Annotated in this window: 49 protein-coding genes, 2 tRNA genes and 1 pseudogene (2 of these 52 cut by a window edge); 20 read left to right on the top strand and 32 right to left on the bottom strand. The window is 44.7% G+C overall.

The annotated features are described in order from the left end of the window. Together HGH47_RS06180 and HGH47_RS06175 are read left to right on the top strand one after the other, a co-directional pair. The coding region annotated (locus HGH47_RS06180) for an ABC transporter permease (protein ID WP_432911023.1) crosses the window boundary (this coding region is incomplete at its 5' end): on the top strand, positions 1–484 show 484 of its 487 nt. The annotated region extends 3 nt beyond the left edge of the window. A gap of 292 nt (positions 485–776) precedes the next feature. Continuing rightward, a complete protein-coding gene (locus HGH47_RS06175; RefSeq protein ID WP_432911019.1) occupies positions 777–2,000 on the top strand; it encodes an ABC transporter permease in 1,224 nt (407 codons plus the stop codon). Between the two features lie 322 nt (positions 2,001–2,322). On the opposite strand, the gene HGH47_RS06170 is transcribed toward HGH47_RS06175, so the two are convergent. From HGH47_RS06170 to HGH47_RS06150, 5 genes are all read right to left on the bottom strand, one after another. After that, a complete protein-coding gene (locus tag HGH47_RS06170) occupies positions 2,323–4,455 on the bottom strand; it encodes a methyl-accepting chemotaxis protein (RefSeq protein ID WP_432911017.1) in 2,133 nt (710 codons plus the stop codon). Positions 4,456–4,666: 211 nt separating this feature from the next. Continuing rightward, positions 4,667–5,359, bottom strand: a complete 693-nt coding sequence (locus tag HGH47_RS06165; protein WP_432911015.1) for a hypothetical protein — start codon at positions 5,357–5,359, stop codon at positions 4,667–4,669. A 4-nt stretch (positions 5,360–5,363) separates the two neighbouring features. Then, positions 5,364–6,533: a hypothetical protein gene (locus HGH47_RS06160; protein WP_212566028.1), complete on the bottom strand. Its 1,170-nt coding sequence runs from the start codon at positions 6,531–6,533 to the stop codon at positions 5,364–5,366. A 26-nt stretch (positions 6,534–6,559) separates the two neighbouring features. Then, on the bottom strand, positions 6,560–10,063 hold the full coding sequence (locus HGH47_RS06155; protein ID WP_432911012.1) for a tetratricopeptide repeat protein: 3,504 nt from the start codon (positions 10,061–10,063) through the stop codon (positions 6,560–6,562). Then, entirely contained in the window at positions 10,056–10,799 is a 744-nt protein-coding gene (locus HGH47_RS06150; RefSeq protein WP_432911009.1) for a tetratricopeptide repeat protein, read from the bottom strand. The genes HGH47_RS06155 and HGH47_RS06150 overlap by 8 nt, the downstream gene beginning before the upstream one ends. Before the next feature lie 34 nt (positions 10,800–10,833). Between HGH47_RS06150 and HGH47_RS06145 the strand changes: the two genes are divergently transcribed. From HGH47_RS06145 to HGH47_RS06115, 7 genes are all read left to right on the top strand, one after another. Further along, positions 10,834–12,204: a tetratricopeptide repeat protein gene (locus HGH47_RS06145; RefSeq protein ID WP_432911006.1), complete on the top strand. Its 1,371-nt coding sequence runs from the start codon at positions 10,834–10,836 to the stop codon at positions 12,202–12,204. Between the two features lies 1 nt (position 12,205). Next, complete coding sequence (locus HGH47_RS06140) at positions 12,206–12,883, top strand: metallophosphoesterase (RefSeq protein ID WP_212566032.1); 678 nt, start codon at positions 12,206–12,208, stop codon at positions 12,881–12,883. After that, a complete protein-coding gene (locus HGH47_RS06135) occupies positions 12,873–13,928 on the top strand; it encodes a ribonucleotide-diphosphate reductase subunit beta (RefSeq protein WP_212566033.1) in 1,056 nt (351 codons plus the stop codon). The genes HGH47_RS06140 and HGH47_RS06135 overlap by 11 nt, the downstream gene beginning before the upstream one ends. A gap of 8 nt (positions 13,929–13,936) precedes the next feature. Further along, positions 13,937–15,316 (top strand): MATE family efflux transporter, encoded by a 1,380-nt coding sequence (locus tag HGH47_RS06130; protein ID WP_432911003.1) that lies wholly within the window; start codon positions 13,937–13,939, stop codon positions 15,314–15,316. A gap of 369 nt (positions 15,317–15,685) precedes the next feature. Next, positions 15,686–15,759: transfer RNA gene (locus HGH47_RS06125), tRNA-Asp, on the top strand. 75 nt (positions 15,760–15,834) lie between these two features. Then, positions 15,835–15,906, top strand: a tRNA-Pro gene (locus tag HGH47_RS06120). A gap of 219 nt (positions 15,907–16,125) precedes the next feature. Further along, positions 16,126–18,531, top strand: a complete 2,406-nt coding sequence (locus HGH47_RS06115) for a helix-hairpin-helix domain-containing protein (RefSeq protein WP_432911000.1) — start codon at positions 16,126–16,128, stop codon at positions 18,529–18,531. A gap of 102 nt (positions 18,532–18,633) precedes the next feature. Here the strand turns inward: HGH47_RS06115 and HGH47_RS06110 are convergent, their stop codons facing one another. After that, on the bottom strand, positions 18,634–19,077 hold the full coding sequence (locus HGH47_RS06110) for a lipocalin family protein (protein ID WP_212566036.1): 444 nt from the start codon (positions 19,075–19,077) through the stop codon (positions 18,634–18,636). Positions 19,078–19,390: 313 nt separating this feature from the next. Here HGH47_RS06110 and HGH47_RS06105 point away from each other — a divergent pair, with 313 nt between their 5' ends. The 3 genes from HGH47_RS06105 to HGH47_RS06095 are packed head-to-tail and all read left to right on the top strand — an operon-like array spanning position 19,391 to position 22,746. Then, on the top strand, positions 19,391–20,365 hold the full coding sequence (locus HGH47_RS06105) for an omptin family outer membrane protease (protein ID WP_230974573.1): 975 nt from the start codon (positions 19,391–19,393) through the stop codon (positions 20,363–20,365). A gap of 11 nt (positions 20,366–20,376) precedes the next feature. Then, entirely contained in the window at positions 20,377–21,873 is a 1,497-nt protein-coding gene (gene rpoN, locus HGH47_RS06100; protein WP_230974574.1) for an RNA polymerase factor sigma-54, read from the top strand. 3 nt (positions 21,874–21,876) lie between these two features. Further along, the gene (locus HGH47_RS06095; RefSeq protein ID WP_253676224.1) at positions 21,877–22,746 is read left to right on the top strand and encodes a hypothetical protein; all 870 of its coding nucleotides are present in this window, start codon (positions 21,877–21,879) and stop codon (positions 22,744–22,746) included. A gap of 93 nt (positions 22,747–22,839) precedes the next feature. On the opposite strand, the gene HGH47_RS06090 is transcribed toward HGH47_RS06095, so the two are convergent. The 5 genes from HGH47_RS06090 to HGH47_RS06070 all read right to left on the bottom strand — a co-directional run bounded on the left by HGH47_RS06090 (position 22,840) and on the right by HGH47_RS06070 (position 28,461). Further along, on the bottom strand, positions 22,840–24,231 hold the full coding sequence (locus HGH47_RS06090) for an ADP-ribosylglycohydrolase family protein (protein ID WP_212566039.1): 1,392 nt from the start codon (positions 24,229–24,231) through the stop codon (positions 22,840–22,842). A gap of 482 nt (positions 24,232–24,713) precedes the next feature. After that, positions 24,714–26,396: an ABC transporter substrate-binding protein gene (locus HGH47_RS06085; RefSeq protein WP_212566040.1), complete on the bottom strand. Its 1,683-nt coding sequence runs from the start codon at positions 26,394–26,396 to the stop codon at positions 24,714–24,716. Positions 26,397–26,624: 228 nt separating this feature from the next. Beyond that, positions 26,625–27,233, bottom strand: coding sequence for a carbohydrate ABC transporter permease (locus tag HGH47_RS06080; RefSeq protein WP_432910995.1), 609 nt, complete (start codon positions 27,231–27,233; stop codon positions 26,625–26,627). Beyond that, the gene (locus HGH47_RS06075) at positions 27,179–27,553 is read right to left on the bottom strand and encodes a hypothetical protein (protein ID WP_432910992.1); all 375 of its coding nucleotides are present in this window, start codon (positions 27,551–27,553) and stop codon (positions 27,179–27,181) included. Before HGH47_RS06075 ends, HGH47_RS06080 begins: the two co-directional genes overlap by 55 nt. Next, on the bottom strand, positions 27,547–28,461 hold the full coding sequence (locus HGH47_RS06070) for an ABC transporter permease (protein ID WP_212566042.1): 915 nt from the start codon (positions 28,459–28,461) through the stop codon (positions 27,547–27,549). Before HGH47_RS06070 ends, HGH47_RS06075 begins: the two co-directional genes overlap by 7 nt. Before the next feature lie 219 nt (positions 28,462–28,680). Between HGH47_RS06070 and HGH47_RS06065 the strand changes: the two genes are divergently transcribed. Further along, positions 28,681–30,102, top strand: a complete 1,422-nt coding sequence (locus HGH47_RS06065; protein WP_212566043.1) for an alpha-L-fucosidase — start codon at positions 28,681–28,683, stop codon at positions 30,100–30,102. 155 nt (positions 30,103–30,257) lie between these two features. Here HGH47_RS06065 and HGH47_RS06060 read toward each other — a convergent pair whose 3' ends face one another. The 9 genes from HGH47_RS06060 to HGH47_RS06020 form a co-directional block, all read right to left on the bottom strand. Further along, positions 30,258–30,599 (bottom strand): type II toxin-antitoxin system RelE/ParE family toxin, encoded by a 342-nt coding sequence (locus tag HGH47_RS06060; protein WP_230974577.1) that lies wholly within the window; start codon positions 30,597–30,599, stop codon positions 30,258–30,260. Further along, entirely contained in the window at positions 30,589–30,873 is a 285-nt protein-coding gene (locus HGH47_RS06055; protein WP_212566044.1) for a type II toxin-antitoxin system Phd/YefM family antitoxin, read from the bottom strand. Before HGH47_RS06055 ends, HGH47_RS06060 begins: the two co-directional genes overlap by 11 nt. A gap of 344 nt (positions 30,874–31,217) precedes the next feature. Further along, positions 31,218–32,267 carry a type I glyceraldehyde-3-phosphate dehydrogenase gene (gap, locus tag HGH47_RS06050; RefSeq protein ID WP_212566045.1) on the bottom strand — a complete coding sequence of 350 codons (1,050 nt, stop codon included), beginning with the start codon at positions 32,265–32,267 and terminating at the stop codon, positions 31,218–31,220. Positions 32,268–32,588: 321 nt separating this feature from the next. After that, positions 32,589–33,776 carry an exodeoxyribonuclease VII large subunit gene (gene xseA, locus HGH47_RS06045; RefSeq protein ID WP_432910985.1) on the bottom strand — a complete coding sequence of 396 codons (1,188 nt, stop codon included), beginning with the start codon at positions 33,774–33,776 and terminating at the stop codon, positions 32,589–32,591. An 88-nt stretch (positions 33,777–33,864) separates the two neighbouring features. Continuing rightward, positions 33,865–37,200, bottom strand: coding sequence for a leucine-rich repeat protein (locus tag HGH47_RS06040; RefSeq protein WP_432910982.1), 3,336 nt, complete (start codon positions 37,198–37,200; stop codon positions 33,865–33,867). A 552-nt stretch (positions 37,201–37,752) separates the two neighbouring features. Then, positions 37,753–38,430 (bottom strand): DUF3298 and DUF4163 domain-containing protein, encoded by a 678-nt coding sequence (locus tag HGH47_RS06035; protein WP_432910980.1) that lies wholly within the window; start codon positions 38,428–38,430, stop codon positions 37,753–37,755. Between the two features lie 153 nt (positions 38,431–38,583). Continuing rightward, on the bottom strand, positions 38,584–39,324 hold the full coding sequence (locus HGH47_RS06030; protein ID WP_432910977.1) for an RluA family pseudouridine synthase: 741 nt from the start codon (positions 39,322–39,324) through the stop codon (positions 38,584–38,586). After that, the gene (locus HGH47_RS06025; RefSeq protein WP_212566050.1) at positions 39,324–40,241 is read right to left on the bottom strand and encodes a hypothetical protein; all 918 of its coding nucleotides are present in this window, start codon (positions 40,239–40,241) and stop codon (positions 39,324–39,326) included. Before HGH47_RS06025 ends, HGH47_RS06030 begins: the two co-directional genes overlap by 1 nt. Positions 40,242–40,358: 117 nt before the next feature. Next, positions 40,359–40,769, bottom strand: coding sequence for an EamA family transporter (locus HGH47_RS06020; RefSeq protein ID WP_212566051.1), 411 nt, complete (start codon positions 40,767–40,769; stop codon positions 40,359–40,361). Between the two features lie 201 nt (positions 40,770–40,970). On the opposite strand from HGH47_RS06020, the gene HGH47_RS06015 reads away from it, so the two are divergent. Next, a complete protein-coding gene (locus HGH47_RS06015; protein ID WP_212566052.1) occupies positions 40,971–41,618 on the top strand; it encodes a peroxiredoxin in 648 nt (215 codons plus the stop codon). A gap of 156 nt (positions 41,619–41,774) precedes the next feature. Here the strand turns inward: HGH47_RS06015 and HGH47_RS06010 are convergent, their stop codons facing one another. From HGH47_RS06010 to HGH47_RS06000, 3 genes are all read right to left on the bottom strand, one after another. Next, positions 41,775–42,290: an HdeD family acid-resistance protein gene (locus HGH47_RS06010; protein ID WP_212566053.1), complete on the bottom strand. Its 516-nt coding sequence runs from the start codon at positions 42,288–42,290 to the stop codon at positions 41,775–41,777. A gap of 146 nt (positions 42,291–42,436) precedes the next feature. Further along, positions 42,437–43,246, bottom strand: a complete 810-nt coding sequence (locus HGH47_RS06005) for a class I SAM-dependent methyltransferase (protein WP_212566054.1) — start codon at positions 43,244–43,246, stop codon at positions 42,437–42,439. 418 nt (positions 43,247–43,664) lie between these two features. Next, positions 43,665–44,108, bottom strand: coding sequence for an Hsp20/alpha crystallin family protein (locus HGH47_RS06000; RefSeq protein ID WP_212566055.1), 444 nt, complete (start codon positions 44,106–44,108; stop codon positions 43,665–43,667). A 531-nt stretch (positions 44,109–44,639) separates the two neighbouring features. On the opposite strand from HGH47_RS06000, the gene HGH47_RS05995 reads away from it, so the two are divergent. Continuing rightward, the gene (locus tag HGH47_RS05995; protein WP_432910970.1) at positions 44,640–45,851 is read left to right on the top strand and encodes a type III PLP-dependent enzyme; all 1,212 of its coding nucleotides are present in this window, start codon (positions 44,640–44,642) and stop codon (positions 45,849–45,851) included. A gap of 68 nt (positions 45,852–45,919) precedes the next feature. Here the strand turns inward: HGH47_RS05995 and HGH47_RS05990 are convergent, their stop codons facing one another. Further along, entirely contained in the window at positions 45,920–46,345 is a 426-nt protein-coding gene (locus HGH47_RS05990; protein WP_212566057.1) for a flavodoxin, read from the bottom strand. Between the two features lie 51 nt (positions 46,346–46,396). Beyond that, a complete protein-coding gene (locus HGH47_RS05985; protein ID WP_212566058.1) occupies positions 46,397–46,981 on the bottom strand; it encodes a DUF3793 family protein in 585 nt (194 codons plus the stop codon). A 502-nt stretch (positions 46,982–47,483) separates the two neighbouring features. On the opposite strand from HGH47_RS05985, the gene HGH47_RS05980 reads away from it, so the two are divergent. From HGH47_RS05980 to HGH47_RS05965, 4 genes are all read left to right on the top strand, one after another. Next, on the top strand, positions 47,484–47,921 hold the full coding sequence (locus HGH47_RS05980) for a GAF domain-containing protein (RefSeq protein ID WP_212566059.1): 438 nt from the start codon (positions 47,484–47,486) through the stop codon (positions 47,919–47,921). 69 nt (positions 47,922–47,990) lie between these two features. Continuing rightward, positions 47,991–49,439, top strand: a complete 1,449-nt coding sequence (locus HGH47_RS05975; protein ID WP_432910966.1) for a hypothetical protein — start codon at positions 47,991–47,993, stop codon at positions 49,437–49,439. A gap of 160 nt (positions 49,440–49,599) precedes the next feature. Next, positions 49,600–50,397, top strand: coding sequence for a metal ABC transporter permease (locus HGH47_RS05970; protein WP_212566060.1), 798 nt, complete (start codon positions 49,600–49,602; stop codon positions 50,395–50,397). A gap of 406 nt (positions 50,398–50,803) precedes the next feature. Continuing rightward, positions 50,804–51,331: a type III toxin-antitoxin system ToxN/AbiQ family toxin gene (locus tag HGH47_RS05965; protein ID WP_212566061.1), complete on the top strand. Its 528-nt coding sequence runs from the start codon at positions 50,804–50,806 to the stop codon at positions 51,329–51,331. Positions 51,332–51,337: 6 nt separating this feature from the next. Here the strand turns inward: HGH47_RS05965 and era are convergent, their stop codons facing one another. The 7 genes and pseudogenes from era to rsxC all read right to left on the bottom strand — a co-directional run bounded on the left by era (position 51,338) and on the right by rsxC (position 57,540). Continuing rightward, positions 51,338–52,225: a GTPase Era gene (gene era, locus HGH47_RS05960; protein ID WP_212566521.1), complete on the bottom strand. Its 888-nt coding sequence runs from the start codon at positions 52,223–52,225 to the stop codon at positions 51,338–51,340. Positions 52,226–52,254: 29 nt separating this feature from the next. Then, positions 52,255–53,097, bottom strand: coding sequence for an RnfABCDGE type electron transport complex subunit B (locus HGH47_RS05955; RefSeq protein WP_212566062.1), 843 nt, complete (start codon positions 53,095–53,097; stop codon positions 52,255–52,257). A 17-nt stretch (positions 53,098–53,114) separates the two neighbouring features. Beyond that, positions 53,115–53,687, bottom strand: a complete 573-nt coding sequence (locus HGH47_RS05950; protein WP_212566063.1) for an electron transport complex protein RnfA — start codon at positions 53,685–53,687, stop codon at positions 53,115–53,117. 253 nt (positions 53,688–53,940) lie between these two features. Beyond that, positions 53,941–54,558: pseudogene (gene rsxE / locus HGH47_RS05945) on the bottom strand (electron transport complex subunit RsxE); the annotation flags it as partial. 13 nt (positions 54,559–54,571) lie between these two features. Next, on the bottom strand, positions 54,572–55,150 hold the full coding sequence (locus HGH47_RS05940; protein WP_212566065.1) for an FMN-binding protein: 579 nt from the start codon (positions 55,148–55,150) through the stop codon (positions 54,572–54,574). Further along, entirely contained in the window at positions 55,147–56,160 is a 1,014-nt protein-coding gene (locus tag HGH47_RS05935; protein ID WP_212566066.1) for an RnfABCDGE type electron transport complex subunit D, read from the bottom strand. The genes HGH47_RS05940 and HGH47_RS05935 overlap by 4 nt, the downstream gene beginning before the upstream one ends. A 3-nt stretch (positions 56,161–56,163) precedes the next feature. Next, complete coding sequence (gene rsxC, locus HGH47_RS05930) at positions 56,164–57,540, bottom strand: electron transport complex subunit RsxC (RefSeq protein WP_253676240.1); 1,377 nt, start codon at positions 57,538–57,540, stop codon at positions 56,164–56,166. 108 nt (positions 57,541–57,648) lie between these two features. Between rsxC and fabV the strand changes: the two genes are divergently transcribed. After that, positions 57,649–57,671, top strand: partial view of an enoyl-ACP reductase FabV gene (gene fabV, locus HGH47_RS05925; protein ID WP_212566067.1) — the beginning only. It continues 1,174 nt past the right edge of the window; the window shows 23 of its 1,197 coding nt (coding positions 1–23); it begins with the start codon at positions 57,649–57,651; its stop codon lies beyond the right edge, outside the window.

Here is a 57,671-nt window from a genome sequence, read left to right as displayed (position 1 = left end):
ATATGCAAACAGTAAAAATACGGTGCGGATATGGTCGGCACAATCGATGCAAAAGCAGATTCAGAGCAGTCTTGCGATGATTGCCGCCGTGCTATCCGGTATTGCAGGGCTTTCGCTGTTGATAGGCGGTGTCGGCATTATGAACATTATGCTCGTAACCGTTGCGGAGCGGCGACAGGAAATCGGCATCCGTAAAGCAATCGGCGCTACGACGGGGGCAATCCTTTCGCAGTTCTTAACGGAATCGGCCGCCATCAGTATTGTCGGCGGCGGTATCGGTCTTGCAGCAGGTTTTTTAATCAGTCTTGTCGCCGTTACGCCGATTTTATCTCAGTTCTCAGGCGGTAGCGATGTTGTATTATCGTTCAATATGCGCGGAGCATTGCTGGCGTTTTTAATTTCCGCAGGAGCAGGTATTTTCTTCGGGCTGTACCCCGCATGGCAGGCCGGCAAACTCGATCCCGTCAAGGCGCTGGAGGAATAAGTGTACATATAATCTACGGTGTTTGCCGAACGGCAAACTCGGAATTAAATTAAGACACACTATTTGTGTGGCTTAATTTAATATTCCTTTTGTGCAAAATTTTGAATAAAATTTTGCACTATTTTTAGGGAAGAAGGGTAAACACATCAGAGCAATAAGTTCAAATACCGCAGAATAAGGGAGGTTGGACGGCCATTTGAACCGCAAAGAGGTTCAACTCTGGACGGACAGCCTCACTTATTCTGCGGGCGAACACTACTAGAATCTGATGCGTTTACCCTGAGGATCAGCTATGTTAGAAGATTTTATCAATGCGTTCGGTAATTTCCGCAGTAAGAAATTGCGGACGGTACTGTCGCTTTTAGGTATTGCAATCGGTGTTACCGTTGTTACGGTTATCAGCAACATCGGCAGCTCTATGCAGATCAGTATGGCAAAATTATTCAACCTTGATGCGATGAATATGATCCAAATTGAGCCGCGGTGGGATTTTGATAAACAAAAGAGCCATATCAAACTGACTGAAAAATACCGCGAAGCACTGGAAAAAAATGTACCGCTTGTAAAAAATGTATTTTACTCAGGCTTTTTCAGCGCAACGGTTTCGCATAATTCATTTTATCTGAAAAATCAGCGGATAGTCGGCATCGAATACGGTGCGCTTGAGGCAAACGGGTACGAATGGTCTTATGGGAAGAGCTTTAGCCTTGATGATTTTGCGAACCGACGGCACAAGATTATTCTGGTTGAAGATGAAGCAAAGGTTCTGTTCCCCGAAGGAAATGCGGTTGGAAAAAGGGTTACACTTACCGTTCCGTATAATCAGGGGCGCCAGTTTATTCCATTTTCATTTGAAGTATGCGGTGTTGTAAAGCCGCGCAATCGGTTTTCCAATATCGGTTCTTTTATGGTGCCGCGGTCATTTGTTGCAGAGGATATGGGTATCGGCAAAAACAATTCGGATATTGCTTCGGTGCAGATTTACGATCCGGCATATATTGACGAAGCAACGGCGCAGATAAAGGCATTTTCCGATTCGTTTGCCAAAACAGAAAACGCCTTATGGACGTTTTCGGAAAAAGATCTGATGAACCGGATCAATTCGCAAATCGGGCTTGTCAGCGTCGTGCTTACGGTGATCGCGGTTATGTCGCTTTTGGTCGGCGGCATCAATATTATGAATATTATGCTGGTTACCGTAACAGAGCGGAAAAAGGAAATCGGTATCCGCAAGGCACTCGGCGCAAGTGAAGCGGTAATACGCAATCAGTTTTTAGTTGAGTCCGCGACGTTGAGTTTGACGGGCGGGATATTCGGTATGCTGCTTGGCGGAGGGCTTAGTATGCTTCTGGTACAAACAGTTTTTCAGTCCGATAACTTTAAGATGGTCTTTAGCCCGAATATTAGCGGTTCGGTTATTGCCTTTGCCGTGTCGATAACCATCGGTATTTTCTTCGGTCTCCGCCCTGCAGTTAAAGCCGCGCGGCTCGATCCGGTTAAAGCCTTGGCGGATTGATTGATGATTCGTGCGGATTTGTGACAAGCGCAAATCTCGTGCCTGTATGAAACCACCGCCATCCTCGCCCAAAAATGCACATCCTTGTCCATTTTTGGGCTGCAAGTTTGCATTGCAAACTTGTTACTGCGTGGAACCACCGCCATCCATGGCGGTACTGATATGTGTTATCGTGAAAATCATAACTGCCTGGCTTTTATCTTAGAACCATCCTTGGAAATAAAGCGGGTTCTTAGGGCAGAGCCCTAAGTCGTCGTTTTTCTTTAGATGGGGTCATAGGGGAAGACTTTTCTTTTTATCGAAAAAAAAGAAAAGTCTTCCCCTAATTGATTTTGAATTTCCCCACCTCTTGCGCCAAATGCTCAATACTGGTTCTATTTTGCGCTGTGATAGACACGACTTCTTCTACCGCATTGGTTATTTGTTCGGCGCCGGAAGCAATTTCGGTCATGCTGTCGGTCGTTTCCCGTGTAATTTCCGCTAGTTTTTGCATCTCTGCAGCAATTTGTCTACCGCCTTCAAGCATTTCTACGGAAGCGGAACTTACCGCTTTCGTTACCTTATTGATGGTCTCGATGGCCGATAAAACTTGCGATCCGTTCTCCTCTTGTTCATGCATCAGATCTACAATAGAATCTTCTTTTCTCGAAATTTGGCTGATAAGTTCGTACACGTCGGTAAAGGTCTTTTCCGCTTGCATACCGGCCTTGGAAACTTGCTCGATAATTTCCGTCGATTCTTTAATAACTGCGCCTATTTGTTTTCCCTGTACGTTGGATTCTTCGGCAAGTTTTCTAATCTCATCGGCAACAACGGCAAAGCCTTTGCCTGATTCTCCTGCGTGAGCTGCTTCGATAGCAGCATTCATTGCTAAAAGGTTTGTTTGACTTGCAATATTCTGAATTACCTGACTCGCTTCGAGCAAGGCTTCGGAGCGTTCTGCAATTTGTTTAACAATCTCATTTGCAGTCCGCGCTCCATCTTTACCGATTTTCATTTGACCGTATGCGATTTTAATCAATTCATCATTTTGAGCGAGCGCCTTGTTGATATGAGTGATATTCTCAGCGGTCTGTGTTATTAACGCCGAAGACTGCGCAATGCTTTCCGACTGCGTTGTAATTCCTTCAACGAGCAGGCTTAATTTTCCTTGAATTTGCTCACCGGTCGCAGCCGTTTCCGTTACACCTGTTGCTTGCATTAAAGCTTTTTCTTTTACCGTTGCAACATTACTGCCGATTTCTTTTACTGCGGCCGCCGTTTCTTCCATATTGCTTGATAAGTCGGAGCCGATGGCAGTCATTTTATCCGCCTCTTCTGTTAAGACGGTGAGCATACGGTGGGTATGCTCCGTTGCCGTATTCAAATTGATCATCAGCCGTCCGATTTCATCGTTGCGTTTTATCGTTATGCGGTCGGTAAGATCACCTGCCGCAATCTTTGCAAACATAGCCTCAAGCCGTGCAAAATAACGTCTAAGTGCCCGGGAGGCAATAATTGCCAAAGTGAAATAAATAACAAACATCAGTAGTCCGATGAGGAGCATAATTCTGACGAGCGCATAAAACAACGAGAGAATTTCCCTTTGTTCTACAATGATAATAAGTTTCCATCCTAATTCGGGAAGCGGAAAGATATAGGCTTTTCTGTTTTTTCCATCCACTGTAATAGAAACAGTCCCTTCCTTTTTTTGAATGATTTCCGAGAAAGCAGCATTGACATCTCTTAGGTTTTTAGAATTGAATGCGCTATGGGTTGCATCCGCTAAAATCATTCCGTCATCCTGTACGAGCATACAATATCCCGTATCTCCAATTCTGATACTGCTGATAAACGATGTTAAATCCGTTAAATTGATATCCACACCGACACACCCTAGCAATGCACCATTACTGTCTTTTACAGCCTTTGTCACCGCTACGACGGGAGTACCATCTGTGGCAATATATACCGGTGTGATAACTATATCGCCGTTCGCTTCTGCCGCCTGTTTATACCATGGTCTTTGGCGGGGATCGTACCCTAGCTCATCTTCTCCAGTCCATGAAGATGCTATTCCACCCCATCGGGTTCCCATATAGACATCTTGAAACTCGGTAAAACTTTTTTCTATAATTCTAAACAGTGTTACAAGCTCCCGCTCCGATCTTCCGGTATGCGTATATATTATTCCCGATTTTTGCGCTTCTATCGTATAATTGTAAATAGTTTCATCAGCGCCTTGTACGGCAGGATGGGAAGCAAGCATGGTTACAACGTTTTCGCCTTTTTGAATGAGGAGTTTGATCGATTTTTCGATATTGAAAAATTGTTGAGCAGTAAACTCATTAAATTGTTCGGTATTTCTCTTATAAAGCTCATAGCCGACAACAGCGCTAATAAAGCTGATAATCGAAATGATCGTTATAGTGATTGCCCGCAAAAGCCTAAAGCGAATGGAAACAGCCTTTTTCATGGTAAATCTCCTTTTATAGGGAATTTTTTTCGATAAAAAGAAAATCTCATTACTGCTTTTCTTTCATGTTTAAGAATGGACATTTTGATAATATGTTTGAAAATACGAGATGGTATAGATACCTTTCACTCATATCAAGCTTTCCTTGTTAATTCTTTTTATTATATACCATAGTTAACAATATCGTCAACTTAAATATTCAGAAAAGTAATTACGGCAGCGGGAGCGGTGTACTGAGAAAGCCGATCGATTGGTCTGTATTTTCTCCGAAACACTGGATATATCGCGCATCCGTAGGTCTATTTTCGAGCGTTTCAAGCGATCCGTTTTGCCGGTCGCCACCGTTCGGTTGTAGTTGATACACGGAAAGCGGTTGTAAATCGGCGCTCAGCATAATCAAAGAATAGGATGCGCACGCTGCACTATCGGTAATGTGTAACGTCCATTGCTCATTTTCCAGCGTAAATTCAAAGGGTAAGAAAGTGAGTATCTGCGGCGCCGCTTGCAGTGAAAAGGCGGTCTCCGTTTTATTCCCACCCAAATCGGAAGCGGTAAGCGTATATTGCCCTGCGGGGAAAAAACGGCGAGGATATTTGAACTTATTTGAACCTATCCATTGAGCATTCTTTGAATATGCTGCTTCCTGTAAAAAAACGGTATTTTCCCGATGGCAAGACCATTCAAGACCGGTAGCATCTTCGCGTAACGTCAAGTCTTTATAATCGTTTCTTCCATCGCCGTCTTCAAGTAATACAAAAGCAGCCAATCGCTCCGTCACGGTGCCTTGTCGGTTATAGCTGTATATCCGCTGTTTTTTTACAAGCGTAACGGATGGTGTATTAAATGAACAGGCCGCCGACAATAACACGACAAAGAACAGACACGGAAAAGAAAAGCGCTTCATCGGCCTAGAACATAAAGGAAAGATTGACAACCGTCAGATCGGAAGCGGCTTTGTTTGCACTGGATTCAAAGTGTACATTTCTACTTTCGCATTGCTCGATTAAATATGAAATATAGTACATTCCAAGACTGCAAATATCCGAGCCTTCCGGTAGCGCACGATAAAAATCAATGAGCGAATTTTTATTAATATCCGCTTTCTTCATGTCGTTTATACTTGCTTTTATTGCTTCCGACGAACTCGCTTTTGCTTTGTTGTACACTGAAATCTGCATCTTTCCCTGTGTCCCGATAGAAGTGGTACTTCCTCCTCCGATTTTCCATGAAACAAAGACTTTCTCTTCCTTCCTTCTCAGTTCGGCAATAAGTAATTGGCGAACTTTCGGATCGAAAAGCGCGTCTTGAGGATCTTCGATATTCGGGAAAAGCTGCTTTGCCTCATTTCGCATATTCATGTTTTCTGCGCTTAAAATCAACTCCATCAGCACAAGCGAGATATATTCTGCTATTTTGGTTTTGTCGATATATTCATTCAAGCTGGTACGGATTGTCCGTATGATGAGGTCAAAATTCGGAGCTGATTTAAACTTGGTAATGATAAACCAAATAAACGGCCGGAGATTATTGAGGAATTTTTCGCTCAAGAAGAGCTTCATATTTTTATCTGCGGGGGAAAGATCTTCTTTACTGATAAAGGCAGACAGCGGAGCAAGAATTTCTTTCTTTGTTGTATAGATGAGTTCTTCATTTTTCTTTAAAATCGCCGCCAAATAGTGTTGATTGATGTGCGTTTTTTCATCGATAATATTTGCAGGGTTCAATCTATTCCATTTTTTTAGTACCGGTGAAGCTAAAATCTGTTTAAATATGAACATATCGTACTGACGGTATAATAGAGAAAATACAATCAATTTTGACAAGTCCATAATTTCTTGGCGTAAAGAAACCAGTTCAGACTGTGAAATTTCAATCTTTGAAATATAGTTTGCGAGGATGAGGCGTTGAATGTTATCGGGGACAAAAGAATCCAAAGAGATTCCATACTCTTCAACATTCCCTGCCAAGGTAAATCGCAGCAGCTTTTTATTTTGCTTAATAAAGAAAGTTGAACCTTCCTGCGTTAAAACCAACTTAATAGGAAGATTTAATAACCGTTTCTTTTCTCCTGATGCCATAATCGTTATCCTCGCCTTACTATTTTTTAGAGATTAGCCAATAACTTTTTAACTTCGGCTGCATTGCGATAATTCGGTTTTTGCTTAAGTAACTGCTCAAAAATCGCCTTTGCCTCCGTTTTATTATCTAGACTAATATACACTTTTCCAAGCTCATAGTAACTATCCCATGCTTGCGGATTTATTTTGATGATAGCCTGATAGGTGTCGCGCGCATTTTCTTTTAACCCGGCTGATAAGTAGACAGCTGCAAGATTTTGCCGTGCATCGATATCTTTCGGCGTAGCTTTTATCGCATTTGTATAATAATCGATAGCTTTTCCGTACTGATTTTTTAGCCCGTAGAGCTTTCCTAAATTCATATTCACTTCAAAATTTGAAGGCTCCGCCCGATATGCGGCTAATAGATGCTGTTCCGCGCTATCAAGACGCCCTGCTTCAAGCTGAATCCGCCCAAGGTTGATACGAGGCTTGCTATAGTTTCCGTCAGCTGTAACTGATCTGCTGTAGTAATCCTCGGCTTCGCGCAGCCGATTGTTTTTTTCGAGCGCTAATCCATACGTGTATAAGAAGCGGGCATCTTTATCGTTAACAGCTAATGCTTTTTGGGCATTTTGCAACGCTTCTGCCGCCTTGCCGAGTTCAAGTTGTACCGCAGCAAGGTTATAATACGTTACCGGATCGGCATCACCGAGCGTTAACGCTTCTTTAAAATAGCGCTCCGCTTGTTTTGCATCCTTTTGTTTTGAATACACTTGCGCCATCTCTTTTAAGGCGGAAGTATTTGACGGTTCCAACGCCAGCGCTTTTCGGTAGTTATTAATCGCTTCACCGTAATTGCGCTTTTTATCCTGCATACGGGCTATTTCAATCCATGCCCGAACGTAATCCGGCTTTAACGCAGCAGCTTTTGAAAAAGCCGTAAGGGCGGCATCATTTGCATTCATAATCTTATGCGTCATACCGAGATTGAAAAAAGCCGCTTCAAATTGCGGATTTGATTTTACCGCTTGCTCAAAAGCGGTACGTGCCTGCGGATATTTTTTCTGTGCAAAATACTTTCTGCCCAACTCATAATTGTATTGAGCATTTTGCGGATCAAACCGACGGGCTGCCTCTAATTCCTGCACTGCAAGCGCCGCATTGTTTTGGACATCTGCAATTTGAGCATATATATAATGAGCCTTTGCGTCATCGTTTTTAGCTGCTATCGATTTCTTAATATAACCGGATGCCTCGTTCAGCGCTTGAGTTTTATTAGCCGGCGATGCCTTTGAAAGCGACTGCATAGCCTCCGCCATTTCGCGGTACTGCTCAGCTGCAAAGACCGCATCACCGGAAGGTATTTGTCCCGCCGCTTTACTGAAAGCGCTTTGCGCTGCGACAAAATTACCGGCTGCAGCGGCTTTTTTTCCTTGCTGCACCAGTGCGTCTACTTCGCGTTTTTTAGTTAACAGCTCCGCTTGTGCTTTTTTGGCGGCCGCAGCTTCGGCTGCTGCACGGGCTTGAGCCGCCGCTTGTGTGTTTGCATTATTTGCCGTATTAGCTTGGTTCGCCTTATTCGCTGCTGCATTGTTTTTTTGCGGTGCAGCTGGTTGTGTTTGCCGTGAAGCAGCCGCATTTGTTTGCTGTGCGGTCTGCGGTTTTGCAGAGGGGCTTGTTTGCGCTTGCAGCGCCGACTGCGCATCGGCAATTTTTGCAGCTAAGGCTTGTGATTCGGAAGTATTCTTTGCTGCGAGTCCCTTTTTGATATACTCATCGGCTTTTTTCAATGCACCTGCTTTTGTCTGCTTATCCGTTGAATTTTCCGCCAAGCCAAACATTGCGTCAGCCATTTTGCGGTAAGATTTTTCTGCAAAATCATTATCTTTAGGCATAAGGCGGCTTGCTCTGTCCAAAGCAAGGATTGCATTATTCAGCTGTTTACGCTGTGCTGCGGCTGTCCCTTGCGCTATAAGGTTTTCTACCTGTTTGTGTGCAGCGGTTTTAGGCTGCTCTTGCTCTTTGCGCTGCTCTTCGGCTTTTTTCTGAGCAGCGGCTTTAGCAGCCTGTTCCTGCTGTTTACGCTGCGCCTCGGCTCTTGCCTGTGCAAGCCGCTCCTGCTCTTTGCGCTGTTCTTCGGCTTTTTTCTGAGCAGCGGCTTTAGCAGCTTGTTCCTGCTGTTTACGCTGCGCCTCGGCTCTTGCCTGTGCAAGCCGCTCCTGCTCTTTGCGTTGTTCTTCGGCTTTTTTCTGCGCGGCAGCTTGGGCAGCCTGTTCCTGCTGTTTACGCTGCGCCTCGGCTCTTGCCTGTGCAAGCCGCTCCTGCTCTTTGCGCTGTTCTTCAGCTTTTTTCTGCGCGGCAGCTTGGGCAGCCTGTTCTTGCTGTTTACGCTGCGCCTCAGCTCTTGCCTGCGCAAGCCGCTCCTGCTCTTTGCGTGCATCGAGTATTTTAGCGTACAGATTGCGGGCGCCGGAGTTGTTCTGTGCGGCGAGCGCTTCTTTAATATAGCTTTCGGCTTTATTTAGCGACGTCTGTAAATCATTCGGATTTGACAGGCGCTGTGCAAGATTGAGCATTGCATCAGCCATATCCATGTATGAATCGCTTGCGAACTGTTTATTGTCCGGCATCGCGGCTGCCGCTTTATCGAAAGCGGATATAGCGCCATTCAGCTGCCGCTTGTTTACGGCATTCTTCCCTTGTCCGATCAGTTCCACAACCTGCCTTCGCTGCTGTTCCGCTCGATCCTCTTTGCGTGCGCGTTCTGCCGCTTGTTGTTGGGCTAACAGCGCCTGCTGCCGTTTTGCTTCGGCCGCTTTTTGGTACTCGTCTATAATATTACTATAAAGCGCACGGGCATCCGTATTGTTACGAGCTGCAAGAGACTTCTTTATATACCGCTCCGCCTCATCGCGGGCTTTTTGAACGGTTTGAGCATCAGGCGCTGTTTTCGATAATAAAAAGAGTGATGATGCCATATCGTAATACGAGACCGCTTCAAAATCTTTGTCATCAGGCATCGCTTCATCAGCATGTTCAAAAGCGGTAAGCGCATTGTCCAGCTGATTTTTTTGAGCGGCGCTTTTCCCTTGCACAATGTAGTCGCGTACTCTATTGCGCTCTTCTTCAAGCTTTTGATTTCCGGTTGCCTGTCCCGTTTCCTGCTCCTGTATTCCGCGGTTAAGCGCAAGCGCATCATCACCGAACACTCCCGGATAGGGATTGCCTGTTCCGTCGTTACTTCCGTCTTGAGCGCCGTATTGTTTTGCAAGACTTTCATTGGCAGCTTGTGCCGCCAAAAGCCGTTCCTGTTGTTCCGGAGTGAGCTCATTGCCGTCATTTTCGGATACAAAAAAATCGTTATTTCCTAAAATATCGGAGGATTGCCCTGAAGCTGCTCCCATACTGCCGCCGTTCAGTTCATTTTTTGAAATCGGTACATTATTTGTCCCTTTTCCGCCGAAAATAAGAGAGTACCCGCCCCAAATTAAAAGACATAGTACAATACCTGCTGCCGTTCCGATTAAATATTTGTGTAAATCATTCAAGATTATAGTCCTCCGAATAGTCAAGCGTTTCATCCGAACCGACGGAAAGAGAAGAAGCATTATCTACCGATTGTAAATTTGCATTTATTTCATCTTGTAGCTTTTTATACCGATCCTCTGCAGCCTTTCGCTCCGCTTCTTCCGCCAGCTTCCGCGCTTCTTCTTGCATTCGAATCATTTCCGCTTCACGCTGTTCCGATTCTAAAAGAGATACCATACGCTGAATTGCCTGTCTTTGGGAAGTAGCGGGGTCGAGATTTAAATAAAATTTATAATCTTCCAATGCTTGCGGATATTGTTCCAATTTAATATAGGTATTCGCTCTATTCAATACTGCCGGCGGATAGGCGCGGCGTGCTGCCAGCGCTGCGGTATAAGCCTCTTCCGCTTCGGTAAACCGGCTCTGTAAAAAGTAGACATTTCCCAGATTATAGGAGTAGAGATAGGCTCCCGCCGTATCTTTACTTTTGCCGGCCAACAGCTGCTGTTCGGCCTCAGCATATTTACCGAGGCTGATATAGCATACACCCAAATACAGATTGATTTTAGGATCGCTCTTTCCTTCCGCCGCCGCCTTATAGAAAAGCGGAACAGCCTTATCCGGTTGATTATTCAGCAGCAATTTCTTTCCCTGCGTTAAAGCATCCTCCGTAAAGCCTGATGTGAGAGCTGTTAACAGATACATAATGATCGGAATTAACTGCCGAGCCGATAGTATACGGCAAATACGCTTCATTGACATTACCTCTCAAAAATTATACCATAAAATTATGTCTTTGTACCTTATTAGTTTCATTAGTGTTCTTGCTTTTTTCATTCTATTACTCGCTTTTTTACTGATACGTTCGATTATTTCACCGAAAAAAACAGCTATAATAGAAAAATATATCAATGCCGGCAAGTATGCGACAGCAATTAAACGGGCAAAAGCTATTATAGCAAAAAACCCGCGTGATACGAAAGCCCATTATCTTCTTGGAAAAGCTTATTTGGCCGACGGTCGTGCCGAACTTGCATTGATGGAATTTAAAACCATCAGTAAGGCGACCTTTGAATCGAAAGCGCAAGAAAAAGAATTCCGAAATTTAACGGCACAGCTGTATGAACGCTTTCAACAACATACCGAAGCCCTTGCCGAATATGCGCTGCTGATAAAACTCGATCCCCAAAATGCGGAATATTATTATGCAATCGGACAGCTTTTTGAACAACTCAATAAAACAGAACAAGCTATTTTTCATTACCGACAAGTGATTAGCCTTAATCCTAAACATGCTGCGGCTCATGCAGCGCTCGGATTACTTCTGTTCCGCAATAAGTTGATGAGCGAGGCAAAACAGGAAATCGCTACCGCATTGAAGCTTGAACCGGATAATACAACTGCGCTGTACTATCAAGGGCGGCTGCTCCGTGAATCAAAAGAATATGCGCAAGCGCTGGCTTCATTTGAAAAAGCAGCCCGCAATGCGGATCTTCGACAAAAGTGTTTTACCGAACGCGGTTTATGCTATCTTGATGCAAACAGCCTCGAGAAAGCCGCTTTTGAATTTGATCGCGCGCTTAAACTTACAACTGCAAAAAATACGAATCCCGATACGTTGCGGCTCCGTTATGCGGCTGCGGCATGCTACGAAAAAATGAGAGACCTTGACAGGGCTATTGAACAATGGGAGATAATCCACACGGTAACGCCGAAGTATAAAGATGTTGCGGACAAACTGAACCAGTATCGGGATCTCCGTTCAAATGATTATATGAAGGAATATCTTACCGTCAGCGCGGAAGCGTTCCTCAAACTCTGTAAAGCGGTTACGGAACAAGCCTTTGCGCTTTCGGTTCAGTCTCAAAAAGAGATTAAACAAGGCTGTGCGATTATCGCATTGGAAGATAACTCCGAAAAATGGATGAATGTACGCAAGCAGCCCAGACTCTTTATTTATTCGCGGGATAGCGACATCATCGGTGATTCTTTTTTACGCTCGCTGCATGAACAGATGAAAACTCAAGGGTTGGTGCGAGGTGTCGTTATTACCTCAAGCGGTTTTTCGCGAGCTGCATTGAGTTTTGCAGAAAATCGGCCGTTTGAATTAATCGATAAAGACAAACTGGAGTCAATCCTCAAAACAATAAAAGGCATATAGCATGAAGATCCTCTGTGTTTCCGATCAAATTGATCCGCTCATTTACAGTGTCAATATCAAAGAGCGGTATCAAGATGTCGATCTGGTGATTTCGGCAGGGGATTTACCGATGGAGTATTTGGAATTTATCGTTTCATCGTTGAATAAACCGCTCTTCTTTGTGTTCGGAAACCATAATCTTAACGCATTGCCCTATTATCACAAAAAGTTTAGGACGAATGCAACGCTGCAATCCATTGCGGAAGAGCGGACTGAAGGATACGGTTCAACCTATCTCGGTTTTACCACACGCCGAGAGGGCAATGTGCTTTTTGCAGGAGTTTCGGGAAGTATCCGGTACAATAGCGATATCGGGCAGTACACCGAACATCAAATGAAGATGCAGTTGCTTGCATTGGTGCCGCGCCTCATTTACAACAAGCTGCGTTACGGACGGTATTTAGATGTGTTTGTCGCTCATGCGGCGCCCTTCGGTATTCACGACCGTCCCGATCCGTGCCATGTAGGGTTTAAATGCTTTTTATGGTTCATAAAAAAGTTTAAGCCGCGCTACTTTTTACACGGGCATATTCATCTTTACGACTTACAGGCGCCGCGGGTAACCGTCTATGAAAACACAACGGTTATCAATGTGTTCAGCAATTACCTGTTGGAAATAGGAGATTATCATGATAGATAACAAAACCGTACTTGCCCGTAAAAAACTTTTTAACGAAACAGGTGACATCGAAGTCCATTTACGGAAGATGATAGGCGGTAACACTACCAACCTCAACGATTTTAATAATATGAAATATACATGGGCGAGCGAGTGGTACCGGCAAGCGATGAATAACTTCTGGATACCGGAAGAAATCAATATGAATACCGATGTGCAGGATTACCGCAAGCTGAGTCCCGCGGAAAAAACTGCCTACGATAAAATCCTGTCCTTCCTCATTTTTTTGGACAGCATCCAGACGGCAAACTTGCCGAATGTCGGGCAATACATCACCGCAAACGAGGTGAATCTCTGCCTTACCATTCAAGCGTTTCAGGAAGCAGTGCATTCGCAGAGCTACAGCTATATGCTGGACACTATCTGCTCCCCCGACGAGCGGACAGCCATCCTCTATCAATGGAAGGATGATGAACATCTGCTCAAGCGGAACAAGTTTATCGGAGACTTATACAATGAATTTCAGGATGATAAAAGTGCGCTGGCTCTTTTGAAGGTTGCCGTCGCCAATTATATTCTGGAAGGGGTGTACTTTTATTCCGGCTTTATGTTTTTCTATAACCTTGGGCGCAACAACAAGATGCCCGGCTCCGTGCAGGAAATCCGCTACATCAACCGCGACGAAAACACACACCTGTGGTTGTTCCGCTCGATTATCCACGAGCTGCAAAAGGAAGAGCCGCAGCTGTTCACTCCGGAAAACAACGAGCTGTTCCGCAGCATGATCCGCGAAGGCTGCGAGCAGGAAATTGCGTGGGGGCATTACGTTATCGGGGATGACATTCCCGGCCTGACCCGCGGCATGGTTACCGACTACATTCAATACCTCGGCAATCTCCGCTGCGAAAACCTCGGCTTTGAACCCTTATACGAAGGGCACCGCGAAGAACCCGTCTCCATGAGCTGGGTAAGCCAATACAGCAACGCGAACCTCATCAAAACGGACTTCTTCGAAGCAAAGTCTACGGCTTATGCAAAATCTTCCGCGTTAAAGGATGATTTATAGAGCAGAAAATGCAATTTAAAAGATTTTCGCTTGGGCCGACTCATTTTTATCGGCGAGCGCTTGGATTTGCCATACCGGTAATGATTCAGACCTTTGTGCAGAGTCTCGTTTCGCTGATTGATAACTTTATGGTTGGCGGTTTGGGCGACATCAAAATGAGCGCGGTCAATATTACCAATCAATTCACCTTTCTCTTTTTGGTAACAGTCGGGACATTTGCAGAGACGGGTGGTATGTTCATGTCGCAGTTTAACGGCGCAAAAGATACAAGCGGAATGCAGCAAACATACCGGTTCAAGCAGATTATGATGCTGGTCTGTGCCATGCTTTTTACGGTATTCTCATTCTTCTTTTCGGGACATATCCTCGGTTTTTTGGTACACGGAAATCAACAAGCGCCGGAAATCGTAGCCGAGGGACAGCGGTACTTGCACATTATCCTTCTTACTTTTATTCCTATTGCCTTTTCCACCGCGATTACATCTTCCCTGCGCGACATCGGCAAAGTCAAGATCATTATGTACAGCGCGATTATCTCTACTTTGATCAACACCTGCGGAAACTACATTTTGATTTACGGCCATTTCGGGGCGCCGCGGTTGGAAGTAAAAGGCGCTGCGTATGCAACGCTGGTAGCCCGCTGTGCCGAAGTTGTTCTACTGCTTATCTATGTGTATGTCAAAAAGCCTGCGTTTTACGTACGGATTACCGCGCTGTGGAAAGTACATTGGCCGCTATTTATGCAAATGGTTAAAAAACTCGGACTGGTGTTTGCCTCCGATATTTCGTGGGTGGGCACCGAAACGATTGTTGCCGCGCTGTATAATAGCCGCGGCGGGGCAGAAGTGGTCGCAGGCATGGCTGCCGGTTGGACGATTGCAAATATATTCTTTTTAATCTTTCCGGTTATTTTTACCTGCGTGCGCATTATCGTCGGCAGCTCACTCGGCCAGAACAAATTGGACGAAGCCCGCAAGCAGGCACGGTGGTTCCTTTCCGGCTTTTTTATCTTCGGTATTTTTGTCGGTATCTGCGAAGCTCTTACCGTTTTTATCATTCCGATTGTGTTTATCCGGCTTTCCCCAGCCTCACATATCATCACACGGAACCTCGTATGGGTTATCGCGCTTTATATGCCGTTGTGGTCATACCTTAACACGCAGCTTGCGATTTCCCGTGCCGGCGGCGATGCGCAGCTTGGCGCATGGGTGGATATCAGCGTCAACTCAATCGTATTCCTACCGGTGATGATTATCTTTACCTACTGTACTGCGCTTTCGCCCGTCGCGATGTTCGGCCTTGCAAAGCTGAGTGATTTTTTGAAGCTGCTCATCGCCGGTCATCAATTAAAAAAAGAGCGGTGGGTAAAGAATTTGACTGTTGCGTAAAGGTTCATAAAAAGCAATACGGCGCAGCGCGGAATACAGAGGTATCCACTTTCACACGGAGCAATTACGTTCTTTCGTTCTGCAGTATGCCTTCTTCTTCTTGCAGGAACTGCATCGAATAGAGTTGATAGTAGTGCCTTTTTTTGCAGCAGCGTCTTTGTCGTCTTCGCACCTTGAATATCTTCGTTGTATGCAGCCGTGAACTGTGCATTTGCCGCCCGTACTCTCCGCTGTGCCTTTAATATCTTTGTGCGCAGGTAGATGCCCAATATTCTTTTTGTCAATACCTCTTGCAATTTATATAGAGAAATTTTTTTGTAATTTTCTCTTGACTTTTTATTCCAAGCAGTATATTATTACCGCCATTACGGGGGCGTAGCGAAGCTGGTTATCGCGCTGGCCTGTCACGCCGGAGATCGCGGGTTCGAGCCCCGTCGCTCCCGAAGAAGCTCACCGCACAAGTGGTGAGCTTTTATTTTATATTTTATTTTATAATCGTTAAGATATAATCACACAAACGGGCAGTAGCGCAGGGGTAGCGCGCTTGGTTCGGGACCAAGAAGTCGGGGGTTCAAATCCCCCCTGCCCGATAATTCCTTCCTGTATATAAACTCGAGTTTTGGGCAAAGGCGGGCACATTTATTACGCCGTAAATGGTGAACCGGCATAATATACCTCTATTTCAATACCTTTAATTGTTTCTTTGTCGGTTTCGAGGTTTAATGATCGACTTCTCTATAATTGATTAACGGGACATTATTTCTCCTCTCCTCTTTAAAAAAAACTAAAAATCCGCTATACTCGCCCGCATGGAATTAACGCAAGAATTTATTGACGGTCTTGTTGTGAACGAGATCGACATTATGAAAAAGGTTGCGGAGGAGCTGAATATCAGGATGCAGCAGGTCTCCGCAGTTATCACATTGGTCAACGAGGGATGTACCATTCCCTTTATTTCCCGGTATCGTAAAGAAATGCACGGTTCGCTCGATGAGGTGCAGGTTCGGGATTCCGATAAATTGTTTAAGTCGTATGTCAATTTGGAAACGCGGCGGCTGGAAATTGTGCGGGGTGTGTTTGCAGCGGGAAAGCTGACCGAGCTGCTCTATGACAACATTATGAAGGCATCAACGCTGGCAGAGCTTGAAGATATTTGGGCGCCCTTTAAAAAGAAGAAAAAGACACGCGGTATGCTGGCTGTTGAACGCGGTTTGCAGGGCTTAGCGGATTTAATGAAGGAATTGGAAGAAGCGGAACTGGTAAAACGGGCGCAGGAGTTTGTTAAAACCGATTGCGAAGACGAAACGCTCAATGTGCCGACGGTAGAGGATGCGCTTGCAGGCGCTTCCGATATTATCGCAGAAGAAACGGCACAGGATACTGAAAACCGGAAAGCGGTACATGATTTCTTTATGGCAACCGGTCTTTTTGAAGTGAAGGGTATCGGGGATGAAGAAGCCCAGAAAACCTCCGTGTATCAGATGTACTGGGATTATTCCGAGGCGCTCAACCAAATTAAGCCGCACAGGGTACTGGCAATTAACCGCGGAGAACGCGAAGGTGTTTTGGAAGTAAAAATCAATGTTGATGTAGACGAAGCGGTTGCGCGGGTACAGAGCCGTTCGGTACAGCACAACAAATACCATAGTGAAGCGATTGCAGACGGGGTTGTGCGGCTGCTCAGCCCCGCAGTCCTGCGCGAAATCCGCAGCAACCTCGGCGAAGACGCCGACACCCACGGCATTACTATTTTTAGCGAAAACTTAAAACACCTCTTGATGACGCAGCCGATTAAGGGAACCCGCGTACTTGGCGTAGACCCCGGTATTAGAACCGGCACCAAATGCGCCGCCCTCGACGAAACCGGCAAGTACCTCGGCTCCTTTGTGATTTATCAGCACAAAGCGGAGGAGGCAAAAGCAGCGCTCCTCAAAGCGGTTAAGGACTATAAGGTTCAGCTGATTGCAGTGGGCAACGGAACAGGCTCCCACGAGGTGCAGGAAATCGTCTCCGACATTATTAAAACGCATTGTCCCGAGGTACTGTTTACCGTAGTTGATGAAGACGGAGCCTCCGTGTATTCCGCAGGAGATGTGGCGCGCGAGGAGTTTCCCGACTTGGATTTGACCATCCGCGGTGCTATCTCCATCGGGCGGCGCTTGCAGGACCCCCTTGCAGAACTCGTCAAAATCGATCCCAAGTCTATCGGCGTCGGACTCTATCAGCATGACTTAAACCAGAAAAAACTTTCAGAAGAGTTGGATGCTGTTGTCGGTTCGGTGGTAAACAACGTCGGCGTTAATTTGAATACCGCAAGCGCCTCGCTTTTAAAATACGTGTCCGGCATTACGAGCGGATTGGCGAAAAAAATTGTCAGCCACCGCGAAAAAACCGGCATCTTTACCGACAGGGAGCAGCTCCATAATGTCAGCGGCATGGGGCCGAAGACCTTTGAACAGTGCGCCGGTTTTTTGAAGATACCGGAGAGCGCCAATCCGCTGGATAATTCGTGGGTACACCCCGAAAACTATCCCGCAGCAGAGGTTATCTATCAGATTGTTCGCAAAAACGAACCGGTAACCAAAGAGGTACGAATGGAGTTGCAGGAAAAGTACCGGCTCGGCGAGCAAACAGTCAGCGACATTATCGAAGAGCTGAAAAAACCGAACCGCGACCCCCGTGAGGACTGCCCCAAGCCGATTATGCAGCAGGGCGTTCTTTTGTTTGAAGACCTCAAACTTGGTATGACCGTGAAGGGCAAGATCAAAAACGTTGTGGACTTCGGCGCCTTTGTTGACCTCGGTATTAAGGAAACCGCCCTGCTGCACATCTCCGAAATGAGCGACAGCTTTGTTTCCGACCCGCTTGAGGCAGTAAAGGTCGGCGATATTGTGGAATGCCGGATTATTGCACTTGACGAAGCGCGCCGCCGCATCTCACTCAGCCGGAAAAGCGAAAGCGGGGCACAGGGAAAGCTGACCGCAAAGCAAAAGGCGGAAGTAAAAAAGATCACCGTAAAAACCAAAGACGGAAAAACCGTTGCGGTTAAAACCGCGAGCGGCGCCCCTGCCGTACAGGGGGAAAAACACCTAAGCCACCGCGGAGAGCGGCAACCCGCACTCCGTTCGGAGCGGCGCGTTGCAGAAGCCCGCCCACGGAAGGACGACGACGGTACAAAGTATAATCCCTTTGCAGCATTCTTTAATAAGAAGTAAAACAAAAAAATCCCGATAAAAGAGAGTTTCTTTTATCGGGATTAGTTCATGAGAAGACACGTACCCTTTAGATATCTAATGAGTACGCGCAAACAGGTGCGCTTACTTTGCAGCTTTTTTTATGTCCGCCGCAGAGGGGCTTGAGACTTTCTGCAGTTCGAACTTTGCAGCTCCTGCAAGACTGGGAATACTAAGTTTTTTCGCTAAATCTGCAGAGATATCCAATGTCATCTTTTCGCCTTTTAATGTATATGGGAAAGATACTGCATCGGTGTCACCTTTGATAGTTATGTCTTTTTTACCGATAGTGTAAGTCCCTAGTTTTGATGCCGTCAATGTGAACATTTTCATTGCAGTGTATGCATTACCGTCGGAATGGAAGCAAAAATACATCTCACCGGGAACAGGTATACTTGCCCCCGTTGCCGTTATTTTTTCTACCTTCCACACGGTATCGGCTTTCGGCTTACTGCCGCATCCGGTTACCATCATTATTGTACCGAACAGTACAACACACAGAGCCATTGCTGAAACAATCTTTTTCATTGTTTCCTCCTTAAAAGTAATATAGTTATCGCCGATTGTACAAACTGATACGTTGTATAGCCGTTACAGTAAAGGCTATACAGCCGTAAAACGCCGGACAATTTGCACGGTAACTTTCTTCCATAATACCTCTCCCCCTTTTAAAAAGTCAAGTAACTTTTATAATTTTTCGCTCAATAGCTTTTTGATTTTATCATGCGCAGTATGTCAGGATATTGAGTAGATTAAAAATTAAGGTTATAGTTTCGTTATGCGGTCGTATCGCTTTTTATTACTACCAGTTATAATCTTTTTCTTATTCTCGCACATAGTTTTGGCACAAGATGCAAAACAGCTTGAAGATTCCGAAAAGGTAAAAAAGTTTCCGGTAAGCGGATTTATTGCTTTTTCGGTCAACACCATGATTGCCGAAGGTCACGAATATGTTTGCGATTATGATGCAATAGTAAGTGACCTAAAATGGCCGCTTACGCCTTCGGCCTCGTATACGCTCTATGGCGGGTTATATCTGCCTAAAGGCATTCACATCGAAGGAAATATTTCGTTTATGCAGCCGATGTCTACCTCCTCCATGACCGATTCGGACTTTGAAGGAATAGACGCAATACCTCCACAGACAGGTATCACAAAATTTTCAAAACACAACTGTACGATTGTTGGTGGGTTAAACTGGACAGCAAAACTCGGGTTACAGATGCAGATGCCGCAATCTGCTGCAATGCGGAAAGTCGGCATTGCAGTGACGATAGAACCAATGCTCAGTTTTTACTCCTCAACAATCAGCTGGCATTCCTACGGCGGCTATTTGCAATACGCGAAATTGAAACCGAACGGAATGTATGAACCGTGGACTGAAGCATTACCTAAAGTACCGCATACCGGACCGGCAGTATCGTATCAACAACACGTAATGATGCCTGCAATAGGCATCGGTTTTGAAACAACTTTTCCGCATAACCTGACGCTTTTATCGGACTTTCACCTTACTCCTGATATTATGGCTTTGGCAGAAGATATCCACCATGGTCGTAATGTACGATTTGTCGATATTTTGGGCGGGGGCTGGGCAATGCACGGCACTATCCGGTTAAATTGGAATTGTCTACCGTTCTTTTCAGTATTCGTTAATCTTTTTTATCAATACTGTATTACAATGGAAGGGTACAGCCTTCTTTATGACAGTATCAAAGCGCCTAAACCATATTCCTATACACAGCCCAATACTGCAGGCACTTCTTTACACGGCTGCACCTGCTCAATCGGGTGTACCTTTCGAATAGGCCGATAACGATGCAACAGATGGGGCAAACGCTTGGGCAACGGCTTGAGCAGCGGATGAGTCAAAGTCAAATCCAATCACTCGATGTATTGGCAATGCCGACTGCCGAACTCCGTGAAAGGATTACAGAAGAGCTTGCTGAAAATCCTGCCTTGGAGCTTGTCCGCGGAACACAGCAGCCCTCTGTGCCGTCAACCGGTCAGACAAAATCAATCGAACCGACAGATTCATATTACCGCAATGAGCGAACATTGTCAGCGTTTTCGACAGAAGCAAGCGATGCGTTCCAAACTTTTTTGGAAAACATTCCGGCGCCTCAGCATCAGAGTTTGCAAAGCCATCTTTTGGAACAACTGTTTGTTCTCAAGATCGAGCCGCTTACCGCTTCTTTTGCCGAACGGATTATTGAGAATTTGACAAATGACGGTTTTCATGTTGTCCCGCTCAACGAACTTTTTAAAGCGGAGCTCTCTAAAAAAGAAAATGAGAAAGAATATTCTTTTACACGGCATAAAATATCTCATGCATTATCGGTTGTTCGACGGCTTGATCCTATCGGGTGCGCAACGCAGAATTTTAAGCAATCGCTTTTGGTGCAAGCAAAGATTTTATTTCATGACAAGATAAAAATCGATCCCGTTTACGCCTATACTATCGATATATTAGCGCATCATTTTGCCTATTTGGAAAAAGCCCGCCCGTACTCCCTTGTTCGTGCCGTCAATGAGGATTCAACAATCGCTTATAAATTGACCCAAGAAAATGCAGAGGATATTCTTGCATTGATTGCTTCGTTAAATCCTTTTCCAGGAAGGGCATTGACAATGGATATAACACCGGATGAATATATTATTCCCACAGCCTTCATCGAACAGAATGATCAGGAATTTACTGTAAGAATAAATAATCTTGAAGTGCCGCTCCTTACCGTCTCACCCGAATTTCAGGACTTAATAAGCCATACCAAAGATACAGCTGCAAAGACCTACATTAAAGAGCAGATACAAAAGGCAAAGGCTTTTATTGGGAGTTTAAATCAGCGAGAAAAGACAATTATAGAGGTATTGCGTAAAATAGTGTCAGCACAAGAAGCGTTCTTTTTAACCGGAGATAGACGCCGATTGGTTCCACTTACTCAACAGCAGATAGCGAGAGAACTGGATATCCATGAATCTACGGTATCGAGGACGGTTGCCGGAAAATATGTGCAATGCCAATGGGGTACCTTTGAGATACAATACTTTTTTACTAATTCCGTAGCAGTAAAGCTGCAATCGCAGTCCAATGCTTCTTTGCAATCAGATATTTCCGCATCGCCCGGGATTTTCGCGACGAGGGAAGGGGTTAAAGATTGTATCAAAGAGCTGCTGACCGAACACGCTGCAAAAGGATCAAAGCTATCGGATCAAAAAATTTCCGACTTATTACAGGATAAATACGGTATTGCCGTCGCTCGCCGCACGGTTGCAAAATACCGAAAAGAGCTCGATATCGGCTCATCATATAATAGGACATAGCAAATGAAACTAAAAACCATCATTTTCTTTTTTTGCGCTATAGTGTTTACGTCTTTTCTTTTTGCTCAGACGGAAAACACGGTTCTTCCCGATCCCAATAATCCTGATTGCATTTATGAAAAAGCACAGCTGGGCGAATGCTTTATTCACATGGCAAAAATTACCAACCCTTCAAAGGGTTCCGCTCCGGCGGTTGAAGTGCTTTTTAATTCCGATTTTAGGTGGGAACCCTGCAGCCCCGATGACGGTTGGGGACGGGAAGGTAAAACATATCGCTACCATGAAGAAGAAGTACCCGGTACCGCTGTCTTTTTTAGCATCACTAATAAGCTAAACGACGTAACCTATTACCGCATAGAGGGTGTTCATCCGTTCGATTTACCTCTGTATGATGCTCCTGCTGAAGCGGAAACGCTTCAACGGTTTATTTTCTTTAAATTTACCGCCTACGCAGCGAAGGGAAGAAGCTTTGAAAACTATCTTAATAATTTAATGTGGGCGGTAGACACCAACACGAAGCTGCTTTACTCGTATGGAATGCCGAGTGATTATAAAAAAATAATCGGAAACAATTATATCCCACAAAACTGGCTGCCTTATGAAACACATCCGAATACCGTTGATGCAAAGCTAAAATTTTATGAGTACGATCCTATCGGCTTTATTTCTCTTGAAAAAGACTATAATTTTTTAGGGGTAAAAACAAACGTGCATTTATATGATTGGTGGAATGAATCGGTCGGCGCAGGCTCTTCTATGAAAACGGTAAAACAAAAGCGTTTTATGCCGCGTCTTTCGGACGATGCGCTTGAAGACTGGACAGTCCGCGATGTCTCCAAGCCGGTGCGCTCACCTTACCGGCGGCCGTCTTGAGGGGAGACTCCTCTGAACCGTTGTTCTCTTTTGCACCGAAAGCAAACATAGACACGTTTAGCAGTACAAACAGACTGACACACATAGCCTTTTTCAGACATCCTCTAATTGTTTTACAACCGATACGGTCTTGTTAATAAGTTCTTGCAAACTTACCGTTTTATTTCCCCGTAAATAGGTTATAATTTCATCATCAAAAGGATCCGTCCAGTGCTCTTCGATTCCTCGTGTGCCTAACTTTGCACCAAGCGCAGCTCCCAGCTGTGCGGCGTTACAATCGACATCTTGACCGCACATTGCAATATAGTGCATAACATCGTTAAAATTATCTTTGCCGAAATACAACGCAACCACCTCTGCCGCCGCATTCGGATACGCATGGATCCAGTTATACCGCTTATATTTTTCTTCGCATGCGGCCCATGCCTCATAAAAATCATTTTTTTTCATACACTGTGCTAATGCAAAGTGAAGCACGGAAGCATATTCCGAATCCTTAGGGATACAGGAGACTGCTTTTTCCAAACATCTCCGCATAGGCTCTTCCCCGTATGAAAGGCTGACCAAAACGGCATTAAACACCTCTCCGAGGATTCCATTCCCGTGGTGCGAAATTTCCGCATCGCGCCATGCAAGTAGTGCAGCCTTATGAGGATTTAACGGGGCTACCTGACCGCATACGGCGCCGCGCATCTGTGCGCCTATCCATTCACGGTACGGATTCCTAAACATACCGCTTTCAGGGGGATACATCCCTCTGCGTAAATTATCCAATGCAACCTGTTCGGCAGACCAGCCGCAGGGTATTAACTCCAGCCATTGGTCGGCAATATCGGCGCTTGTCGGTATCCCCTGCACTTTGCAGCACGCCTCCAGAAATGCTATCTCGTATGTTATATCATTGTTGTAAGTATTCGGGGTACGCACATAAGTACGGATTTCGCCGAATTTTTTTTGCAGCTGTGCCGTTGTATATCCCTCAAGCGCCGTTCCCAAGCCTCCGCCGCATAAACGACCGAGCCATGCCGCCTTTGTTTTATCGTACAACACAGCATTTGGTACTGTTTCTGTGGCTGCTTCGGGAAACTCGATTACTTTTTCATATTCACTAAAGTTTTGATACAGCTTACTTTTCCAATAGTCGCTTGAAGTATCGCTCGGACACATAAAAAGGATATTAAATATGCGGGCAGTAATCCTTTGCAGCGCCTTCATATCATTCCGCTTTAGTGCGGAAAGCCCCTCCGGAAACAATTCCTCCGCGGCACTTACATCGCACCCCAGCGCTTCTATGGACTGGACTGCCGCAATCACCAGGCTTTCAGGAGCATGAGAGCAGGGCGTATGGCTTGCCCAATACATACGAAGTTGATCGTCCGCCTGCTTTTCAGCAGCATTCGAAGCTGCCCATGTTTGCTCGTCTTCTGACAATACCACGGGAACAGCATTTTTTGTTAAATCGTAAATATACTCCCACGCTTTCATATCATCCTCACATCGGCTCTAACTTTATGAAAACATTTTTAGAAAACATTTTCATAACTCTATATAAAGGATATCCCCGAAATTTCCATCTGTCAAATGTTTTTATCGCCCTTCCAGTTATCGTCCAAACAGCCAAGCCATCCCTTTTTTCCGTTAGCCCCGCAGCCGAAGAATGTACGTCCTGTACTTCTCTGCCGATGTACATCCTTGTTACATCGGCAGAGAACAAGTTTTGTGCCAAAACTTGCTACTGATTTATTTCCCGCCCATCCGTGGGCGTTCTGACGACGAGTTCGCGTAGCGAACTCGATACTGCGTGGAACCACCGCCATCCATGGCGGTTTTGCGCAGCCAACGCTTTTGAAAATAGACGATGCAGATACAAGGAGCCTAGCCGAAATAAAGCGGAGGCGTACTTGTTGTACGTCGAGCATTTATTTCGGCGTAGCGACAACGCAGATGCGTCGTATATTTTCAAAAGGCTACTTGTATTGTCGATTATACGCCCCCTGCATATTCTCAAGAACTGCAGACAGTTGGAGCTTATCCAAATTCTTTAGATAGTTATCCCATTCCGTATCGCTGTTGATATCCATGGTACCGACCATGAATTTAACGGCGCTCTGGCGGATATAGTTGGCAAGCTCTTGCTTCACTGTAGAGAATTTTTCAATTTCTTCTGCAGTGTACTTTAACGGCGGCACTTCTTTATTGACATCCGCATAGGGTTTATACAGATTATGAGTTTCATCGTAGAGAACTTTCTCAAGGTTTTTCGGCGCATAGTAGTCGCCGCTGAGGTCAACAGCCTGCCCGAGCCGGAAGGATGAGATTTCAGCAATGGTTTGTCCTTGAATAAAGGTTACATTCTGCGGGTCTTTGTCGTTCCACGGTTTCAACTGCTTCCAGATTGCTTTTTGACCGTCCAAACCGACATCACCTTCTGCTGCCCATGCCCATGCATCCCCTTCATTGCCGTACTTCTGCTTAAGCGTACCTTCGGTACTGTACATATAGTCAAAGTAACGGAGAATTGCCTCGGCATGAGGTGTTTTGGCTGAAAGAACGAGCGCGCCGGTTCCCGGTACGGACAAGAAGTTTACGGCTTCGCGTACTCCTTGCGGTCCCTGTAACGGTGCAATAGCTTGGAAGTGTAAGAAACGTTCTCCGCTTAATGAAGAGAATTGACCTCTCCAGCCGCCGGCGACAAAGCCGACTACCGGTTCTGCAGAGCTTTCAACAAGCTGTGTCAGTTGACTTGAATCTTGCGTAAAGGAGCCGCTGTAAATCAAGCCTTCTTTATAGAGTTTATTGATAAATTTTAACGCTTCGCGGTATGCGGGTTTATTTACTGCGGTATCGACTTTTTTATTATCAAGCAAATAACCGGTGTTTAATTCCGCATCGGCAGAAATATTGGTATCAAGGTCGCAGTAGATAAACGAGTTGATGATAAAGCGTTCAACCTGATCATTCCAACCGATAATGGAACCGGCAAGCGGTATTTCATCTTTTTTACCGTTACCATTGGGATCGTTATCGCGGATGGCAACAAGTGTGTCATAAAACTCATCGATGGTTTCCGGCACTTTAAGTCCGAGTTTATCGAGGAAGGGCTTGTACACAAACATCTTCGCTGCATTCGTACAATGATAGCAAACTTCCAAACGAGGCAGCGAGTAAATATTACCGTCTGTCATGGTCATAAAGCCCATTGCGCCGGGGAAATCCTCTAGGGCTTTCGTTAAATTGGGCAGCGTACCGTCGGAATAGTATTTATTAAGCGGCATAAATAATTTTTCTTCCGTACCGTAGGTTGTTTCTTCTTTAAAACCGATACCCATACCTAAGAAAGCGTCAGGCAAATCGCCGCCTGCAAGGGTAAGCGGGAGTTTTTCCGACGCCGCTTGTTCAGGTACCATAATCCAGTTTACTTTAACGCCGGTTTTCTCTTCCATAAATTTGGAAAATTCGTTCGTGTTAAAATCTTCAACACAAGGCGGCTGCGCAACCATAATATTCACGGTAATAGGTTCAGTAACAATGGGGTATGTTCCTTTAGGCGTATACTTCCCTTTTTCCGCAGTTTCCGATGCCTTGCATCCGCTGATGATAACGCATGCAATAAGCGCCGTAGCGCATACAATACCGGTGATCCTTTTCATATTTCCTCCTTCAATAAACCTGTTCGGAAACTTCTGTTTCTGAACAGGTTACCTTGAAATGCGATGTTCTAAATCGTGCTATTTGTGCGATTTAGAACTCGTCGACCTATTCGAAAACGAAAGTTTCAGAATAGGTCTAATATCTAAAATCGGCTTTATAGCCTGATTTTTGCTGTTTTTAAGCGCATGGCGGCCGATTCCTATTATTCGGCTGTATCCTTGAGCCTTTTAGCCTTTTACGGAGCCGATCATCACGCCTTTTACAAAATATTTTTGTACAAAAGGATAAATAACCAAGAGCGGTAAACTGGCCACCACGATAAGCGCATACTTGACGGTTTCCGCAAGTCCTTGTACGCGGACAGCCGCGCTTACATCCGACAGCATTGTCGGGTTCGTCTTATTCACGATTAAAATATTGCGCAATACAATCTGCAGCGGGTAGAGCTTTTTATCCTGCAAGAACACTAAGGCGTCAAAATAGCTGTTCCAAAGGACTACCGCATAAAAGAGCGACAGCACCGCGATAATAGCTCCCGACAACGGAATCACCACTGTAAAGAAGAACCGCAGATCGGAACATCCGTCTATTTGCGCAGCGTCATACAGCTCATTGGTGATGGTTTCCTGCAAAAATGTGCGCGCGATGATAACGTTCCACACATTGACCGCATTGGGGAGCACAAGCGCCCAGCGGGTATTGTAAAGTCCGATCCCTTTTACGACAAAATACAGCGGTATCAGTCCGCCGGAAAAGAGCATCGTCGCCATAATAAACTTGGTTACGAATTTTCTTCCATAAAATTCTTTGCGCGAAAGCGGATATGCCAGCAGCATCGAAAGAGACACGCTGATAAAAGTTCCAGCGCCACATAGATGACGGAGTTGAGGTATCCCAGCCCGATATCCTTGTTTGCAAACACCGCCTTGTATGCCGTCAAATCGAAATTGACCGGAAAAAACGTAACCCGATGCTCAATCACTGCCTTAGGATCGCTCAAAGAACAGGCAATAATATACAAGAGCGGATACAAAACGATGATAAAACACAGGCCCAAAAAGACATTGTTTATCCCGTTAAAGAGATTGTCAAAAGGCGTTTCTCGAATTTTCGACGATTGTTGTTTCTTCCATATAAAGTTCTGAGTTTTTACCATAATCCGCCATCCTTTTGCCGCAACTTCGCCAGATAGTTAAAAAGAAGAATAAGCGCTACATTGATAAGAGAATTGATAACGCCGATGGCGGTTGAGTAGCTGAAATCGTTATTGACCAATCCCATCTTATACACATACGTCGACATGATTTCGGCGGTTTCAAGATTGAGCGGATTTTGCATCAAAAAGGCCTTTTCAAAACCTAAGCTCATAACGAACCCCATGTTCAAAATAAACATGATAACGATCGTGTTTCTGATACAGGGTAAATCGATATACCAAATTTTCTGAAATTTATTTACGCCGTCTACACGCGCGGCTTCATACAATCCGGGGTCGACGGAGGTAAGCGCCGCAAGATAAATAATGGCATTGTAACCGGTATTCTGCCATAAGGCCGACCACACATAAATATGCCGAAAAAGTTTCGGTTCCCCCATAAAATTTAAGGGCTCAAGCCCGAATTCCGCCCGTATCACATTGAACAGTCCCAACGCAGGATCCATAAACTGCATCAAAATTGAGACCATAACCACTGTCGAAATAAAATACGGCGCATACGTTACCATTTGAACGGATTTACGCCAGAGCTTGCTTTGCGTTTCGTTCAGCGCAAGCGCCATAATAACCGCAATCGGAATTGAGGCAAAAAGCGCATACATACTCAGGATGAACGTATTCCACATAATCTGCAGCGCAGAAGGATTACTGAAAAATTTAACAAACTGCGCCAAACCTACCCACGGACTTCCCCAAATACCTTTCGAAATACGGTATTTTTTAAAGGCGAGTAGGATGCCGTACATCGGCACGTACTTAAATATGATAAAATACAGCATCGGTAAGGCGATAATCACATAAAACTGCCAATGTGCAAGCAGTTGCCGCTTTATACTCTTACTTAACATATATACAGTATTACACCACTTCTTCCGGTTTGAAAGCGTTGAAATTTTAAAATTAGGTATGCTGATATAAAAATAGGGGGCATTTTATGTAAAAAGGGTCATTTTTTGAACACCATCAAAATCGCCCTTTATTTTGCCGGTATATCAAGTACAATAGTTGCACATACACACTATTATTCGTGCGGAGGATTTAATACCCTGACGCTGTCCGGAGGATATATGAAAACAAGTTTATATACGGAACATCAATTACAGGCAATACGGAGATGGCAAAACCTGCAATTCGGTATGTTTATCCACTTAGGCCTCTACTCGCTTGCGGGAGGTTGTTGGAAGGGCGTTCCCGTCAAAAGAGGCTATTGTGAACAAATACTTTCTCACGGGGAGCTTCCGCAAGCCGACTATGAAGCTTTACTGCATGAATTTCTCATACCGGATTTCAATGCGGAAGAAATTGTCCGTCTCGCTAAGGCTGCCGGAATGCGCTACATAGTGGTTACCTCAAAGCATCATGACGGCTTTTGTCTTTTTAATACAAAGACCACATCTTATAACAGCATGAATGCGGCTTGTAAGCGGGATATCGTTGCCGAACTCAGTGCAGCTTGTAAAAAAGAAGGGCTTGCGTTCGGCGTATATTTTTCACTCATCGACTGGCACTGCCCTGATGCTCTTCCGATAAGCGCTCATAATTCCGACCGCATTCCGCCGAAACACCATGAATATAACTGTGCCCAGTTAACCGAACTGCTGACAAATTACGGTGAGATTTGTGAATTATGGCTCGATATGGGGTACCCGACTGCCGAACAATCACAAGATATGTATGCGCTTGTACATTCGCTCCAAAAACACATCATGATTAACGGACGTATATGGAACGATATGGGCGACTTTGCTACGCTCCCTGATAATGCAATGCCCGAACTGCCGGTAAATGAATACGAATTAAACATTCCATGGCAAACGCCGGCTTCTATTTATAAAGAAACTTGGGGATATAAAAGTTGGCAGGAACGCGGCAGCATTGATGAAAAAATCACCGAATTAACCGGAAGTTTACGCCGTGTCGTATCCGGCGGCGGTAACTATCTTCTCAATATCGGGCCGGATAATACCGGTGAGGTTATTCCTTTTGAAAAAGAAGTCTTAGAGGGGATCGGCCGCAGTTTACGCAAAACCCCTCTTCCGCCTGCCCGTAATTTCGGCAGGGATGAAACTCAAACGGCAGCGTGTCATGCCCCCCTTATTCAGGCAGAAAAAGACGGATCTTTCCGGTTGACCGCTTGCATAAACCTCTTCCGTTATACGGGTAGTGAATACTATACTTTGCGGCCGATTATAACGGGAAAGCGCTGGCAGTTAGCCGTTTCGTCCGAGTCCGTTCAAACGGTCTTTAGGTTAGGCTGGAAGTGTGTTTCTCCTCTAAAAGAAGATATAAAGCTTTGTTTTGAAGATAACGATACGCGGCTGTATTTTTCGCTTCGTAAGGGGAAAACATGGGGCATTATCAGCTCCTGTTACTGCTTGCCGCAAAATCTCCGTATATGCGTACTGGAGCTTTCCACCGTTGGAAGTCCCCACGTCCGCGGGGAACTCATCCCTGACAGCATGGTACTGACCTTGGAAAAAGCCGAGTAAAGCGCGTTTCTGAAACTACACGGGGCAGGAGTTCAGGCACTCCTTGATATTGTCGTTGAATCATAATAAGCAACTTTTTTGCCTTGAAAATTTATTCTGTTAAATATGGTAAAAATATAATATTTTTTCTTTATAATGTCTGGTTGACGCGGGAATTAGATTTTATTTCCATAATAACGAGACAATTTTGAAATTATTATATCTTCAAAATTTCTCCGACCATCAATAATTGTATGAACTATTACTTTATCTTCCGAAATTTCATACACAATTCTATAGTACCCTTGAATTAACTCTCTATATTGTGAAATTCCCTGCCGCTCCAATTCAGGAACCATTCTTCCACGTTTCGGATACTGCTGTAAGGACATTATATTTGTTTCAAATTCAGAAACTATGTTCTCTACATAATTAGGATTTAAAGAAAAATAATACTCTACAATTTCATTCAAATCATCTTCTGCAAATTGCGAAACAATAACTTCTTTAATTTCCAAGATTATACAGCCTTCGCAAATTTGTAAAAACTTCCGAAGCAGGTTTCGTTTTCCCGGCTTTTACATCCTTTTCAGAAAGGTGAATTATTTTCAACAAAGTAAACGCATTCTTCATTTCCTGATATGACTCAACATCAATTAAAACTGCCCGTGATTCCCCATTTTGTGTAATGATAAGCGGTTCTTTTCTGTCATTCACAAAATTCATCATATCAGCGGCATTTGTCTTTATGTATGAAATCGGTTTTATACATTCCTGAACATTTGTGATCATACAAGTCTCCAGTCTTTTTATATTACTATATTTAGACTGATTGTTCAATATCCTATACTCTTAACTTATCCTATACTCTTAACTGCAAGCCTTCCCATCAGGCACAATTAATATATTCCGCGTTTCCGCTTTTACCATTTCGGAATAATAATTTTTGTAGGGGAGATATATCGTATCGATGAGTTCATAACGGGAAGAACGGAGATTCCAAATCTCCCCGTAACTTGATAAATAGCATCTATAAGGAAAGGTCAGCGCTGCAAAAACATCGCATTTCAAGGTAACCTGTTCAGAAACGGAAGTTTCCAAACAGGTTGATTCATTTCTACAGCGCTGCAGGGAAGTTATTTATTCATAAATTTGAGCAGGTCGATAACGCGGTTGGAATAGCCCCATTCGTTATCATACCACGAAACTACTTTGAAGAAGCGCTTTTCGCCCGGAAGGTTATTCTGGAGCGTTGCCTTGCTGTCGTAGATCGAAGAACGCTTGTCGTGAATAATATCGGTGGAAACGATTTCTTCGTTGCAATAGCCTAAAATCCCCTTCATATAGGTTTCGGAAGCTTTCTTGAATGCTGCATCCAATTCTTCAATAGAGGTATCTTTTGTTGCACGGAAGGTTAAATCGACAACCGAACCGGTGGGGGTCGGTACACGGAAGGACATACCGGTCAGCTTTCCCTTTGTCGAAGGCAATACCTCGCCGACAGCTTTAGCAGCGCCGGTTGTAGACGGGATGATATTGATAGCTGCTGCCCGTCCGCCGCGCCAGTCTTTCATCGAAACACCGTCAACGGTTTTTTGCGTTGCGGTATAGGAGTGGATCGTCGTCATCAATCCTGTTTCAATTCCGAAACCTTCTTTTAAGATGACATGAACGATAGGAGCCAAACAGTTGGTGGTACAGCTCGCATTGGAAACGACGTGATGTTTTGCAGGATCATATTCGTTTTCGTTAACGCCCATAACGATTGTCTTAATAGGTTTTGCGGCATCGGTGCTCTTACCGGGTGCGGAAATAATAACCTTCTTTGCACCCGCTTCCAAATGTCCGTAGGCTTTTTCATTTGTATAAAGGCCGGTACTTTCGATAACAAGATCAATGCCTAATTCTTTCCACGGAAGCTGTGCGGGAGTTAAGCCCTTTCCGGAGACACATTTGATTTCGTGACCGTTGATAACCAGTACATCATCACCTTTTGTACCGATTTCGGCATTCATCTTGCCTTGTACGGAATCGTATTTAAGCTGATATGCAAAATATTTTGCATCGGTTGAAAGATCGACAACCGCAACGACATCGAATTTATCTTTCCCAAGCAAATTTTGTTCAACCAATGCTTGGAACACGAGCCGACCAATTCTGCCAAATCCGTTAATAGCTACTTTCATATTTACCTCCCATAAAAAGTCAAGAAGAAAGTATCAACTTTCGATTGACTTTTTATGCACGTCCGTAACGAAGTGAGAACGTGCAGATGATATACAAGTTTGCGATCGAGCAAACTTGGGTAAATAAAAGCCGTGCTATTTGTACGGCTTTTATTTTACGCTCCTTAGTAAGAATTTTGAACACACTGAGGGAAAGTCGTTAAACGATACAGCGACTTTCTTTGCGTTCTATAAATCTTTTTTTAACTGTAAATAAAAAGGGTTGGGTTGTCAATATCGTGTAATTCAGGGCACCCGCACCGGATTATTTTTACGGTCATGCTACCCTTCAGTAGAAGCGGTAATTTCACCATCGGCGAGCCTAATGCGGAGTTCGCGGGCAGCTACTGCATCCTGCGCACGGCGGAGTACGAACCCCGTCTGCCGGTTGTAAACGATAGAATATCCTCTATTGAGAATTTCCTGCGGGTTTGCCCCTTCAATGGTTTGTTTCAATAAAGCAAGCCGGTGCTTTGTGTCGGTTAGCCGCGCCTGCATCGTGTACAGCAGATTTTCTTTTGCATCGTCAAGGCGCATTAAAAGCGGCTGCTCGATGCGGCGGAATTTCATCTCAAGCGACTCCGGTGTAAAACCTTTAATCGTAAGCCGTATTCTTTCCACTGCGCGGCCGATACTGTGCAGCATATCGGATTGTATTTGAGTAATGGTATCGGTGATTTCATCTAAGACCGGTACGGCAAGTTCGGCGGCAGCAGACGGCGTAGGCGCGCGTACATCCGCTGCAAAATCGGTGAGCGCCCAGTCGATTTCGTGCCCGACTGCGCTGATGACAGGAATTTCAGAAGCGGCCACAGCGCGGACAACCGCCTCATCGGAGAAGGGCAACAGGTCTTCCAAAGAGCCGCCGCCTCTTCCGATAATGATAAGCTCCCCGAGCTTATACCGATTGGCGGTTTCCAGCTGCCGTGCCAACACAGGCGCCGCCTCAGCTCCCTGTACGGGAGCGGGAAGCACGGTAACACTTACCGTGCGGTTCCTGCGCGAAAGTACCGTGAGGATATCGCTCAGGGCGGCACCCGTTGGGCTGGTAATCACAGCGATACGGAGCGGGAAAAACGGCAGCGGGCGCTTTCTGCTTTGGTCAAAAAGGCCTTCGCGCGCGAGTTTCTGCTTCCGCTCTTCCAGCATTTTCAGGATAGCGCCTTCTCCGGCAAGCTCCATCGTTTCAACGATTATCTGATATGAACCCCGCTGCTCATATACCGACAGCGAACCTGATACCACAACCTTGAGCCCGTCTTTCGGCTCAAAGCCGAGCGTCCATGTTCGGCCTTTGAACATAACCGCTTGCAGTGCGGCTTTTTCATCTTTTAGGGTAAAATAGAGGTGTCCGGTGCTTGAAGGGCGGCAGTTGGAAATCTCCCCCGCGATGCGGAGGGAGGTAAAATTTTGCTCAAAAAGCGACTTGATAATGCCGGTAATCTCTTGTATCGAATATACGTGATCCATACCGGCATCATATCATAATACTATAAAAAATCCATGCCGCCGATCGTATCACGATTGCCGGTGTTCTCCTGAAATTTTCCGCCAAAGCTTAATAGCTTCCGATTCTACTTGCAGGATATTTACACGGCTCGCCGGTTACCAGCGCTTTAATCCGGTCAAAATGAGCGCCGCTCTTTATAAACACTCTTTTGCATGCTCCAAAGCTCCATGCTGAAATAGGATATCCAAAAGCACCAGAACCTAATTCTATGATACTTTCAGGTAATTTAACAACGGCTTTTCTACAAGCATAAAAAGCTTCCTCACCGATTGTTGTAAGCCGTGTACATAAAGAAAGATCTACGGGTTGCAGCTCCTCACAGAAATCAAACGCGTGGCTACCGATTTCCGTAAGGTTTGTACATACTGAAAAATCAAAACTTTGCACTTTTTTGCAGCCGGCAAAAGATGAACTATTGATTTTTTGTAAATTTGCAGGGAAAGATATTATACCTGTCAATTCCGCACAACCAGAAAAAGCGCTATTACCGATTTTGGTAAGCGCCGTACACGATGAGATGTTTAAGCTTTGAAGCTTTTTACAGCCGTAAAAAGCATCTGCTCCGATTGTTGTAAGTGTCGCAGGAAAAACGAGTGTTCCGGTCATTTCTTTACAACCGGAAAAAGCAGCCTCACCGATTTCGGTAAGCGCCGTACAAGCGGAAAAGTCTATACCCTGAAGTTTTTTGCAGTCTTCAAAGGCACCGAGGTACACCGGTCCATCCTTTTTTCCTTTTATGCTTCTAACATTTGCAGGAAATACAATGATGCCCATCAAATTTTCACATGATCTAAACGTCTCCGGTGCAATTTCAGTGAGTTCCGTGCAAGCTGAAATATTTATACTTTGAAGCTTTTTACAGTCTTTAAAAGCCTTCGCACCGATCGTTGTAAGTGTTGCAGGGAAAACGAGTGTTCCCGCCATTTCCTCACACTCGCCAAAAGCGCTCTCACCGATTTCGGTAAGCGCCGTACACGATGAGATGTTTAAGCTTTGAAGCTTTTTGCAGTATTTAAAAGCCGCCGCACCGATTGTTGTAAGTGTCGCAGGGAAAACAAGTGTTCCGGTCATTTTCTCACAGTCGGCAAAAGCGCTCTCTCCGATTTCGGTAAGCGCCGTACACGATGAGATGTTTAAGCTTTGAAGCTTTTTACAGCCGTAAAAAGCACCTGCTCCGATTGTTGTGAGTGTTGCAGGAAAAACGAGTGTTCCGGTCATTTCCTTACATTCGTAAAAAGCGCTCTCACCAATTTCGGTAAGCGCCGTACATGCGGAAGTGTCTATACCGGTTAAGCCGGTACAATACATAAAAGCCTCTCTGCCGATTGTTTTAAGTTTTGCAGGAAAAACGAGTGTTCCGGTCATTTCCTTACATTTGTAAAAAGCGCCCGCACCGATTTCGGTAAGCTCTGTACACGCGGAAAGGTTTATATCTATCTTTATTTTAGTCCACCAAGTAAAAGGAGTATCGCCTATTTTTTGAAGACTTGTCGGAAGAAAAACCATCCCCTCCATTTCTGTACAGCCCCAAAAAGCACTCGTACCAATTTCGGTAAGTTCCCTACACGAGGAAGTATTTATTCCGGTTAAGCTAGTACAGTTCTTAAACGCTTCTTTGCCGATTGTTTTAAGTTTTGCAGGGAAAATGAGTGTTCCCCTTATTCCTGTATGATAGAAAGATTGCTCACCGATTTCGGTAAGCTCGGCACAAGAGGAAAAATCTACCCTTTGAAGATTCTCAAGGTTTGCAAAAGCTTGCTTACCGACTGTTTTAAGACTTGCAGGGAAAACAATCTCTGTCATATTTATACAACCGGAAAAAGCTTCCTTTCCGATGTCAAGAGGCGCCGTACAGGTGGAAAAATCTATACTCCGGAGTTTTTTACAATCGAGAAAAGCAGATCTATCAATTTTTTCAAGTTTTGGGGAGAAATTAATAGCGGTCAATCCCTCACAACGGGAAAAAGCCTCCTCCTCGATTTCGGTTAGCTCCATACAAGTGGAAAAATCAAGGCTTTGAAGTTTTGAACAGCCTCTAAAAGCCTGTAGATCGATTTTTTTAAGACTTTTAGGGAAAACTATTGTTGCTAATTCCGTACAGCCAGAAAAAGCCCACATGTCGATTTCGGTAAGTTTCGTACACGATGAGATGTTTAAACCTTGCAGCTTTGTACAGCTAGAAAAAGCCCCCGCACCAATTTTGGTAAGCTCCGTGCAAGCTAAAATATTTATACTCTGAAGCTTTGTGCAGTCGTAAAAAGCATTCGCTCCGATTGTTGTAAGAGTTGCAGGAAAAACGAGTGTTCCCGCCATTTCTTCACACCCGACAAAAGAGTACTCACCGATTTCGATAAGAGAATCAGCTTGAGAGAGATTAAGCTGTTCTATCGGAGTTTCTGCAAAAGCATTTCGCCCGATTTTTGTAATAATCTCTTCGCCTATTTTGCCGGGGATAACCAGCACTTTGGGTAAATCGTTCTTTGCACAGGTATAACCGGTTATGGTGCCTTTTCCGTTCGTTTCAAAAAGAGAAGAATCCGCCGGTACGTCTTTTAATTCCTCGGTACCGGCAAAAACGGTTTCGTCTTTTGTAAAGGTTTTTGCACCGGTAAGCGTCTCTCCGTCTTTACCGGTAAGTCGCCATTCTTTAACCGCGTGTTTCTCTTTAACAGTGATTCGAGCCTCTGCTGCGGCTTTAAGGTTTTTCCACATTGCGCCGCTTACAGCACTAAAGGTTACGGGCGAGTTCACCGTTACACCTTCGTCCCCCGTAACGGTGATAGTAATTCTGGCAGGAGCCGGATCGGTGCTCTTGCGGGAAACAGCGCATACGGTTTCATCTTTGGTAAAAGTATCCGCATCATCCAAATAGGCACCTTCGAAAGTACCGCGCTTCCAGCCGTCCGTTATACGGCCATCTTTTAACATTACCATACCTTCTGCCTGCGTTTTTATATCCTTCCAAAGGGAACCTTTCTCTACCGTAAGCGTATGTTCGGGGCGCAGGCCGTAGCCTTCATCGGCATTCACTGTTATCGTAATGGGAGTGTTGATATGCTTCTGTTTTGAAAGTGCAAAAACCGTTGCGTTTTCGGTAAACCGGTAATCGTCGCTCAATCCCATTCCGTCTTTGCCGCCGAGCTTCCAACCGTCTCCCTCAAATCCGTCGGCGTAGGTAACCCGGATACGTGCTTTCACGTCCGGCCACTGCGTCCCATTATTAACCTGAAAGCTATTCGGTTCCTGTACAACGGTGTGCGCATCACCTGTTACGGTAACAGTGACGATACTGTTGCGGCTTTCTACATTGGGTTTACACCCGAAAACCGGTACACTTAACAAAGCGACGAATACGGCGAATGCGAAAACATGGGGACACTTCATGGTAAGCTCCTTTATGATGATGCTTCTTTGTGATTAATTGATAAGAATTTCGTACTTTTGCAAATATACGGGCATCTGCGTTGTCTATTTGCAAAAGGCTAATAGCTGAACTTGCTCCGGCTATAGATACGTATTTCATAGGATACGAAGGAAGAGCGTATCCTATGTAGACCTGAAAACAATAAACAAAGAAAATAATAAGATTTGAATTTATTAAGTCTATACTATATAATGACTTGATATATATAGGGGGGGGGGCAAGCTCAATACGCAATGCGGCTGCCTGCATTACGCAGAGCTTACAAAAAGAGAAAAGTGAGTTTGCAGCGTATAAACTTTGCAACATAATATGCAGAAGTATACCACGGATACGAGGAGGTGTCAAATACAACCGGAAAAAATCCACGGAAATCAGTTTTTGCCATTTTCATAGGTTTTGAGGCCGAAATTACCGGAAAAATACTAAAAAAGCATCTCATTTTTTCTAAAAACATCATAGAAATGGTTAGATTGCAATATCATTTTTCAAAAACTGAGTTCCATGGAAAAAATCTACTTAAACAACGAGCGGGGAACAACAATTTCCGGCATACCGGAAGCATACGGCCCGACTTGATATTGGCTGAAGATAATACGGACGGAATTTTTTTCAAGCTTAAAGATTGCAAAATTTTCTTTCGCCGGTTCAGTGCCTTTGTTAATCCAATCCTCGTCGGAGGAAAATTTCTGTTTTTGAACTTGAGCATTCAGCTGTTTACGCGCTTCGGTTGAAAGAGCTGCAAGCCAATCTTTCCGCGCCGGTTGTAAAGCTTCTTCTAATGAGAGCAGTTTTTTGGTTTGCTTGCTGTAGGTTATCGGGATGAGGAAGGTGCTTCCATGCGCCCCGCCGGCATATTGATAGACATTCAGCAGAAAACTGATATGATTAGTATCTTCATACACGGAGCTGCTGTCGATATCGAATTCAAAAACTTGCGGATAGGCGGGCGCTTCTGCAGAAAAGAATTCGTTATTAAAAGCTTCAAGATTCTTTTGCACGATGTCCGAAACTTGCGCGTTTAGAAGCGGCTCTTTTTCAAAAACGGGATAGTCGATGTCGGCCTCATAGCTGATTCCCTTTTTCTTGTTTTTATCTTTATCCTTTGCATAGACCGAGAGCGGTAGGCAGCACAGCATTAAAATAAAACCGAATGTTGCACTTATACGTAAAGTGCGATGAAAATTTTTCATATTATTCTCCTGTAAAAATATCTAGTCGTGTGTACCGATAACTGATAAAACAGCTGCAAAGTCTGAAAGGTTACCGCAGACATGGCATATGCATTGAGAGAACGGCATTATAACTGCTCGATTGTATGATAGTATGATAATAGCTGCACCCCCTTACAGCTTTTGAAGCTGATGCACCGTACTCTTAAAATCCTTCGCGTATTCCGCAGTAAAGGAGAAAGGTTCGCTCGTCCGAGGATGCTTGCCTTCCAATTGATAGGCATGCAGTGCAAGCCGCCGGATAAGCGGCTGTTCCGTATACACATCACCGCGCCATCGCTGCTTGAGCTCGGAAAGAAGCACCGGTTTGCCGCTGCCGTAAAGGGAATCGCAGACAATCGGATAACCGGCTGCTGCTAGGTGAGCCCTAATCTGGTGCGTTCTGCCGGTAATGGGACGAGCTTCAAGCAGGGAGAATTGCCGAAAGGTTTCCAGCACCGTAAAGTGCGTTATCGCATCTTTGCCGCGCCGTTTATCCACAACGGTACGGTGTAGTGCATCCCCGTCGGCACGCAGCGGCAGGTCAACGGTAAACTGTTCTTCCGGTACCCGCCCGTGAATCAACAGCCGGTAGATTTTCTTTATTTCTCTATCTTGAAATGCGGCGTTCAACGCACGGTGCGCTTCCGCATTGAGGGCATAGAGCAAGATGCCGGAGGTGTCTTTATCAATCCGGTGCACAGCATAGAGTTTTTGACACAGCGGTGCAATCTGCGGTAGCTGTTTTTGAATGAGCAGGTCGAGCCGCGGGGCTTCACTATCCCAACGGTCGGCAGCAACTAAAAGACCGGCGGCTTTATTCACCGCAATCATATCTTCATCGGCATAAATCAGCGTAAAGGGCGTTTTTTTCATCAAGCATTCCTCTCATTCCTCAATTTTAAAAATCGGATTAATTCTGCGTAGCTTTCGCAATCGGGTAAAATGGAAGGGGTGCCGTATTCGGGAGAGATTAATACGTGGGCATCAAGCGCCTGCGAAAAGAGCGCAGGGTATTCGGCTTCGGGAATATGAGGGAAGAGATACCAGCCTTTTTGTGTCCATATACTGGGGACGAGGCGCACCGCTTCGGCTTTTCGATTGAGCGCCGCCTGCCGTTTCTTTACTATTATACGGCTTACCCTTGCGCTGCGTCCTGCCGCCTCCGAATGGTGCTCGTCTGCTAGTTTGAGCTCATCGAGTTTAATTTCTTTGAGTTGAAGTTCTTCCATCTTACGCTTCAAATCGAAAAATGCCCGCGCAAGGCTGTACGCAAGCGGCGGAAACAGTATATCAGAAGGAGGCAAGCGTTCTTCAAATCGACTTCCCGCAGCGATAATGCCGCACGGTACCGGATAGGCGGGCGTTACCAGCATGAGACTATCGGCTATCGGCTCCTTAGAATCGGAAGCGGAATCAAAGTCTAAAAACGGCCGCCATACCGGCAGCGGCTGTACCGCATCGGTTTGACCGGCATATAGCACAGAACCGGCTATCCGTTCCGCCTTATCCTGCGTTTCATACCAGCGGATAACGGGATAATCCGGCAGCAGGGCTTCCAACGCACGCCGTAGTTGAGCATCGGCCTTGGTCGGCAAAAAGCCGGTGAGTCCCTTATCCAGAAATTGCTTACAAACCAGATTCGCTTGTCCTGTTCTTCGGCCTAAAATAGCCTTTCCTCCGTCAAGCCACAGGTCGAGCAGCCGGACATTCTTTTCCGTGTATAAATAGTAACCGCGGGCGCGCCGAACGTTTCCGTACCGCTTGCGGATTTCAGTATAAATATCGATCATTAGGGCGCTATCATCGCATAACGGCAAAAAAACTACAAGAGAACAGGTGCTCAGGGAACGCATCAGCTCTCTTTTTAATCTCCCCGCCAAATAAGGAGACCTAATGCGGGTACCCTGCTACAAAAACAGCAGGGAGCCTACGGTGATGAGTACGCTGCCGAGGGCGGTTTTCATCGTTATCTTTTCATGCAAGATAAGGCACGACAGAATCAGCGTAAAGACAACGCTCAGCTTATCGATTGGCGCAACGCGCGACACTTCGCCGATTTGTATCGCCTTAAAATAGCATAGCCATGACGCACCGGTTGCAAGCCCCGAAAGAACAAGAAACACCCAATTAGCGACTGTTAAATCCTTTATACCTTTGATGTTCCCGGTTGCAAAAATAATTCCCCACGCCAGCACAAGCACCACAACGGTTCTTATCGCCGTTGCAAGCGTTGAGTCGATGCTTTTCATACCATATTTTGCAAAAATCGACGTAAAAGCGGCAAACACCGCCGAAAGGAATGCAAATAATTTCCACATAAGTTCAGTATATACTGAAATACATTCAATAATATAGGGCGCTATGGAGCAAAGCAGAGGCGGAGCAGGAATTCATTTACAAAACGATCTACAAAACGTCGGTAAATGAGAGCTAAAAGAAACAAAAAGATAGGAAGCGCTTGATTTTTTTTAAAAACTATGATATATTAAGAATCATTACTAAGATTCAAGGAGATACTTATGGACGAAAGAATTAACATGCCGCTCTTAGGCGATGCATTTCCCACTTTACAAGTGCAAACCACACAAGGACCGATGACATTACCGGCAGATATGAAAGGTTCGTGGTTTATCGTGTTCAGCCATCCTGCCGATTTTACCCCTGTATGCACAACAGAGTTTGTCGGTTTTCAGGAATTGATGCCCGAATTTGAAAAACTCGGCGTAAAATTAGTCGGTCTTTCCGTCGATCAGGTATTCAGCCATATTAAATGGATTGAATGGATGAAAAACAAGCTCAATGTACAGATTACCTTCCCCGTCATTGCCGCAAATGATTCTATCGCAAATGCGCTTGGTCTGCTGCATCCCGGTAAAGGAACAAACACCGTTCGTGCCGTATTCATCGTTGATCCCGAGGGAAAACTCCGGTTGGTACTGTATTATCCGCAGGAAATCGGCAGAAACATGAAAGAAATCCTGCGCGCGGTAAAGGCTTTGCAGATTTCCGACAAAGAAGATGTAGCGCTGCCTGCCAACTGGCCTGAAAACGGCTTAATTAAAGATCACGTGATTATACCGCCTGCTTCTAACGTAAAAGACGCCGAAAAGCGGCTCAAGGAATACGAGGGCTTTGACTGGTGGTTCTGCCACAAAGCGTTAAAGTAGCTGATACGTAAAGTAACGAACTAAGTGCGGTTATCTGTTAAGGAAACACTGATTAATTCGAATGCGAATGAATCAGCACTTCCCTAAGGGTAACCGCGTAAGTTAAAAATATTAAACGAAACCTCTAGAAACTTTGAGCAACAGCTCTCAATCCGGTTATCGTCCTCTAAAGAATAAAACGATGCTGATAATACCGTGATAGATAAAGTCGAAGCCGATCAGGTAGGCGACGAACAGGCTGGTAAAGAGCGGATGCATAAGCATAACGATTCCGCAGATGATACCCAGTATGCCGACTAATAGTAAATAAAAACCGCCTCTTCTGGTTATGTAGCGGATTTTAAAACTGATAACAAAACGTGTAATACCGCTGAATAATATCCAACAGGCAAAAAGATACGGAATAAATGTTGCAGCTGCAAACAAAGGACTGGACAGTACGAGAATTGAAAGCAGAATGGTGAGAATACCGTTCAGCAAAACAATCAAGATATGATCTTCTTTGTCTGCAAAATAATGGATAATTTCATAAACGCCGTTTATAAACATAACCACTGCGAAAAAAAACGAAAGCGATACCAAGCTGGTAATCGGGCTGACGAACATATAGATACCTGCAATAATAGAAAGGATACCTACTACCAACGCCGTAATACGGAACTCTTTTCTCATATCTTCTCCTTTAAGAATTATATTCCTAGTAAAAAGGGTATATGCCGTATCATATTTTGTCAAGCCGGAAGTATGTTAAAGCTAAAGTTTATAGGACATCCCTAAAACGGTAAATCTAGCTGTCAGGAAGTAATTACCGTATCCGCTTAATTCAGTTTTAAATGCAAAATAATAGTTCGGCCTCCATCATCGCACACTTTCATCGCGATACGGGTATACAGTTTTAATTTACGTTTCAGCATCTTCCGCGCGGTGGTGTAAAAGGTACGCTGCTCTATAAGTTCCATCCCGCATTTTCGCGCAAAGGCAGAACCGTCATCCACATAAAAATACATCTGTGCCGAAGTGTTACCTGTTTTTTGTACATACTTATTGGCATACTTTATACCGATTGCATTTGTCGCATCAAAAATTAATTCACCCTTTGGGAATCGCTCCTTAAGCGCCGATAAAAAGGCAAGAACTTTTTCTTCGCGGAAATACTGAAAGACGCCGGATACAATCAGCAAGGTCGGGATAGAGCTATCGATACCTTCCATCCACTCCAGTTTAAAAATATCTGCGCCGATCAGTGTTTCGTTTTCTCGTGTAGCCAAAATATTTTTACGCAAGGTTATCACTTCGGGTAAGTCGATTTCGTAAAAAGGAGCTTTAATTTCAGATAATCTAAACGCAGCCGTTTCCAATCCAGCTCCGAGATTGACGATGTTACATTTTTCATGCTTGGCATAAAAATTTTTTATCATTTCGTCAAAATTATAATAGCGGGCGACTGAAGCAAGCATCGTATATTGGGACGACGATTTCCAAATCCGTTCAAATGTACCTGCCGGAATTTTTGATTCCAACGATAAAGCTGTTTCATCATAAAAATATTCAGGGAACTGTTTAGATGCATAAATCCGCGCAGCCATCGGTATAAGCATTGTATCGGCTACGCCGTTAAATTCGTTCATAACAACCTCCAATCAAACTTGTACAGGAAATACTGAAAAATTAACAACCCGGTTTTTTACAAATTTACCTATACCATTATATCATTTATTTCTTTTTCCGGCAAACGGACAATAAACCTGTTCGATGACTTCGTTGCCGAACAGGTCGACGAGTTCTAAATCGCACAGATAGCACCTTAAAATGCAACAGTTGAACAAAGTGTGAACTTTGGAAACTGCTGTATTGATGTACAGAACGTGCATACGTTAATAAGCGACATCGTCAATTTACATCATCCGTGGTGTAAATTGACTTACGAGATAATATGATGCCACATATTGATAACAAAAAAGCCCTCCGCATAATTATCATGCAGAGGGCTTTTCGCTTAGTTTCTGCGACTTCGGTCAATCTTGATTCAGATTGATCGGAAATCTCTTAGTTTGACTTTATGGCAATCTGCCGACGGGGAGCAAGCTCCTTACGAGGTATGGTGACGGTTAATACGCCGTTTTTAAAGGCCGCTTCAACCTTGTCTTGGTCGATATCTTCAGGCAGGGTAAAACGTCTGACAAAGCGGCGCTGTGTGCGTTCGCGGATAAGGAATTGTTCTCCGTTAGGCTTTTCTTCCGTCTCTTTTGTTTCCTCATGATTGGAAGCAACCGTCAAAACACGTTCTTTTAAGTGAATGGTAACATCCTTTTCCGTATAACCGGGAAGATCAATATCCATAATATAGGCGCCGCTTGTTTCGCGCACATCAACAGTCGGATAATTCGCATTTGCCAACGGACTGAAAACTCCGAAATGAGGGTTGTCGTGATTTAAAGAGTCAAGCACAGAGTCCGCAAATAAGGGATTAAAAATACTTAATGAGTTCATAGTTTTCCTCCAAAAGGCTTTATAATAGTAGGGCTTTTAGAAAGCCCTTGAAGTTTTTCAACTTCACTTATTATTAAGCAACAAGCGTGCCAAGTTAGATCCTGAAGAAATTCGGTGTATATGGCTCTTTTTGCTCAATAATTCAGTGTATACCGCGCAATTTTCGGTTAAAAAAGGTTTAAATCGGATTATTTCCACCGTTTTTTTGGACTAAGGTTCCGGTTGAGCCGCCGCTTAATCTCTTTTCGTGATGCATTGTGTCATTTTATATGCCATATTGTATCAATATTTCCAATAAGAAACAAAACATGTGTCATTATGAAACATATTTTAGCTTTGTTGTAAGAATCGCTCTTTTTTTTCGAAATTGCCGATAATTTTCGACTTTTTCTCTTTAAAAATAGGAAAAATCGGTTATACTGTTTCTTATTCATTTGTTGACAGATAAAAACAATATGATTATGGTAATATTTCTTTATAGCTAAAGCTATCAATACCACCATACTCCCATAGACGCATCCGGAGGCGGACATGAACGTAACCGATTATCTTAGCGAAACAGAGTGGAAAAGGTTGCTGCAGTTTTCCGAAAAACTCGAAACGCCCTGTGTTGTTATCAATTTGGATCGAATTAAAAAAAATTACCTCGAACTAAAAAAGTTCTTTTCTACCGCAGACATTTACTATGCAGTGAAAGCTAATCCCCACGAAGAAATTTTAAAGCTTCTTATCGAGTTGGGAGCTAATTTCGATATTGCTTCGCGGTATGAGCTCGATAAGATTCTTGCCTTGGGAATCAATCCTGATCGGCTTACCTACGGAAATACAATTAAAAAAGCAAAAGATATTGCATATTTTTATGAAAAAGGTATCCGGTTATTCGTTACCGACAGTAAAGAAGATTTAAAAAATATTGCAAAATATGCACCTCAATCGCGTGTCTATGTTCGTATCTTGGTTGAAAACACTAATAGTGCCGATTGGCCGCTTTCCCGTAAGTTTGGCTGCCATCCTGATATGGCTTATGATCTTTGTATTTTGGCGAAAGAGCTTGGGCTTGTTCCGTATGGAATTTCATTTCATGTCGGCAGTCAACAAAGGGATATTGGGCAATGGGACGATGCTATTGCAAAAACAAAGTATTTAATGCGTTCTCTTGAAGAAGAAGAAGATATCGAACTCAAGATGATCAATATGGGAGGCGGCTTTCCTGCTTCGTATGTCGTTCCGACCAATGAGCTTTCCGAATATGCAAGTGAAATTAATCGTTATCTTGACGATGACTTTGGCGATGAACGACCGCGCATCATCCTTGAACCGGGACGGTCTATGGTTGGCGATGCCGGCGTTCTTGTTGCCGAAGTTATCACTGTTTCGAGGAAAAATAATACAGCCCTGCATCGCTGGGTCTATGTTGATGCAGGGGTCTTTAACGGATTGGCGGAAACACTCAACGAAAGTATTAAGTATCCTATTGTAACGTCAAAGGATTCAAATTGCAGCAAGCGCGGCGAAGTGATTCTTGCGGGGCCGACTTGCGACAGTATGGATATTATGTATGAAAAATATAAATATCAACTTCCAATCAATCTCAAGCCGGGAGATAGGGTGTATTTTCTCACTGCAGGCGCCTATACGGCCAGCTATGCATCCGTAGAATTTAACGGCTTTCCTCCGCTTAAAACCTATATTATGAAATCAACAACCCCGACGCAGAGCGTTGCCGAGGACGGCAGGTATTAAACTCTCCGCACGAATAAAAAACGGCACAAAGATACGTTCTTTGTGCCGTCCATTACCGTGTTTGACGGTTATTTTGCGAATCGCTCACCGAATTCTTTACATTTTTTCTGTGCTTCTTCATCGGGATCGTCATAAGCGATGAGACCTTCTTCAAACACATCGGCTCCATCTCTTTTTGCACGTTCTACCCATGTCTGCATCCATTCACCGTCCGCCCATTCATAGGATCCGAACAGTGCAATTTTGCGCCCTGAAAGTTTATTTTCGATTGATGCAAAGAACGGTTCAAATTCATCCGGTTCCAGCTCTTCCGCACCCATCGCAGGGCATCCGAAGGCGATTTTATCATAGCTGTCCAATTTATCCGCACTGAACTGAGCAACGGGGAATAATTCAGCATCTGCTCCGCCTGCTTTCAGTCCGTCCATAATACAATGGGCCATCTTTTCGGTATGACCGGTTCCGCTCCAAAATACTACTGCAACTTTTGCCATAGCAAACTCCTTATAAAGTGTGATGAGAATAATAGAAGTATTATTCTGTCATTAAGCTGCACAAACAATCTCAAAGATAGTCATGCCGCTTTTTATCTGTAAAGCAAAACGCTCTTTACATTCCGTATACTGGTGGAACACTTGTAATGCTTTTTCGGGATTGCTGTATACCTTCCAGTATCCGCACAGCAAACAATTTCGGCCTCCTGTTTTTACATACTGCATTACATCATCTGCAGGATAACCTAAAAAAAGCCCGATTTCGTGCGGAAAGCTGTCCCTGCAATGCCTGTTTCGTGCTCCTCTTAAAACAGACATCCGATCCTTTAACCGCATAATAATTGCTTCAAGCCCGCTTTCCGGCCGATATCCGAAAGATTGCAGCACCATGGTCACTGAAGGTTGAAAACAAAGGCGAGCGAGCAAATCCTTCCGATATACTAATATTTGAGCGCGGTTTTCGCATACGCAAAGTGGGGTAAAATATATTCCTTGCTCATTCAGTATCGCGTTATAGGTATCACACCATTGAATATCGGCGCTTGGAAACGACACAAGATTCGCCGGTTTAATTCCTGCTAAACAAGGGGCTGCATGACGGGCAAGATTTGCTTCAACGTAAGCGTGCGGTAACATAATAGTATTATGCACATAGAACCCGAAAAATGTCAACCGTGAATAACTGGAATTTTTCGGGCAAACGCATCAGACATTTTTTGAATATCCCCGCAAAATCAGGAGGCTGTTCAAGCAGAGTTGAACCTCTCCGCGGTTCAAATGCTTGCCCAACCTCCTGATTTTGCGATTTATATTTACCCGCCTGATGTGTTTGTCCGACTTTTAAAACAAAGTGCGAAAAATTTTAAAAAATTTTTCGCAAATGGCAGGGAGTCGTATCATATTTGTCCTGATGCGGTTGCCCTACATACTTGAAACCTTACGTCGCATAATCGGTTTTTCATTTTATCATTAAGGAGGAACAAACCGCTGCATCGGATTCGATTGCCCTGTATACTATAAATATTATACTTGACAATATATTATATTATAAATAGTATTTTAACGTTTAAAGAAACACCACAGGCAGCATTAAAAACGGGTTGTTGATCTTAGTTAAAGATAAAAGTAGGAGCGAAAAATGAAAGAAAAATTAGCTCAATATCGTGCATTAATCGAAAGCGAAACCGATGTTATTGCGGTAATGGCAAATACCAGCGCGTTTATCATGGAAAATATTTCCGGCTTAAATTGGGCGGGGTTTTATCAAATGAAAGGTGATGAATTGGTTCTGGGGCCATTTCAAGGCCGACCGGCTTGCTATCGCATTGGTTATGGAAAAGGTGTCTGCGGGCATTGTGCGGTCAATCGGAAAAGTATCATGGTGCCGGATGTACACGCTTTTCCCGGACATATTGCCTGCGATGCGGCAAGTAAAAGTGAATTAGTTGTACCGATTATTCACAACGGTATTTTATTCGGTGTGATTGATCTTGATGCTCCCGAATGCGATCATTTTACCGATACCGACAGGTGCTTTGTCGAGGCTATCGCCGAAATATTTTCTCAAAAATTATAACAGAGAACCTCTAAGAATTCCGGTTTTTAGAAGATGCTTAAAACAGTTTGCAAGGAGTTATCCGACTCTATGAAAAAGATTGCTTGTATAACGGTATGGTTATCCGCAGCCTTTGTTCTTTTTGCTCAAACGGAAACGGGGATGCCGCAAGATTCGGTGTATCAAAAGCTCTTACGGTATCGTGTTGAACATGACAGCAATTACCGGCAGCTGCAAATGCAGGCGGATATTGCGGCCAATAAAGCGGAAAAAGCAAAAACCGAATCGTTAGTAACGATGGAAGTCGGCAGCGGAAATACACAGTTCGTTCTTAACACCGATGCGGACAAACGAGGTGTTACCACTGCGCCGTATGCGAATATCGCATTACCTTCGTACAATAATACAAGCATAAAACTGAGCGTACCGTACAGTAAAGTAGGGCAGCGGCAAGAAACCGGCGCCGAGGTTTCCGTGTCTACCGATATCTATTCCAAAAATGCAGAAGCGAAAAAATATACGTTCAATCTTGCACAGTCTGCAGCAGATCAAGCAAGGCGGGCAAAAGAAGAAGGTTTGGCGCTTGCCGAAAAGCAGTTCCTTCAAGATATCCAGCGGCTTTTGGACGATTATACAACACTGCTTGATAAAAAATTGAGCGAAGTAAAAGCGGAGATTCAATACAATCAAATAAAGGCGCAAGGGTATGCAGACAGTTCTACAAAAATGCGCACAGCCAATTTAGAGCTGTTGGGTGCAAAACGGGAACATCAGAATGCGGATTTTAACTTTTCGGCGTCATACCATGCTTTTGCGGAAAGCTGCGGTCTTACAACCGATGAGGCACCTCAAATGTTTTTAACGTCGCTATGGAATTCCATCCCCGTACAAAAGGCCGCAGATATTGAACAGTATCCTCAAGCTGCTTATAAAAAACTTGTTGAAGCGGAGCAACGGCATACGCAAAATGCAGCGAAACGGAATATTGAACTGTCTCCGTTTTCCATCGGCGCCGATGCCGGTTATAAATTGCGCAATACGAAAATCGGCAGCGGTTCTGCAAAAAATGAACATTCCGTCTTAGGCGGATTGAGTATGCAATTCCCCGGCGGAAAGGCGTATACCGGTGTCGAGGTTCCGCTTGCGGATCCTAAAAATACGGCGCTTAAACTTTCATTCAGCTGGAATCCTTTTTCGATTCAGTATCGGAAACTCGATAAAAAAAATGCCGAGCTTGAAGATGCGATTGAACGGCTTAAAATTGAAGATGCGAAGGAACACTATCAAAAACAACTCCATACTAATAAAACATCGAATGAGCAGATGACATGGCAGCAAAAAGCAACGGCGGATGAGTTGAGCATCTATAAGCAAAATGCCGATGACCACGCCCAATGGTACCGCAACGGTGTTATCAGCAAGGTGGAAAGCCTGCAAGCTGAACTTGAGTACAAAAAAGCCGAAGCCCGCTATGCAAAAGCAAAAACAGCCGTTATGATTTTCAATATCGATACGGCGTTGCTGTTTGAAAAGCAGTAGCGAAACGACTAAGATTCACTTATGTAAACCGCCGTGTTTTTCACTGTTTTGCTCAGAGATTATCCTTTGCACCGAATATTCCAATTTTCTGAAATAGTCGTTATATTCTTGGGAAGAACCCTGATAGCCTTTCTGCCTAAAATCTGATAGTATAGCCGCTATGTTGAAATACGCTTTTATGCAGAACGCCTTTATTGTGTCATTCTTTATCGGCATTCTCTGCCCATTAATCGGTATTTTCCTTGTTTTGCGGCGGTATTCGCTTATTGGCGACACCCTTGCGCACGCCTCGCTGACAGGGATTACGCTCGGGCTGGTTACCGGCGTTAACCCCATCATCGGCGCGTTTACCTTTACCTCTGCGGCGGGAGCGCTCATCGAAGCGCTACGCAATTACTTTAAAGAATACAGCGACCTCATCCTTTCCATCGTTCTTTCGCTCAGTGTCGGTATTGCCATCACCTTGATGAGTTCGGGGTTGATACGCACCAATGCCGAAGCCTATTTGTTCGGAAGCATCTTAACGGTTTCAATCTCCGACGTTATCACCGTTATCGTATTGAGCTTTTTTGCCGTTGCCGTATTGGCTGTGCTGTATCATAAGCTGCTGTATATAACGCTCGATGAAGACATCGCGTATGTCATCGGCATCCGTGTAAAGACAATCAATTATATTTTTTCGATTTTAGTAGCAGCAACAATTGCCGTTTCCATTAAGATAGTGGGGATTCTCGTATTAAGTTCGATGATTGCCTTGCCGGTTGCAGCCGCGCTACAGCTGCACACAGGCTTTAAGCGGACGGTGTTTTTTTCAATCTGTTTCGGTATCGCGGATATTATGCTCGGGCTTATCTGTTCGTACTATTTAAACGTCGCCCCCGGCGGCTTTACCGCACTTATTTCGGTTTTTATGCTGTTGCTGGTGCTGATACTCAAAAAGCTGCGAAGTCCTTTTTGAAAATATACGGTGCATCTACTTCGTTACTGCACACAAATTAATTCTCAACGTATCAAAGATACGCCTGCGATTAATTTGTGCTCGTGCCTCGTATCTGCAGCGTCTATTTTCAAAAGGCTAACGAAAAGTCTATTTTCAAAAGTGGTACTATTCCTGCAAAACAGATTGTAGCAGCCTTGTAGGCTAAGCTGCCTAAAAATTGATACCCGTGTATAATACACTTTCTTGACTTTAACTATTTTTTGTATTATATTGTAGTTAATGGTGAGTCCTACCGTTAAGTGGAATCCTTAAACGCAGTGTACCCTACTGAGAGTGGGAACTTTAGAAATGCGGTGAGTCCTACCGTTAAGTGGAATCGATAAAGCCGTTCAGTTAGCTGATACGGCTTTTTTTATAGGTAAATATGAAACAAGAAAGACTGAATTTATATTTTATAGATATGAAATATGTGCGAAATTTACATAAGGTCGATGATCGTGTTCAGTCAATTTCCCCTCAAATTCATAAAAGTAATCGTCCTTTTGTAGGAATTATTATTATTTGTAATGAATATAAATATTGTGTACCATTGGATTCAGCAAAAGAAAAACATAAGATGCACAAGAATGATGTAGACTTTACCCGTATCTTTGACGATGAACAACTCATAAGTGTTTTGAACTTTAACAATATGATTCCTATTGATGATAAATTTATTACAAAAATTGATTTGAAGCCGAATGTAAAAGATTCTCGATCTCAAGCAAATTATAAAAAATTGTGCATAAAAGAAATTGAATGGTGCCGTAAACATCAAGAAGCAATCGTAAAAAAAGCAAATAAATTGTATTGTTTGGTTCAAAAGCCTAATTGTAGTAGTAATCTCAAAAAACGATGCAATGATTTTAAAAAACTTGAGAAAGTATTGGAAAAATTATTGCAAAGACCATAAAGCATCCTATTCCTGCAACACAGCTTGCAGCACCCTGTCCTTTTGGCGCCAATTTTTATCGACGCGCACCTGTAAATCAAGCTGCACACGATAGGGGAAGATTTTGCGCAGTTCTTTTTGGGATTCTACTCTGATTGCTTTAATCAGTGCCGCGCCCTTTCCGATAACCATAGCCTTTTGACTTTCCCGCTCTACACACAGAAAAGCGCGGACAAAAAGCTCCTTGCCGTTCTTTTTCATTTCCATATCCTGAATATCAACATACAGCGCATGGGGAATTTCTTCGTAGAGACGGCTGATAGCTTGGCCGCGAATAATTTCGGCAATACGGAAATCAACCGGCTGGTCGGTATAAAAGTCTTCGGGATACAAAAGCTCACCTTCGGGCAGAAGAGAAAACAACGCGGCAAGCACGGGTTCAAGCCCCGTCTTTTCCTGTGCGGACAGCTCGAAAATCCGCTCTTGCGGTAGATCGGGTAAGGCCTGCATCAAGCTGATATGGGTTTGCCCGGGACGCGCAGCGGGACTGTCGGTTTTATTAATACCGGCAATCAAGCGATCTTGTTTATTTTTCAGCAATGCACAGATAGCCAGCTCTTCTTCGCCGAACGGACGCGATGCATCGATAAGATACAAAATCGCCTCCGCCTCTTGCAGACGGTTTTCCGCAATGAGCTGCATACGGCGGTTTATTTTTTTTTCACTGATATGATAACCGGGCGTATCAATAAAGATAATCTGCCCCTGCTCCGCCGTAAGGATACCGCGGACGGAGCTGCGCGTGGTCTGCGGCAGCGCAGAAACAATCGATACCGTTCCGCCGCAGACGTTGTTTAGAAATGTTGACTTTCCGGCGGAGGGGCGTCCGATAATACAGACAACGCCGCTCCGCATGTTTTTATCCGGCACGTTGAGTACGCCGCTTAGCTCGCTTGGCACGCGCTGCACGGAGACTGTACTGCGATCTTATCTTCAACTAAGGCAAGTACCTTTGTCGGGCAGCCTTTAATACAGATACCGCAGGAATCGCATAACTCGTAATTAACTTCGGGGATTCCGTTGATAACTTTTATCGCACCCTTAGGGCAATTCTTCTCACACTTCATACACTTGATACAGCCGCGCTTACAGTTTTTCATAATAACGGCTTTTCTCGGATTGCGACATGAACAAAGCGCAATGGAACCTTTCCGGCTTGTCGGTACGGTAGTCAAAATATGCTGAGGACAGGCTGCAACACAGACTGCACAGCCGGTACACTTTTCGTAATCGACGTGCGGAATCCCATCCTCTCCGACATGGATAGCGTCAAACGGACAGGCCATTTCGCAGTCGCCGAGGCCGATACAGCCCCAATCGCATTCCCGCAGTCCGTTTACGGAAATCTTTGCGGCGCGGCACGTTTTAACGCCGACGTAATCAGCCTTTTCCTTACAGACATCGTGTGAACCTTGGCACAGTAACACCGCAACCTTTGCATCGGCATTTGCCGAAACGCCCATAATCGCGCCGACCTTTGCAGCAACGGGACCTGCCCCGACGGAGCAGCCGTTTACCGGCGCATTGCCGCTTGCAACCGCAGCCGCAAAACCATCGCAGCCCGGGAACCCGCAGGCGCCGCAGTTTGCGCCGGGAAGCACCTCACGAATTTTTGCAACCGTTTCATCAGGCGCTACATAAAACAGCTTTTTAAAAAAGCCTAACAAAAAGCCTATCGCCAGTGATAAAATCAACGAGACAATAAGCGTTAAAATAATCGTATGCATACTCTTTTCCTACTCCTTTAAATCATGCCTGCAAAACCGCCGAATGCCAAAGACAACAGAGCCGCAGCGACAAACAAAATAGGAGTACCCTTGAGGTACTTAGGTATCGGGGCAATATCAATGCGTTCACGTAAACCGGCAAACAAAACCATTGCCAACATATAGCTGATTGCGACACCGATCGAATACACCATCGACTGAATAAAGGTATAGTCGGCGGCGATAACATCGAGCGTAACCGCTAAGATAGCGCAGTTTGTCGTGATAAGCGGCAAATACACACCCATCGCCGAATAGAGCGCCGGAGCGGATTTTTTCAAGTAGAACTCTACCAGCTGAACCAAGCTCGCAATAACCAAGATAAAGAGCAATGTCTGCAAAAAACCGAGGTTATACGGTGCAAGAACCAGTTTATAGAGCGGATAGGTCGCTGCTGTTGCAATAACCGTAACAAAGAGAACCGCCCACCCCATACCGGTAGATTTCTTAACATCGGATGTCATACCGATAAACGAACACAACGCAAGGAAGCGGATAAAAACGATATTTTTTACAAATACCGCAGCAAGAAAAATCTTAAACAGTTCCATTTTCAGTTTCCTCCTTTGCAGGTTCAGCAGCAGCTTCGGTATTTGGTGCAACGGCTTGTTTCTCCGCTTCTGCTTGTGCTGCGGTAGCTTCTTTTTGTTCAGCAACCGGTTCCGGTTTGGCTGCAGCAGCTTCTTTTTCCGCTTCCGCTTTTAACGCAGCCTCTTTTTGTGCAGTCTCCGCCTTGAGCGCAGCTTCTTTTTTCAGCTCAGCATCGCGTAATGCAGCAGCTTCTTGCAATGCCGTTTCTTTTATCGCAGCAGCCTTCCGTATTTTTCGCTGCTTCCGCTGATCCTGTATCAAATAGGTCAAGGCAATCAGAACCCCGAATACAAAGAAGCCTCCGGGAGAGTTCGCAAAGAATTTAATAAGGTAATCGTCTGATAAAAGACGCACACCCAGCACAGTACCGCTTCCTAAAAGCTCGCGGATGGCAGACATCACAACCAACACCCACGTAAAGCCCAAACCCATACCAAAGGCATCGGCAATCGCTTTTAAAGGAGACTCTTTCGAGGCAAAGGATTCAACACGCCCCATAATGATACAGTTTACAACGATGAGTTTGATAAAAATACCCATCGATTCGGAAAGTTCCGGCAAAAAAGCCTGCATCAAAAGGTCTACAATGGTAGTAAACGACGCGATAACAATGATAAAAATAGGGATACGGATATCGTTCGGGATAAATTTCCGAAACATACTGATAATCAGTTCACTCAACACGATAACGAAGGTCATCGCAAGCCCCATTCCGATACCGTTTGCAACCGAGGTTGTAATGGCAAGCGCGGAACAAAGCCCGATCATCAGCATAATGAGGGGGTTTTCTTTTACCAACCCGTTCGTAAAAATGCGTACATACTCTTTCATAACCGTTCTCCTCTTAGTTTCCGCTGCCTGAGCCACCAAGACCTTGGCTGCTCATGTATGAAGAAGCGGCATCGACGGCGATTTTTACCATACGGGTAACAGCCGTAGAGGTAATCGTAGCGCCGGCAATCGCTTGAACATCGCTTCCCAGCGCAAAGGCATCGGTAGTCGGCTTATTACGGAACTGTCCGATGAACGGTTCATCCTTCGCCTTTGTTCCGATACCGGGTGAATCGGTTAATGTCAAAAACTGAATCATCCTCAGCTTTTCTTCCATATCAATACCGATAAGAATAGTCGCCTGATCATAGGTATGCCCGCTCACCGTTACGATAATTCCCGCAGGCTTATCCCCCTGTAATGCGATAAAAGTATCGCCGAACGCTACCTTATCAACTGATTTCGGCATTCCTTCGGTAACAGGGCGAAATGAATCCGCCTCGGGGAAAATCGCTTGAAGCGCAAGTTTCGTCTTTGCTTCCTTTGAAGCGAGAATGCGGGGAGCGGTAAGCATATTGACCGCAGCAAGCGCAAGACAAGCAACAACAGTATAGAGCGCCAACGTAACGGATAATTTCATCATCTGTTTCATTTTGCACCTTCCTTGGCTGCCTTAACGGGCTTTACATATCCGTATTTTTTCTGAATCAGTTTATTTAAGAATGTAACGACCGAATTCATAATCAAAATACTGTACATAACGCCTTCCGGCATTCCGGCAAACAGACGCATTAAAGCGGTAATTAAGCCGCAGCCCGCGCCGAAGATAATTTGTCCTTTAAAGGTTACGGGCGACGTTGCATAGTCGGTAGCCATAAAGACGGCGCCGAACAGCAAACCGCCGCTTAACAGCGTCAAAAGCGGATCGATACCCGCAAGCCATGTTACCAACACTGCCGTTACTACCATAGAAACAGGAATCTGCCATTCAATAACGTGGGTAACCAGCAAGTAGACAAAACCGATGAGAATGAGCGCCGCGCTCGATTCACCGATACAGCCGCCGTGATCTCCTAAAAAAAGTTTAAGATATACGTCGCTCGAAGAGGACAAACCCATCTTCTCTGCGATTGTCGCCGCAGTGGAAATCCCGCCTTCCGACATTTTTAGGTACGAAAGCGGCGTTGCCGTGCTCACTGCGTCAAAACCGTGATGAGGAGCAACCCACGAGGTCATCAGGCGTGAAAAACTGACAAAGGCAAACGCACGGCCTACCAATGCAGGGTTAAACGGATTTGCGCCGAGTCCGCCGAAAAACTCTTTTGCTACGACAATGGCAAAGATTGCGGAAACAACGACAATCCAAATAGGAATAAGCGGCGGTAACACAAGCGCTAACAGCAAACCGGTTACTGCAGCGGAGCAATCCTTTATGCGGATATCCTTGCCCATCGCTTTACGGAATGCCGCTTCGGAACCGACCGCGACGCCTACGGAAACAATAATACGGATGAGCGCCGGCACTCCATACAGATAAATACCGTACAGCGCAAGCGGAGCAAGCGCAATCAGCACGTGTATCATCAGTTTTTTAGTGGTTACGGGACTCGCAATATGCGGCGCAGGAGAAAGATAAATTTCGTTCTTATCTGATTCGGCCATAGCTTATTTTCCTCCTTGCGCGGCTGTTGCCTTTGCCGCTTCTTTTTGCTTTGCTTCGCGTAACAGCTGCTTTCCAACCTTGAACCGCTGGACAAGCTTTATACGCGCCGGACATACGTAAGAACAAATACCGCATTCAACGCAGTCCATAAGCCCGCAGCGGACAGCTTCATCAAGCTTATTCGCCTTTAATGCACGTATCATCAGAACCGGCGACAACTGACAACTGCAATGGGTTACGCACTTTCCGCATCCGATACACGGGCTTTCTTCATCAAGGTTGACTTCCTCCCTTGTTAAGAAAAGAACACCGGATGTATTCTTTTGCACGGGGAAATCGGCGCTCTTCATTGCAAAGCCCATCATTGGACCGCCTGAAATGATTTTGGTAACACCGGGTTTTAAGCGGATGACATCAGGGATTAAATCGCCGATACAGGTACCGATAGGGGCGATCACGTTCACAGGATTTTCGCAGGCTCCACCCGAAAGCGAGAGCGGACGATCAATGAGCGGCGCTCCTTTACGGAACGCATCGGAAATCGCCTTCATTGTTCCGACATTCTGAACGATACACCCAATCTGGAACGGAAGCCCGCCGGAAGGAATCTCTCTGCCGACCACAGCGGAAGTCAGATTTTTTTCACCGCCTTGCGGATATTTCGTTTTGCACAACTCAACGGAAATATCATAAGCGCCCGGTCCGACAGGATTTTGTTTTATCTTTGCAATAGCTTTTTCAAACACCGGCACCAAATGTGTTTTATTGTCTTCAAGCGCAATAATCCCCTTGTCGGCTCCGGTAATGTGCATAATAATCGCCATCCCGTCTACAATCGTTTCGGCGGAATGATACATCGTCGCAGCATCGGTACACAGATACGGCTCGCATTCTGCAGCATTACCTAAAATGTAGTCTATCTTCGCATCTTTAGGGGGACTCAATTTAACATGTACGGGGAAAGAAGCTCCGCCCATACCGGTTATACCGGCCTCACGGATACGCTTAATAGCGTCCTCTTTTGTGCAGGTGAAGGGATCAAGCGGTTCCATAAAGGACTCGGAAGTATCCTCGCCCGCTTGAATTGCAATACAAAGTGCGTCCGTATTACCGGTAACGAGATGGGGTTCTATTTTTTTTACGGTACCGGAGATCGAAGCATGTACAGGCGCAGACATAAATTTGTCCGTTTCCGCTATTTTTTGACCTCGTACAACCGTATCTCCAACCTTTACCAACGGAGTATTCGGAGCACCGCCTTGGGTAACAGGAATCCACACCATCTTTGTTGATGGCATGACAGCCAAGACTTCGGATTCGGCGGAAATAAATTTCCGCTCGGGAGGATGACAGCCTCCTTTAAATGATTTAGTACTCATTCTTCTATTATATAAAACATCATATATTCAGTCAAGAAAAAAACACTATTGCCAATTATTGCATAATTAGGCATTATAAAGGTTCAGAATAGTAAGGAGTAGAATATTATGAGTATGAAACCGATGCTGAG

Origin of the sequence: Treponema sp. OMZ 805 (assembly GCF_050937395.1) — a bacterium.
GTDB lineage: Bacteria > Spirochaetota > Spirochaetia > Treponematales > Treponemataceae > Treponema.
The sequence above is the reverse complement of the archived record's forward strand: the minus strand, read 5'-3'. Positions and strand labels throughout refer to the sequence as shown.

Excerpts from the sequence above, each read along its gene's own strand:
- HGH47_RS05975 (WP_432910966.1), top strand. The coding sequence starts at position 47,991 with ATGAAAAAGATTGCTTGTATAACGGTATGGTTATCCGCAGCCTTTGTT.
- HGH47_RS05940 (WP_212566065.1), bottom strand. The coding sequence starts at position 55,150 with ATGAAACAGATGATGAAATTATCCGTTACGTTGGCGCTCTATACTGTT.
- HGH47_RS06025 (WP_212566050.1), bottom strand. The coding sequence starts at position 40,241 with ATGATCGATATTTATACTGAAATCCGCAAGCGGTACGGAAACGTTCGG.
- HGH47_RS06035 (WP_432910980.1), bottom strand. The coding sequence starts at position 38,430 with ATGAAAAATTTTCATCGCACTTTACGTATAAGTGCAACATTCGGTTTT.
- rsxC (WP_253676240.1), bottom strand. The coding sequence starts at position 57,540 with ATGAGTACTAAATCATTTAAAGGAGGCTGTCATCCTCCCGAGCGGAAA.
- HGH47_RS06015 (WP_212566052.1), top strand. The coding sequence starts at position 40,971 with ATGGACGAAAGAATTAACATGCCGCTCTTAGGCGATGCATTTCCCACT.
- HGH47_RS05950 (WP_212566063.1), bottom strand. The coding sequence starts at position 53,687 with ATGGAACTGTTTAAGATTTTTCTTGCTGCGGTATTTGTAAAAAATATC.
- HGH47_RS05955 (WP_212566062.1), bottom strand. The coding sequence starts at position 53,097 with ATGCATACGATTATTTTAACGCTTATTGTCTCGTTGATTTTATCACTG.
- HGH47_RS06170 (WP_432911017.1), bottom strand. The coding sequence starts at position 4,455 with ATGAAAAAGGCTGTTTCCATTCGCTTTAGGCTTTTGCGGGCAATCACT.
- HGH47_RS06165 (WP_432911015.1), bottom strand. The coding sequence starts at position 5,359 with ATGAAGCGCTTTTCTTTTCCGTGTCTGTTCTTTGTCGTGTTATTGTCG.
- HGH47_RS05935 (WP_212566066.1), bottom strand. The coding sequence starts at position 56,160 with ATGGCCGAATCAGATAAGAACGAAATTTATCTTTCTCCTGCGCCGCAT.
- HGH47_RS06075 (WP_432910992.1), bottom strand. The coding sequence starts at position 27,553 with ATGGTAAAAACTCAGAACTTTATATGGAAGAAACAACAATCGTCGAAA.
- HGH47_RS06080 (WP_432910995.1), bottom strand. The coding sequence starts at position 27,233 with ATGCTGCTGGCATATCCGCTTTCGCGCAAAGAATTTTATGGAAGAAAA.
- HGH47_RS06070 (WP_212566042.1), bottom strand. The coding sequence starts at position 28,461 with ATGTTAAGTAAGAGTATAAAGCGGCAACTGCTTGCACATTGGCAGTTT.
- xseA (WP_432910985.1), bottom strand. The coding sequence starts at position 33,776 with ATGGATCACGTATATTCGATACAAGAGATTACCGGCATTATCAAGTCG.
- HGH47_RS05970 (WP_212566060.1), top strand. The coding sequence starts at position 49,600 with ATGTTGAAATACGCTTTTATGCAGAACGCCTTTATTGTGTCATTCTTT.
- HGH47_RS06140 (WP_212566032.1), top strand. The coding sequence starts at position 12,206 with ATGAAGATCCTCTGTGTTTCCGATCAAATTGATCCGCTCATTTACAGT.
- HGH47_RS06005 (WP_212566054.1), bottom strand. The coding sequence starts at position 43,246 with ATGAACGAATTTAACGGCGTAGCCGATACAATGCTTATACCGATGGCT.
- HGH47_RS06085 (WP_212566040.1), bottom strand. The coding sequence starts at position 26,396 with ATGAAAAGGATCACCGGTATTGTATGCGCTACGGCGCTTATTGCATGC.
- HGH47_RS06065 (WP_212566043.1), top strand. The coding sequence starts at position 28,681 with ATGAAAACAAGTTTATATACGGAACATCAATTACAGGCAATACGGAGA.
- HGH47_RS06010 (WP_212566053.1), bottom strand. The coding sequence starts at position 42,290 with ATGAGAAAAGAGTTCCGTATTACGGCGTTGGTAGTAGGTATCCTTTCT.
- HGH47_RS06110 (WP_212566036.1), bottom strand. The coding sequence starts at position 19,077 with ATGAAAAAGATTGTTTCAGCAATGGCTCTGTGTGTTGTACTGTTCGGT.
- HGH47_RS05980 (WP_212566059.1), top strand. The coding sequence starts at position 47,484 with ATGAAAGAAAAATTAGCTCAATATCGTGCATTAATCGAAAGCGAAACC.
- HGH47_RS05990 (WP_212566057.1), bottom strand. The coding sequence starts at position 46,345 with ATGGCAAAAGTTGCAGTAGTATTTTGGAGCGGAACCGGTCATACCGAA.
- HGH47_RS05985 (WP_212566058.1), bottom strand. The coding sequence starts at position 46,981 with ATGTTACCGCACGCTTACGTTGAAGCAAATCTTGCCCGTCATGCAGCC.
- era (WP_212566521.1), bottom strand. The coding sequence starts at position 52,225 with ATGCGGAGCGGCGTTGTCTGTATTATCGGACGCCCCTCCGCCGGAAAG.
- HGH47_RS05995 (WP_432910970.1), top strand. The coding sequence starts at position 44,640 with ATGAACGTAACCGATTATCTTAGCGAAACAGAGTGGAAAAGGTTGCTG.
- HGH47_RS06090 (WP_212566039.1), bottom strand. The coding sequence starts at position 24,231 with ATGAAAGCGTGGGAGTATATTTACGATTTAACAAAAAATGCTGTTCCC.
- gap (WP_212566045.1), bottom strand. The coding sequence starts at position 32,267 with ATGAAAGTAGCTATTAACGGATTTGGCAGAATTGGTCGGCTCGTGTTC.
- HGH47_RS06095 (WP_253676224.1), top strand. The coding sequence starts at position 21,877 with ATGAAACTAAAAACCATCATTTTCTTTTTTTGCGCTATAGTGTTTACG.
- HGH47_RS06020 (WP_212566051.1), bottom strand. The coding sequence starts at position 40,769 with ATGTGGAAATTATTTGCATTCCTTTCGGCGGTGTTTGCCGCTTTTACG.
- HGH47_RS06130 (WP_432911003.1), top strand. The coding sequence starts at position 13,937 with ATGCAATTTAAAAGATTTTCGCTTGGGCCGACTCATTTTTATCGGCGA.
- HGH47_RS06115 (WP_432911000.1), top strand. The coding sequence starts at position 16,126 with ATGGAATTAACGCAAGAATTTATTGACGGTCTTGTTGTGAACGAGATC.
- HGH47_RS05965 (WP_212566061.1), top strand. The coding sequence starts at position 50,804 with ATGAAACAAGAAAGACTGAATTTATATTTTATAGATATGAAATATGTG.
- HGH47_RS06150 (WP_432911009.1), bottom strand. The coding sequence starts at position 10,799 with ATGAAGCGTATTTGCCGTATACTATCGGCTCGGCAGTTAATTCCGATC.
- HGH47_RS06160 (WP_212566028.1), bottom strand. The coding sequence starts at position 6,533 with ATGGCATCAGGAGAAAAGAAACGGTTATTAAATCTTCCTATTAAGTTG.
- HGH47_RS06030 (WP_432910977.1), bottom strand. The coding sequence starts at position 39,324 with ATGAAAAAAACGCCCTTTACGCTGATTTATGCCGATGAAGATATGATT.
- HGH47_RS06040 (WP_432910982.1), bottom strand. The coding sequence starts at position 37,200 with ATGAAGTGTCCCCATGTTTTCGCATTCGCCGTATTCGTCGCTTTGTTA.
- HGH47_RS06175 (WP_432911019.1), top strand. The coding sequence starts at position 777 with ATGTTAGAAGATTTTATCAATGCGTTCGGTAATTTCCGCAGTAAGAAA.
- HGH47_RS06145 (WP_432911006.1), top strand. The coding sequence starts at position 10,834 with ATGTCTTTGTACCTTATTAGTTTCATTAGTGTTCTTGCTTTTTTCATT.
- rpoN (WP_230974574.1), top strand. The coding sequence starts at position 20,377 with ATGGGGCAAACGCTTGGGCAACGGCTTGAGCAGCGGATGAGTCAAAGT.
- HGH47_RS06000 (WP_212566055.1), bottom strand. The coding sequence starts at position 44,108 with ATGAACTCATTAAGTATTTTTAATCCCTTATTTGCGGACTCTGTGCTT.
- HGH47_RS06055 (WP_212566044.1), bottom strand. The coding sequence starts at position 30,873 with ATGATCACAAATGTTCAGGAATGTATAAAACCGATTTCATACATAAAG.
- HGH47_RS06135 (WP_212566033.1), top strand. The coding sequence starts at position 12,873 with ATGATAGATAACAAAACCGTACTTGCCCGTAAAAAACTTTTTAACGAA.